The sequence below is a fragment of the Bacillus arachidis genome (assembly GCF_030285945.1).
GTDB classification, from domain to species: Bacteria; Bacillota; Bacilli; order Bacillales; family Bacillaceae_G; genus Bacillus_A; species Bacillus_A arachidis.
On the sequence record NZ_CP127373.1, the window covers coordinates 115,343 to 173,013 of the forward strand.

Sequence of the window (57,671 nt, forward strand, 5' to 3'; positions counted from 1 at the left end):
ACCAGCCTATCCTATTAGTTATGAATTAGCTTTGTCTTTTTGCGCTTGGTTGTCTTTTATCCTAGATGAATGGATTGATTTACCAACAGAATATGAATGGGAAAAAAGTTCTAGAGGAACTGGTGATAGAACATTTCCTTGGGGGGATTCCGAAAATTATGAGATTTTGAATATCAGAAAAAACGGAATCCCATCTGAACCTATTAATATTAAGACACATTTAGAGAATGTTTCTGTATATGGCGTATATGATTTGGCTGGCAATGTAGAAGAGTGGACAAGAAGTTACAATAAGCCTTATAAAAACAGTAAATTAATCTACTCAAACCTTTTAAATTATCCAATACTTAGAGGAGGTACTAGTGAACATGGTATTGACTTAGCAAGAAGCACTAGAAGACATGGAAATCATCCAAGTCTATATACAGGTTTCAGGGTTGTTAAAAGAAAAAACACTACCAATATTACATCAATTATGTATCAAAGTGTTCAAAAATCAAACAGCTTAAAGCTTGGTGATTTTGTTTTAGGAAAAATATTAAATATTGACTCAGACACAATAGTGGTTCACTTATTAAATGATATAAAGACTATAGTTAACATTAAATCACTACCCACAGAAATAGTTGAGTTGTTTGGTAGTTTTAAAAATAAAGACTCTGAGATTTTATTAAAAATTGAAGATATTATAGGTGACATTTACCTTTGTAAAAGACCTTCCTTAGAAGAGATAGATCAATTTTTCACTGTGAATCAGTCTAACAAAACAGAAAAAAATAATTTAGAACTAAAAAGATATCATGGGTGGGGAATATGATTATAAATATTGAACATTATGAGGTGCTTAGTGCAAATTTAAATATAATTAAGATGCAAAATACAGATGAATATATATATTTATTTGGCCCCGTGGATTTACCAATTTATATTGAGGATTCTGTTGTTAATTTTAAATGGTATACCTGGTTTAAACAAAATGAAAAGTGGTCTAAAGAAGAATTAATAAATAAATTACCTGCTTTAAAACACAATGAAATTCAACAAAGTTCTATTTTAACCTATGGTGACATAGAAAATGACATGTATCTAAAAGTAAGGTTTCACAGTATTTGTCATACAGGTGATATTTTTGGAAGTCAAAAATGTGATTGTGGCGCCCAACTTAGAAGTTCATTAAAAAAGATATATGAAAATAATTCTGGCGCCTTATTTTATTTATCAAACCATGAAGGAAGAGGGATTGGGCTTTTTAGTAAAGCCATGGCTTATTCTCTTCAACAAAGGGGGCTAGATACTGTTGAAGCAAATTTAGCATTGGGTCACGGTGAGGATACACGTAACTATACTGAATCCGTAGAAATTTTAAAATATTTAAGAAGTAAGCCCATAATTTTATTGACAAATAACCCAACTAAAATTGATTTTCTTACTAAAAATGGGATAGAAGTTCTAAAATCTGAAAGAATTATAGTAGACTATAACGAACATAATAAAAAGTATATTAAAGCTAAAGTAGATAAAATGAAGCATATTATTAAACTTTAAAATAACAGTACACGTTTAACATATTGATATTTTTATAAAACATGAGTAATTTTAATATATTTCAATTTTATATGAGGAGGAAATCAAATGCATACAGGACCTATTAGGGCGCTAGTTATTGATAATAAAGGGGAATATATATATACAGGAGGATATGACAAAAAATTATATAAATGGAATTTTGAAACAGGGAAATCCAAACTAGTAACCAAGCATAATCACTTGATTACTAGTTTAGCAATTAGTACTGATTCTAAATATTTAATATCAGGTTCAGCTGATTATACAATTAGACTATTTGATCTCGAAACAGAACAGCTTGTACAAACATATTTGGGTCATACTGATGATGTGGAATTTGTTACTTTTACTCCAGATGACAAGTATATTATATCAACTTCTAATCAACATGATGGTAGAGTGCTAGTATGGGAAGTAAAAACGGGGAAAATCATAGTAGAATTTACAGAACATAAAAGTAGTGTCAAATCTGTTTGGACATATAATGAAAAAGTATTTTCGAGTGATAACGACGGAAATGTATATGTTTGGGATATTAAGACTGGTAATGTAATAGACAACTTAGGTCCATATGAATATGATATAGATACAATTAATGGGAGAGCAGAAGATCACAAAATATTTCTGGGTTTAGATAATGGGAACATTGATGAATATGATGCCAAAACACATAAATTCATAAGAACTATTCCTGCTCATGACATTGGATTAAAATGTATCAAATTCTCACCTTCTGGAAAGTTAATTTTAACAGCAGCTTACGATCATAAAGTTAAAATATGGAATGAAAGATTTGAACTCATTAATACACTACCAACTTATATGTATCAATGGGAGGTTTCTTTTGGGTTTACTCCTAATGAAAAATTTGTCGTTGGTTGTACGTTTGGAAACAAATATTGTGTATGGGATATAGAAAGCAATCAATTAATAGAAGAAGGGATTAAAAATTCTACTCCTTCAATAAATGATATTGCAATAAATTATAACGGAGATATTGCTACCGCTTCAGATGATGGAATATTCAGAATTAATAACGAGGAAATTGGATCAACAAATCAGGTACTAAATAACGCAGTAGGAATCAGTAAACATAAGCCTTTTGCAGTGTGGGGAGATCATAAAGGTGAGATTCACGTTTTTGATACTAAAGTTAAAAGTTTAATTAAAACGATACCTCTCGATTCAGGGCCAATTAACTCAATTGTTTTTGATAGCTATACTAATTCTTTTTTCGTTGGTACTTATGGGGGAATGATTTATAAAATTGATATTGATAACTTGGAAGTCCAAAATAAGTTTAAGGGAAATGAAGGTGCCATTAAAGGTATGGTTATTGAAGAAAACATAATTGTTTCTGGTTCTTCTGGTGGACAAGTTCATGTTTTTGATAAAAATGACGTAAATAAATTACCTACACAGTTGATAGGCTCATCATTTATAATAAATGATGTGGCATTTAGTAAAGAATTAAATTTAATCTCTACAGTTAGTAGAGACAAAATTGTGAGAATATACAATGCAACAACATTTACATTAGAGGGTATTCATAATTTACACAATTATTCTATTAAAACAGTAAGCTTTAATAATGAAGGTGTTTTATTTGCCGGGGATTATTGGGGATACGTTAGTATTTGGGATATCAAAAATAACTCAAAAGATATTATTAAAGTTGCATCAAACGGAATAAGTTTTATGGATTCACATAGTAATCTAGTTATTGCTGGTTCATATGATGGTGGAGTTTATTCTATTAACTCCAACGGTTTTTTTGAAGAAAAAATCAGATTATTCAACCAAGAGAAGGAATTCCAAATAATCTAAATGTCGGTTCATAAGGACTGCTAGTATTTAATTACTAATTCCATACGGAAAAGGAATTAAAGTTATTATGATTCTCAAACAAAATCAGACAAGAGAAACATCTTGTCTGATTTTGTAGAAATAATCATTCAATAAAAATAATCCGAAAAATTCATCATATTAAGGGAGGAATTAAATTGATTGAGCAACTATACGAAGCACATTTACCAGTTAGTAACTTAAAAGAATCTATTTCATTTTATGAGAATTTAGGATTAGAATTATCCCACACAGTAGATAATCGTTTAGCATTTTTTTGGATTAAAAAAAACAAAAGTTGGTTGGGTCTATGGGAAACTGAGGAAGCAAAAAGTAAATACCATCCTTCAACGAGACATATAGCTTTTAGTACTTCTTTGGACCAATTAAAAAACGCAGTAGCTTGGCTGAAAGAAAAAGGGATTGACCCGCGGGGAGAATTTGGGTTTGAACCAATTGAACCATTCGTTATGGTTACAAATGACGGCATAGCGCATGCGAAAATTTACTTTAATGATCCAGATAAAAATAGTTTAGAACTAATTTGCAAACTTGAAAATAACTCTAGAGTAACTAAAAACATGTATTTAAGCGCATGGGAATCAATTGTAAAAGATAGTTAATAAATAGTTGTTAAAGTTATCTAATAGTTGATTATCATAATATTTAATTACATTTATGTTCTTCTAGAAAATATCATAGATACTACTTAAATAATAAAACTGGAGGGAGTTTATGAACTCGAAAAGTTTAATATTGGTCACTCCATGGGTGAAGTATGTTAGAAAAGCAAAAAATGAAGATATATATTGTGTTTCAATTTGGAAGAAAAATAAAGGTGCAGAAAATTTGTTGCAAAAAATTGTTGAATTATCTGATGAAACTTATATATTCGATATTACTAATTATCAAAAGTTAGAAACAGTCATAAAGGCAACTTTAGAAAGTACTCATATTGACTACATATTTCATGCAGGGCGTGAAGATACAATGTTAGAAACGTATAAGATTGCTGAAAAATATGGTAAAGCATTAAATAGTTCGAAGTCAATTGAATATATTAACAATAAGCTGAAAATGAGAGAGTTATTATTAAAATACAATTTATCACCTGTTCTTTATATTCCAATCGATACAATAGCTGAACTGGAAAAGGTATCAGAAAAATTAGAATTTCCATTCATCATTAAACCCCAAGACATGTCTGGGAGTAGAGGTGTTTATTTATGTAGAAGTAATGAAGATGTTAATAAATTCAAAGAAGTCGTTTACAGCTATAACTATATTGGACCATTTATTATAGAAGAATTTTTAGAAGGTCCAGAAGTTAGTGTGGAAGTAATATCAAAGCATGGAATACACCATGTAATAGGAATTACTGATAAGATAAAAAGTGCTCCACCTTACTTTGTGGAAATGGGACATATACATCCCTCACGACTGGATTCTGAAGCGAAATCGAATATCTCAAAACTTGTAACGGATTTTTTAACATTAGCTAAATTCAAATTTGGACCAACTCATACTGAAGTAATATTAACAAAAAACGGTCCGAGAATTGTAGAATCACAAGCAAGATTAGGAGGAGATCAAATACCTCAATTAGTAAACTTATCTACCGGCATTGATATTGAATCTTTAATTTTTAAACTGTTAAATGATGAACCTTTTATAACCCCAAAAAAACAAAAAGTAGCAGCAATTTCTTATTTTTCCCTTCCAATGGGAATTTTAAAAGAAGTAAGCGGCATTGATCAAATACAATCTTTACCCTACGTACAAGAAATCTCATTCACATTAAAATCTGGAGATAATATTCCACAGATTAAAGATTCTAAAACTAGGCATGGTTATTTTATTGTTGTTGGTGAAAATCATGAGGAAGTTGTAGAGCATAAAAATACAGTTCACTCATTATTAAAAGTTGAAACATGCAAGGAGAATCTTCAAATTAACTAGGAGTGTTTTAATTGAATTTTAAAGACTTACATATAAATATAAAAGTAAGAATTTTCGTTTTATTACTCCAAAGTACTACGTCGAATATGATTTTGCCATTTATGTCAATTTATTTTTCAATTCATTATGGTGTGAAATTGGCTGGATTAATTATGCTTTTTACTGTTATAGGAAGTATACTCGCAGGATTTTATGGGGGCTATCTAGCAGATCAGTTTGGTAGAAAGAAAATTCTTGTAGCATCTGAATTCATCAGGTTCTTAACCATTGGATTTATGGCATTAACTAACTCCCCACTATTTACTGCACCAATTATAACAATGGTACTTTTATTTATTAACAATTCTTGCTTTGGTTTAGCAAATCCAGCTAGAGAAGCAATGATAATTGATGTTAGTACGCCTGAAAATAGGAAATTTATTTATTCTCTGACTTATTGGGTTAATAATTTTTCTTTAGCAATCGGAACATTACTAGGTGCATTTCTTTTCAATAAATACTTCTTTTATATTTTACTTGTTACAACGGCTGTAGTTCTAACAACTTCTATAGTTATGTATTACTTTATTGAAGAAACAAAGCCTCAGGAACTTGATGACAAAAAGACAAAATCTAAAACGAATAATATATTTTCTAGCTATAGAGAAGTATTTAAGGATAAATTATTTCTGAAATTTTTTATTGCAAGTTTATTAACACTAGGAATAGAGTTACAACTTGGCTACTACATTGGTGTTAGATTAGCAAGTGAGTTTAAAACACAAACTTTAATAAACATTTTTGACCTTAGTATTTCATTTAACGGTGTAAAAATGTATGGGATATTGAGAACTGAGAATACCGTTTTAGTCATTATTCTCGCATTGTTGGTGTCTAAATTAACAAAAAGTTTATCTGATCAAAGGTCACTTTATATGGGGATAGTGTTGTTTACTTTTGGATATATGGTTTTAGGGGTTAGTAATAATGCATGGATTTTATTACTCTCTACAGTTATTTTGACTATAGGGGAATTAATGTATGTTCCTATAAAAAGAGTCTTACTAGCTGATGTAGTTAAGGAAAGTATGCGAAGTAGATATATGGCCGTAAATAGTTTAACTTTCAGAGGTGGCCTAGTAATTGGATCACTCGGAATAACTTTAGGAGCATTAATTCCATCTTGGGGAATGTCAATTATCTATGGTCTAATGGGGGCTGTAAGTATCTTACTTTTCTCAAAGGTATATAAAGAAAAAAAAGAAATAAATTTAATAGACCTAAAAGGAAGTGCTAAATTGTGAATGATGAACATTATATGGAAATTGCAATCAACTTAGCAAAATCGATAGGTAATCAAACAAGTCCAAACCCAAACGTTGGTTGTATTATAGTAAAGGATGGATTAATTATTGGTATGGGAGCACATTTAAAATCTGGTGAAGGACATGCTGAAGTCTTAGCTTTAAATATGGCCCAAGAAAAGGCTATTAATAGTACAGTCTATGTTACTTTAGAACCTTGCAATCATACTGGCCTAACTCCTCCTTGTACAGAGGCACTAATTAATGCCAAAGTAAAAAGAGTTGTAATTGCTGAGACTGACCCTAACCCACTAGTAAAGGGAAAAGGTGTTAATAGGCTACGTGAAGCTGGTATTGAAGTAAATATAGGTATACTACAAAATAAATTAGAAGGACTAAATGAATTTTACAGACATTATATGGTCCATAAGAAACCTTATATTACTTTAAAAACAGCTATTTCTCTGGATGGAAAAATCGCAACTTATTCTGGAGATAGTAAATGGATAACTGGTAAAGATTCAAGAAATGATGTGCATATATTAAGAAATAATCATGATGCAATCATTGTCGGGGTAAACACTGTCATAAAAGATGACCCTAAACTTACTGTACGATTGAAAGATAGGAAAGGGAGAAATCCTATTAGAGTTGTATTAGATTCTAATTTACGAATACCTATAAATGCTAGCTTATTACATGATGGGAAATCAAAAGTAATTATTTTTACAACCACGTCCATAAATCAAGTCAAAAAAGAACAGTTACAAGAAATAGGAGTAGAAGTAATACAAACAACTTCTTCTACAACAAAAGTAAATCTAGAGGAGGTTTTGCATATTTTAGGAACAAAAAAGATTACATCTGCATTGCTTGAGTCGGGAAGTGAATTAAATGCTGCATTTTTAAAGGCTAATCTGGTTAACAAGATAATTACTTATATTGCGCCAAAAATTATTGGTGGAAAATCTAGTATTCCTTCATTTGGTGGAGAGGAAATACAAACTTTGTCAAATGCAAAAGAACTATCGATTCAAGAAGTTATGAAAATAGGTAACGACTTGAAGATAGTGAGTGTACCTATTTAGTGTCATACATAGATAGTTTTTTATTACCAAAGTTTATATATAATTTTCGGATTTTTACCTTTTCCATTATTACTAATATAAAATAAGTTGAAATCAATCTTACTCTTTTGAAAGCCTACGTCAACGATTCCTTCCTTTTGAAGTATGAAGAAAATAACGAATTTATGTTTTTGTTTTTTCACTTTTTGTGTTCTAGGAATAAAAAAACACTTTATTTGTAAAAAATCTAACGAATTTTTAATCGACAGAGTAAAACACTCCAAAATCCCTACAAATTGGTTACTAATTCAAAAATAAAATAATTGTTGCCATGCACTTGAAGGGAGGATAAATGTGTTCAAGAGATTAAATGAAGATATCAAGTGTATATTAAAATCAGATCCAGCAGCCAGAAATATAATTGAAGCCCTCTTATGTTATCCTGGTATACATGCAGTATGGTTGTACCGTATTAGTCATAAATTATGGAAAAACAAATGTTATTTAATAGCTCGATTAATTTCACAATTCACAAGGTTTCTAACTGGAATAGAAATTCACCCAGCAGCAAAAATAGGACGTAGATTGTTTATTGACCATGGTGCTGGTGTTGTCATTGGTGAAACCTGCGAAATTGGTAATGATGTTACCATATTTCAAGGGGTAACGCTTGGAGGTACTGGAAAAGAAATTGGAAAAAGACACCCTAACATTGGTGATGGTTGTGTAATTTGTTGTGGTGCTAAAGTATTAGGAGCAATTACAATAGGAAATTACTCTATAATTGGAGCAGGTTCAGTGGTTTTAAAAGATGTGCCGAATAATTCTACTATAGTAGGGATTCCAGGAGAAATAGTAAAACTAAACGGTATAAGAACCAAAGATAGAGTTGTTATACCAATAGACTAGGTTAATGATTTATAAAGGATAGATGGTTCTGGTGCAAGAAGTCTATAAAACTTGGACATACTGATACTATTACTCTAAAAAAGGTGTGTGATCGGTATGAAAAAGGAAAATTTATTCAAATGGAAGCACTATCAACCTGATATTATCTTATTAACGGTAAGATGGTACCTACGGTACAACCTAAGTTTTCGTGATTTGGTGGAAATGATGGAGGAACGAGGTTTGTCGGTTCTGTTGCAAAGTTTGAAAAAGCATAAACAGGTTGAGTAAATGAGGAACAATATTTAGGAAGTAGCTAGTAATTGTTGAAGTTCATTGTACGTTGAAAAGGCGGAGTCTCTTTGAAGACTTCGCCTTTGTTTATATAGAGCATGAATGGTCTCGATACCTTTTATCGTACGTGAAGCATGACGAAAATTTTGAAATCCTGCAGATTTGGCAAAACGTCTCTTTACATGCCTGTGATCCTGTTCAATAAGGTTGTTTAAATGTTTGATTGTACAATGAATTGTAGTTTGATAAAATCCTTGTTTTCTTAATTTGTTAAATGCACAAAGTAATGCCGGCGCTTTGTCTGTAGTGAGAACCGTTGGTTCTCCAAAATGTTTTACTAATCTTTTCATGAAGGCATAGGCAGCCTGATGGTCCCGTTTTTTACGAAGTTGAATATCCAATGTGTTTCCATCCTTATCAATTGCACGATAGAGATAACGCCACTCTCCCTTAACTTTGATATAAGTCTCATCCAAATGCCAAGATAGTTGTGCAGATTTATTTTTCACTGTCCATATTTGATAGATGAGATTGCCATATTCATGAACCCATCGCATTATGGTTGTAGGGTGAACTGAAATACCACGTTCTTTCAGAATTTCAGAGACATCGCGATAACTTAAAGAAAAACGGCAGTAGTAGCCGACGGCTATTAAAATAATATCTTTCTTGAATTGTTTTCCTTTAAAATATCTCATGCCTAATTCCCCTAGATCCTGTTTTCTAGAGTGTAACTTCATGTAGGAAACTTTGCAACAGAACCGTCGTTACTTTTGATAGCTAACGAATTAGTCCTAAGACAGCCGAGCTAACTCCCTTGTTCCAAAGGTTATTTTACTGTCATTTATGCCAACGCTAATAAGCGTATTGCTTCATTTTTGATATTGATAGCTGAGTTATAATCTCTATCGAGATTTACACCACATACACAAGAATATACTCGTTCAGACAATGATATATCTTTCACAATTCCACAACTGCTACATGTTTTTGTGGAAGGAAACCATTTGTCTATTTTCACAAGTTGTTTGCCTTGTTCTTGTAGTTTATAAGCTAAAAAAGAAGTGAACATACCCCAACCATTGTCAGCGACACTTTTTCCAAAATTAAGTGATTGCGACATCCCTTTCATGTTTAGTTCTTCAATAGCTATAACGTCAAAATTAGTAGCTAACTCTTTAGACTTATGATGAAGAAAATTCTTACGTTGGTTCGCTACTTTTTCATGTAATTTCGCTACACGAGTACGTTGTTTACTCCAACGTTCTGAGCCTTTAGCACGTCTTGATAATACTCATAGATATCTCTTAAAAAAATTCAGAACTCTTTCTATACCAAGTTAATTTCAAATATAATAAAAATAGCCAAATGCCTGTACATTAAGGCATTTGGCGTATTTCATTAATTAAAATCATTTGATAAAGTAATTAGTTTGAATCAGTATTTAGGGCTTTCGCTTCATCAATTCTTTCCTGAATTTCTTTTAAAGCTTCAGCATACTTTTGTTCACCTGCAATTTTTTTGATTTTCTTTTTATTTTTTTCTGACAATTCATTGTTGTATACAACAATTATTTTTTCATCTTCAATAATAGACCCGTCAGCATTATACTGAACAGTTGTATTGTGACTTTCTGTCATATCATAGTCAGGATTTAATTTTTCTGGAATAAAGGAGGTATCTGAGTTACTATTACTTTCTTTTAAATAAACATAATAATATTTATTCTGACTACGTGTTTCTTTAGGTACTTCGGAAGTTTTTTCTGTCGTAGTAGCATTTGTTTTTTCACCTATTTCTTGTTCTCCTGTATTATTAAAAAACAGAAAAATACTTAATCCCAAAAGGCTAACAATGACTAAACTAACTATCATTATTTTTTTCTTCTGTAACAACTTTTTCACCACTCAATTTTTATGTATTTTATTTTTCAATAATTATATGCTTTATGATTCTTTGTTCTTTTAAAATTATTAAACAGCTTATTAATATAATATCAAATACCGCTAACCCTAAAGAGATTTTTCCTAATAAAAAGGTATTGCTGGATATAAAAAAGCATACTATAAAAGAAAATTGCCAAAAAACTAATAAGGCTAGATACACTATGTTATGTCTTTCTATAAATCTATAACCAAAGATCCATTGTAATGCAAATGTTTGTTTGTTTATCTCTAAATAGTATACTGCAGAGAAAAAGAGTAACACTGCTGCAAGTAATATAAATAAGGTAACGTTAATGATATTTAATTGAAGTTTTTCTGTATCATTTGATATTTTCTGTTCAACACTTGCATATGCAACAGATACTGGGCTCCAAATATTATCTAATCCATATTTTTTTAAAGTTTCTTGTGTATTTTTAAAAGGATTTTCTCCCATATTATTTTTAGTGTAATATCCGTAACCCATCGCAATGGTACTCGCTGTAAATGTCGGCTCAAATTCAGGGGTAATAATTACAGCAATCGGATCCTTTATTTGATATTTACTTTTTTCTGCCATTTTGGTAGAAAAAGTAAAATAAGATTGTTCATTTTTCACATATATTATGTTAATTTTAATCGAAGCTGCCTGATTACGATTAATCATAGCTTCATACTCTTCTTTTATTGTTTCTTTTATATCTTCTTGGTCTTTTTTGTATTTTTGTGGTACTAATACGACCAGCTCACTTTTACTTGTTTTCGGCAATTCCACTTCATTACCATTAACACCAAAAATCGGATTTACATCCAAATAATTCTTATTAATTTTCACTTGTTTACCTTCTATTCCCCATGGCTTTGAAGGTAACTTATTCCCATTTTCTTCAAAGTAGTAATTGGATGGTGAGATATAAATAGATCCCTGTTCTTCAAATTCCTTATACAACTTCTTAAAATTATATAGCTGTCTCTCGTCTTTTGTATCTAGCCCTTTTCCTTCCATCTCCATTCCTAAAAAAGAATATTTTTTTAAGACATCCCATTTAGCTTGTTGGCCTAATGTATCTCTTAACTTTTGAAATGAATGGATCCCTTGTTCTAACCCTAATATTAAAAAGATCGCCAATATAAAACGAACAATACAATTCAAATAAAAAAATGTTTTTACTGGTTTTTGGTTTTTAATTGCCTGAGATATACCTATGCTTTTAGTCCCAATCCATGAAAACAATAAAATTAGGGAAATAGTTAAAATTAATATAGATATATTTTTAATCCAAAAAATTAGAAAAGGAAAAATTTGCTGATACTGATTATAAAAATATAAATATAATAATAATATTAACCACACCAAAATAAAAGCATAGAAGATTAGTCTTAGATATCGTTTTAACAAATAGAGGCCAATATGAAAAAAGTTATCTCCATGTAAATATCGTATTGCAATAGCTTTATAATTATTGATAATATCATAAAACATTGCAAGTAATATTAACAAGCACAACACCACACATGTTATATAAATCATATCTTGATATGGATATTCAGTAAAAAGGGAATTAGATTGTTCTTGTGAGAGTTCAATTGAAAAACCATAGTTGGTAGCTAATTTTTTAAATACTTCAACATTGTTAGTGCCCTTTAAAATATATGTACCTCTAACCTCTTTCGTTTTTCCGGCGGCAATTAGAGGCCGAATTTCTATTGGATTAAAACTATGAAAAATTTCTAATTGACCAATTTGATATGTACTATTAGTTTTAAGAGTGGACATAAAATCATTTGTATTGCTTTTTTCATCCAAATACTTCCCATTTTTTAGTTTTATTTTTTCAAAATACTTATCTGGGTCATATAATGCTATATAATATACTATTTTTTCTTGGTTATTTTCTGTTAATTCATACGAGGTCCTTTGTAAGTTCACTTTTGCTTTATCTACAATTTTTGTTAACATTTGAAAGTTCTCTAATTTACTTTTTTGAGGATTACCTTCCTTTATTTCTAAATTCCAATTTTTTTCAAGATAATTACTATTATAATTAAAAGCTTGAAAATCTAAAAACTCGAACTGTTTAATCGATAAAAAGCTAACAATTGTAAAAGTAATGGTAAGTAATAAAAATATTAATTTTTTCATAGTCTAGCCTTTCCCTTATAGTTGAATAGTTCGCGAAAAAAGATGTACTAAACTCTTGTCATGGGTAACCACAATGATTGTTTTACCTTGTTGATGCAATCTCTGAAACAAAGTAGCAATAATATCCCTATTTTCACTATCTAAAGATCCTGTTGGTTCATCAGCTAAAATTAGAGTTGGATCTTTGAGCAATAATCTAGCAATCGCTACACGTTGCTGTTCTCCTCCACTAAGTGTACATACCTTTTTTTCTTCGTAACCTGTAAGTTGAACTTCATCTAATGCCTTATGTATTGCCACTTTTTTTTCATTTTTCTTCATTTTTTTATGTTTAAGAGCAATTTCTAAATTATGCTGGACGGATTCATTATCTATTAATGCATAGTTTTGAAATATGAAACCTATATTATTTCTTAATAAGTAATGTTTTACTCTTTTTGATTGTGTATTTTTCCCTAGAATTATTACATCACCAGAATCAGGTTTTTCTAATGTCCCTATTATATTTAAAAGTGTTGATTTTCCTTGACCACTTTTACCATATATTCCAATAAATTCACCTGAATATACCTTTAAGTTAAAATTCTCAAATACTTTTTTATGATCAAACGATTTATTCATATTTCTTATTTCAATCATCTTACTGCTCCCTGATATCAATTTTTAAGGGGGATTATATAAAACATATAAATCCCCCTTGTGCATTACAATATTTAATTAGTATATTTATGATAATTTACTCTATAAGGACCTGTATAATCTAAAAATATTCCTGCTTTAACCCCACGTGGTGCAATTTCACTCTTAAAAGTTTTACCATTCTTTGTTATTCCCGCAGAATGACGAGCCAGCTGATGGTTATAAATTGAATAGTCCTTCATTTTATTTTTATCAAACCCGTAACTCCAACTATCAACACTTCCCGCAGATGCTGTAATAGGTACTAATGCTCCTACAGCTAGCATGGATGACAACGCAAAAGTAATCGCTTTCTTCTTCATTTTATTTCCCCTTCCAATTTTTTGTATTTTTGTTTCTAGTACATAATAACATAATTTTATAATATTACAATATATAATTACAATTTAATTAGAGTGCTTTAATTTAACTAACAAATTGCATTCAAATTTTTTGTTTGTATTTGTTTATTACTTCTAATTCAGTAGCAGATAATCTAATTTCATAAACTAACCACAGAAATTCATCACACAACTAAATTTTATGGCAACTGGTATATTATAACAATATAATTATTCTGAATATGCAGAATTACATATTCAGAATAATACGTAAAACAAACTCATTCAAACATTGCTATATAAAAAAGCCAGTTCCTCCCATAGGAACTAGCTCCTTATCCATATTCATAAAAACATATAACTTATACTACTTTACTTTTCTATAATCCATTTTTAATACAGCGCCGCTTGTTACTTCCAAATATTCGACCGTAATTTTATGCACTCCAACAGTCATCGGTACTTTTACCTTTCGAACCTCACCTGCACTAGCTTTCCAAGAATCAATAATGCGTTTATCATCAATATATACTCTTACTCCATCATCAGCCTTAGCTTCAAATTCATAATTACCATTTTCAAATAAACCTAGCTTTGTAAAACGGGCAGAAAAATTATCATTAGGTATACTTGGATACGGAGAGCCCTTTCCCCAGTTAAAATCAATGTTAATAAATCGATCTAATGACCATTTCCCCCCTTTAACTATGGCTTCACCTTTTAAATCTTTATTAGCATAATATTCTGCTGTCCAATGCGGAAATGGAACAGCATCAGTATATGGTTCCATACCAAACTCTACTTTACTTGCTCCTCCCTCTTCTAAATATTGTACCTCAATAAGGTGGATATCTTTTTCTGTAGACTTTCCAAGTATTGTTGCACCTGTATTGTCATTGATTACTACCTTTCGAGCATCTTCTACATATCTACCGCTTGCATGCCATCGATCTATTACAAGTTTACCATCAATATAAACTCGAAGACCATCATCTGCTTTTCCACGAATAATGTATTCGCCCTTTGGTAAACGTTTTACAGTAGTATAGCGAGCAGAAAAATTATCCTTTGGTACTTTCGAAGTTGGAGCCCCTTCCCCATTATCTTCCGCAAGTTTTTGCTGTTGCCCTGCTGGTGCAATTACTCTTGCATCTACAGGAAGCCCTTGTAGATCCTTATTTGGGTAATAATAAGCTAGCCAATAATCAAATGGAACAATATCAGAAAATATACCCGCATTCCCCGTTTTTTCATGGAAATCTGTCTCTATTTTGTGGTTTCCTTGCGCTAGCTTTGGTAAAAGTGCACGTTTTATTTGCCCACTTGAAGAATCATTCCATCCATCAATTATCTTTTTTCCATCAAAATTTACTTTAACATAATCATCAGCAAGAGTTTGCATAAAATAATCTCCTGCTTCTAAACTTTGTGATTGATCAAATTTTGCTGAGAAGTTATCGTTTTTTTGACCCTCCGGTGCTCCTGATCCCCAATTATAGTGAACTTGACTTGCTTTTTCTTTATAAATATTATCCTTAGAAGAAATATCTGCACCGGGAATAATAGAATAAAAGTTATCAATATCAGGAGTCCAAACAAGATAGTGATCTTGCGGAGTAGATATCCATTCATCATGTACAATTGCAGAGCGATGCCATACTCTTTCAGCTGGATCAAAAATTTCCTCATAACCCACACCTGTTACAGCATGATTTTTATAAATGGGGTGTGTTTGAGTTGTAATAATCGCTGGTCTATTTTTATCTATTTCTTTTTTGTATTCCTCAAAGATGGCTGGATTTACAGGTTTATTCTTATATTCCTTGATAGAAACAGAATATTTCCCTGTTTTTTCCCAATATTCTTTCGCACCAGCTATACCCTTATTACCAAACGTATAACCTTGAGCATCCGTCTTCATTAATTTTGGTAGTGTGTCGAGAATATATGCTTCATAATCAGTTTGATTATTTTTTAAACGTGGGAACCCATTATTCGCCCAATAAGTTATAACGTTTGCATAGGCTGTTGGAAGACACCCATTAGTCCAGTCAAAATCTGGAACATTTGATATGAATTTATGATTATAATAAGGTGCACTTACTGAGCGCACTGAACGACTATTTTTTTTCAAACTATTGTTTTCTGAAGAAATATTCTTTGAATTAGTAAATATGTTTATATCTTCAAGAGCTTTTTTTGATACCTCTTTTTTAGTATTTAAATCTATGTACGAACCTTCTTTACTAGATTTTTGCAAATATGACATTGGTCCTACATAAATACTACGCTCTTTATCTACCGTTTTGTATGGATTAGCACCTTGTCTTGTAGATTCCAGTACACCTGAAAGTTTCTCGTTACCACTCACAATAATAAATCCATTTTCCTGATTTCCGCGCTGTACAACAAACAAATACGCCGTTAATTCCCTATTTTCATCATACAATTTTCGATCTAATACCAATTCACTCTCTTTCCAATTTGTCTCCGAATTATTTCGAATAACTTCAAAATAATTTTTTGCTTGCTGAGTAGCTTTTTCTACAGATACAGTGTTCACATTATGCTTTTCTTCAGCATGAACATTTGTTGTAACAAATAATAGTAAAGCTACAAACATTAAAATACTATAACTTTTTTTCAATAACTTAACCATACTACAACTCCTTAACTATTGATTTTTAATTCCCGAATATAATATAACAATATTTAGAAAAAGTGAAATTGTTTTCCTATATACAAATTTACATATTACAAAATATGCATTATAAATATATATGCATAAAAAAAAAGGAGGTTATGTATATGTGGAAAAAATCATTTCTTATTTCGTGCTTATTAGTAACTTTTTATTTATCAAGTGGTGGGGCTGTATCTGCACAAACAATTCCGTCAAATGAGATGACTTCCAGTTTCTCTTATATTTTAAAAAGAAACGCTTTGATTATGGCTTATGCTGCTGAAGAAGCGAAAGAAGAGGGAACCTATCCTTGGAGTGTAGGGTTGGCATTTGCTGAAAAAGTTAAGCCTGGTGGTGAATGGGATTATAAAACAAAATTTGGGAGAAAAAAACAATTTATTTGTATGGGATATTTAATGAAAGGTGAGGATTTAGGTAATATACACTTTGGCTATGTAGCAAGAGCTGCCACAATTCCAATCGAATTAATAGCTACGAAGGAGGGCGCTTACCAAATATGGTATGATGAAAAACTTAAAGGATGGGCTGATAGTTATTTTGATCAGCCAAGTGATGAAACAGGTAGAGCACATGGGGTATTATTATGGGATAACAAGTTACTTCCAAACCCTCAAGATCCACCGCCCCCACCTGTGAAGCCTTTTGAATCCGCTAAAGAGCAACCAAAATTTAAGGCTCTAACTATAAAAGAAAAAACTGAAATTAAAGCAGATATACAACGTATATCTAAAGAATTGTTGAAATAAATATAAAAGGTTGTTTCTAAAAACTATATATTACTATACAAAAAGCTGGTTCCTAATTTAGAAGCCAGCTTTTTGTATAGTAATCATGGATAAATTGCATCCCCATAAATATGCAATTATGCATATTTATGGGGATGCAATTGCTATAATATACCATTTTATCTAGAATATTATTATATTATGAATAAAGGAGATACAATATGAAACCACTTATTAAAGGATTAAGTATGAGTGTTTTAGCAATGAGTATTTTGCTTCCTTCCAGTGTCAGTTTTGCAAATGAAAACATTGATTCTAGTCAAACGAACAAAACTATTACTTCGTCAAAACCACCATCATTGGATCCTGAGGAAGGAAAAAAAATCATTGAAATTGGGAAAGAGAAAGCTAAAAAGGCTTGGGAACAAGAGAATCAAAAAAATAAGATAAACAGGATGCGACCACCATCTGAAAAATATTCCCTAAATGTTACACATTTTAAACAAACTGATTGGTTTTATTGCGGACCAGCATCGGCACGTAGCGTTCTAACTTTTCATAAATCTGACAGTGGGTCAGCGTTTCCTCTACCAACTGAAAGAATCCTTGCTTCTTTAATGCAAACAACTAACCAGGGAACAAATTCTCTTAACTTAGCTTGGGGATTAAATGCGTACAAAGACAATTATGATTTTGCTGATAGTCCTTATGGAGCTACAACCCCTAGTAGCATTAGAGAACTGGAAGTATTGGTAAAAAATAAATTATCAGATGGAACCAATGTACCGATTGTACTAACAAATACACAACACTTGGCACGTTATAAAAATGCTGAAAAAAACTATAGGCATTTTATTGTAATTAACGGATACCAGGGATCGGATAGAACAATGGAAATTGTAGATCCTAACCATAAACGGGATAAGAACGACCGAGCTTTAGGTGGTGAATATACGGAGAAAATAGACAATAATGGAAAAGGAGTAGGAAAGGCCGTTTTAAGTGCTACGGGTTCCAATCCAACATTAGTATATTGAAATACCGAAAAATAACTCCCATTATTCTAAGTCTAGGAATTCTAGTCTCTTGTACTCAAAATAAGTCAAATATAAAGCAAATCAATAGTACTTATCCAGAATTAAAAATAAATTATGATACATTTTATATGGCTTCTACTTCCAATAATAAAATGTATTTACCTGTTGCTGATAAGAGTAAAGAAGGTCTACCTAATAAACTTCTTTCATATAATTTTTCTAACAAAGCAGAGGAGACTGTATTTCATTCGAAAATGGGTGGGGATGCAAACATACAAGGGGTACATGCCAATGAAGAATGGTTACTATGGATTGATACGAATACTGTTGGCTCAAAATCTGTTCTTTATACAAAAAATCTAATCAACAACAAACAAACGCAAATCCATAAAACCAATGAAATTATAGAACCTTACCTTTATAAACATTATGTATCCTGGATGGAAATTAATGAACAAAAAAACAATGCAGATATTGTACTATATGATCTAGAAACCAATACGAAAACAAAAATAGCTACCGTAGGATCTTATGACACCGCTAGCACTACTCTTCATATGAATGAAGATAAAATAGTCTATACAAACTCTACTGGGACCCAAACTACTATAAGCACTTATAACCTTAAGAATAAGCATGTGAGTAGCTATTTAGTCCCACAAAATAATATTTTATCTCCTAGAATTGTTGGAAATAAAATTATCTATGTGAGTTTATCTAATGAAGAAAATTCCACTGGAAATCCAATTGAGACTTATTTCATTTTAGATATGAAATCTAAGAATATAACACCTCTTTTCATTGAAGGTATAAATAGCAAGCAAGGAGATACCATTGGATCTTTGAGTGCAACTATGAATTATTGGGCTTTTACAACAGACGATCAAAAAATTTGGGTGTATCAATTAATTGAAGATGGGTACAAAAGAATCAAGTTGGATATTCCAAACGTATTTCAATTGCGCATGTCAGAAAATGGGGATACTAATGTCATATGTGACGACCCAAATGCCCCTCCACAAAAGGGACATGATTCTATCGTGTCAATTTCATATGCTAAATTAAAATCTAAGTTTCAAAATGAAAAAATAGAACCTTATATCAATTAAATGTAACCTATACAAAAATAGCGTTATTATCTTTGTATATAGTGTAAGCTTAACACGAACTAACATCACTTAATCTGTTATTTCGTGTTAAGCGATGTTAGTTCCATAAGGTAGACAAATTAAAATCAAGGTTATTCTAGGAGTAATTTTTGAATTGATTTTTATAACTTGTTTGTTTTGATTTATATTACTCCTTTTTGCATTAATTCTATTCCCACAAAAAATATATAACTACGACCAAACTTTTTTATTGTTAGATACAAGTCTCAAAACATTACCATTGTAACGAAATATATATTCTAAAACACCAAAATAAGCTATTCTTTCTATAATTATGCGGAAAGAATAGCTTATTTTAATATTTTCAGATGCAATACTCTATTTTCTCAAAAAATCCAAACCTCCTGATTTCCTATCTGTCCTTCAATAACTAATAGTTAGATGTACATTCAATTTTCTTTACAAAAAAACTTTTTGAGACAATTAAATACATCTCTCTTATTCTTCAATATATAATACCTAAACCTTTCATCAGTAATGTCTTTATAAACAGAAAAAAGGGTAGATGATGAACGATTGTACTGGTTTAATTAGCAAGGATGTACTCAACTACTCTGTTGATTAATCCATTTCTCTGGAATTAATGCTATTCCATTACGCCAAGTTTTTTCTATTAAAGCCTCTTGAAATCCTTCATCCAAAATATTTGCATGATCCGTTACAATAATTTGCATTTCTGAATCTAATTCATTGCAAATATCAAATAAAAAGTCAAACATTCTTTTTACAGCAATTCTATCCTCATCAGAAATCTCATTTATTTTCCCTTCTAACTTTGAGTATTTTTCTGGCGGAAAATATACTTGAGTCGGTTGATCAAGAACAATAAAATTAGGAACTGGCCGTTCTTTTTTAATAAAAAATTTATGTTAAGCTAACAAAGTTATCAAGTGACACCCCAACCAATTTGCACCACTTCCCATTCTATTCATCGGTATCGGGCGATCCTCACTATCTGCAACTACAGTTAACTTTTTAACATCTAATCTATATGGATATTCGGCGTGTTCTAACTGAAGTTTTTCAGCCCATTTTGACATTTCTCGACCAATAACATTTAAGATAGAAGCTAAATTTTCTTCTATATCTTCCTTATTTATTTTTCTTTCTAAATCAAATATCTTTTTCTCCTTTTTCTGGATTTCCTCTATAAGATCAGAATTTTCTTCAATTTCGCTTACACTTTCTAAAAATAAACTAATTCTTCCTACAGCTTTTGCGGCTGTATAATTAAAGTCATTTAGTTCTTCAATTTCTTCCTGTTGATTATTTAACATCTCAATTTCCATATTTAATTGTCTTAAACTTAATTTAGCATCGCTTAACTCTTGTTCAATGCGAGTTAAATAATTATCAAGATACGTGGTATAGGCGGTTTAACATTACTTCAAATTCACACTATTAATAATCCTTATTTATTATAAAATAATCGCTTTTGAAATGAATGGTTTAGGTGTTATCCGTTAGTTCTATAATCCTATTACTTGTAACACCTATCATTGCTATAATCTTTTTATAATATAGAAATATCCCTATTTCTATACTTTTGTTATCGAAATATTGAAGTAGGGATATAGGGAAATCTTTCGAAAGAATAACTAGAGTGGTAGATTTGATACTCTCATCCCTAAAGGAGGCTCTGTCGCACCGTAGTGAGCTTTCTCGTTCGGAACATCTGTCAAATGACAATAAAATCGTTTGACAATCTAAGTTTTATTCAAAAAATAGCGCCCTATAATTGGATAACATGGATACTGAACTGAGCTTTGCTAATGCATAGGATCCTAAAGATCGTTTGAATTACAATGAAATAGTCCTGATATTATTACTATAACTTCCTTCACAATATAGAAATCTCCCTATTTCTATAAGTGGATATTTCCCTATATATTTAATTTCGTTATCCAAAATATAGATATAAGGATTCTTTTAGAAAGTAACTAGAGTAGTAGATTCTCCCCCCTAATCGGGCGCCGTTGTATCGTAGTGAGCTTTCTCATTCGGAACATCTGTAAAATGACAATACAGTTATTTAATTTCGATATAAAAATATAAGAGATTTGCTACATTTTTTTGTAGTAAGGCTCTTTGTCACTTTATCCATAAGTTGACCGCATTTGGAAGCATTAGTTGACCAGAAAACACTTACTTTTATAGGCGATTATCTAATTATCTAACGGAATTGGAAGCATAAATTGGCCTTGAGTTAATGATTAACCAATAAGCTGACCGTTAGTTTATGCAGAATTTTATACATATGGAGTAAAGTAAATAAAGACAATGATTGCTTATAACCACTGATATAACGGGATGAATAAGAAATTGCATACGTAGGTGAAGAGGATGCTTCACCTACTGTTGATAAGCCGAGGATTATTGGTGCGGAGAACTTCTGATAATAGGACATTATGTTAACCGAACATGTATAGGGTATACACTGTTCCTTATTTAACTAAAGGGCAGAATACTTCAATAAGGATTATGGTTTTTTGTGATAAATTTAGAGGAGATCCAGTAAAGAATTTTGTTCAAAAAGGGGATTTTACAATGGGAAAACGGAAATTATCAATTACAGTATTCTTATTAAGTTTTTTTTCATTACTTATTTCGCTTAAATTATTTTGGAATTTAGGTATTTTTGTTGATGAGTATGGTTTAAGCCCCGATATTGTTAATGGCGGAGACTTTTGGCTTACAATGGATTGGTTAAGATTATTATTACTGTTATTGCTGTGTGTAGTATCTGGTATTAATATTTTTAGTGCTAAACAAAATAAGTGAAATAAAGTAAATAAACATTGCAAAGAATTACACTTAAACTAACGGGTGCTTTAATTGAACAGGAAACTAAAAACTTTTAACTTCCGCTTTCGAAAATTATGTAAATGAGCTGTCCATATGGGCAGCTTATTGTATTTTTTGCTTAGCGTGGATTTTATGTCATTTGGTTGGCGGGACCCCATCGCTATCAAGCTAAGCTCATGTAACGTCAATGATAAGCAAGATTGTTTCTTTTTTTCGAAAGTCTATATGTAGATGCTTTAAAGATTTGCATACGAAATAAACCCTAACGGGTTTCCTTTTTTGAATTAAGCCGCTTGATTATCAGACATGGTACAATTGTAAACGACACCTAATATATCAAAGACTGTTTTCTTCTCATATCGATGAGATTTTCGTCCGTTTTGCTGTAGGAGGTTGAACATACGAAGTAGAACCTTTGATAGCTCTTGGGTGTCTTTCTGTATAGCTTGGAAAAGAAGAAGAAAATAATCTTTAATCATATATATGGCCTTATACTCACTCAGTTCTCGTTTCTTTTTCATAAGAAGTAATTGCCGCATTTGAAACATGATAGAAGAACAGAGTAGAATGGCAATCAATTGTCCATACAAATGGCACTCCCATCTTTCTGGTTTTATCTTTTTACACTGATGAATTTGAAAGAATGACTTCCATGTTTTAAATAAAATTTCGATTTGCCAACGTAAAGAGTAACAATCATGTACTTGTCCCATCGGGACAATATCTGTAGGGGTGTTTGTCATATATACATTGATACCACTGAGCCGTTTACTACGAGGAGAATACTTCATTCCTTTCTTTTTTTCTCTTACAGTTTGATCTTGTAATCGTTTTTGTTGTTGTTCTTTTGTTAGCCGATGAACAATCACACGAGTTGGTACTTTATCAGTCATTCCTACATAAGCGTCGGATATTTCACATGTTTGTCCTGGTTGAAGAGAGTTCATTAAGACCTCCATATCTATCTGTATATACTCTGTACCTTTCTTGATTCTTCCATCTTGAAAATAATCAGGGGTGGGATTTTTTTGATAAATACGTGTATTTGATTTAATACGAGAGATATAGTAAGCCTTTTTATCTTGTATATGTTGAAGATCTTTCAAGTGAAAATAACCTAAATCACGGATACATAAATCATTCGCTGTCACAGTTGGAACACACAGAGAACCATAGGTTCGATCATGTTGTTTACCTGGACCTGTATGAATATGTAGGAATTGTCCACTTAATAGATCATACTCAAGCTGAATCTTCACCCCCGCTGTATGGCTACATCCTCCTGCACCTGGATAAACAGATGAAAATACATCGGGAAGTTGAAATGCAGTTGAATCTAGGATACGAATACGTTTGAAAATAGAAGTGTATGGAGAAGTGAGCAGTTTAGTTGAAGATAACTTTTGGTTGAGAAGTTCGGCTAACACTTGTTGTAGAAATTGCACGGCTGTGACATTAAATCGTTGATTCAGTCCCTCAGGACTGATGAGCACTTCTGTTGATGCTTCTAAACAGCTACATAACTGAGTTAAAGAGGTTTTAGCGACATTTTGACTCATCCATACACATAAAGCTACTAAATCTTTTGCTTGGTACTTACTGGTTCGTTGTACAAAACCAACATCTCTAGCAAGATCTCGTAAGAAATTTGGAGATAAGAAGTTTTGAATTTCTTGAGCAAATAGTTGTAATTCATCGGATACAGAAATAGACATACAAAAACACCATCCTTTTCTATGATTCTACAGAAAAAATAGAGTATTTTTGTTGATCTAAAATAAAGTCCGATAATTTGTAAAAAAGATTGATAACTTAAAATAAAGTTTGATAAAAACGATTAACTAAGTAAAATGGGGGATTGTATTATGGGTAAGAGTTTATCAGAAATGTCACTTGAAGAATTGTGGAAACTGTTTCCGATTATACTAAAAGAACATAATCCAATATGGAAAGATTGGTATTTACAAGAAGAAAAATTACTTAACAACATAATCGGTAATCAATATATTGAGCGAATAAATCACATAGGAAGCACTTCTGTTAATGGGTTATTAGCAAAGCCAACGATAGATATATTGATTGAAATAACAGAAGACTGCGATTTGAAATTTTTAGTGAGTAAGTTAGAGAAAAACGGATATATTTTAGAAAAGCAACCACAAAAGCCAGTACCTCATATGATGTTTATGAAAGGCTATACAGAAAAAGGATTTGCCGAAAAAGTATTTCATCTTCATGTTAGGTATTTAGGTGATTGGAATGAATTGTATTTTAGAGATTTTTTACGACTGCGAAAAGATGTTACCAAAGAATATAGTAACTTAAAAATGAGCTTAATAGATAAATATGAACATAACAGAGATGGATATACTGAAGCAAAAACAGAGTTTGTTAACAAATACACTAAAATTGCAAAATCTAAATTTGAAAACAAATACACTCCAAACTAATGAGCATAGTATTTCCTATTGAACTTTTTATAAAGCAAGTCCTTGATATGCCAGCAAGGAATCCATTTTAATCAATCTTTTTTCAAAATGGATCCTTTTTATTTATCATAAAATGCTGATTTGTGAGGCATTTTTGCTCAAACTTTATTCCAAAGCTACATTTTTTTCGTTTTAGGGGGTATTTTGTTTTGTTAGCTTGATAGCAATGTGGCGGGACCCCATTATTGGAATAGATCAGAAGATTCCTAACCCTGAATTTATTGTATTCCTCCTTATATACATACCAAAATAATCCAAATAAACTGTGACAAAAATGATATATACAGGAAAATAAATCCAATAATTATGGTATAATTTTCAATGTTATTATAGGGATGGAGAACACGATTTAAATTAAGATTACGCCTAAAGAACTAAGATTGATTGCTAAAAAGTATGATAATTTAAGAGAATGTGTTGAGTTGGGGATGATGAATTGAAAAATAATAAATCAAATAAAGCTTTAAAGATTGGAACTAATATCGTACTTATTTTATTACTTTTAGGTGCAGTCCAAATGTTTTTTGGTGAAAATTATAAAAATAACCACTTTGGTTGGTTATTTTTGATAGCTTTTTGGATGGTTAGAAGTATTTATGGTTTTATCATAAATTTAAAAGAAGAAAATAAGAAGTTAGCATTAATTGATTTAGGTTTAGTAATTTTTGCTTTTTATTTTTTATTTTCCCAGAGTGTAAAATATTTTCTCTGAAAATAACTAGTTCACTAACAGGTCTTTAATTTGAATAAAACTCATATAAAAAAAGCTTAGAGTCATATGAGAACTCTGAGCTTTTTTGAATAATACCGATAACGATAATTATGTGGACACTAAAGTCCCCCAGTTAAACAATCTGAAGGACTTTTAATAGTCTTCTAAATACATTGAATCCCGATAATGATGCGTTATGTTAATTAGGTTTGGATATTGTATACATCGTCTTTTCTTCAACAAAGAGTTCGGATTCATACAGTAAGAATTATTTTTTTTAATTATTAAATAAGGCAAAATGGGCCCATATTACAACTGACAGAGGTATGTTATAATCAGAATAAGGGTAAAACCCTTATTCGTTTTTTATAGGAGAGTGTTTAACATGATTATCAAGTTCATTCGTTTACGTTAATTTTAAACACAATTCATTATACCAAGCCATTTTTTTCAAAACGTGTGGGTTTATTTGAGTGTGTCTTTTTTTATTAACTAAATACGAATGAAATGAGGAATTAATCATGAATGAAAAGATTAATAAAATTAATGAAATTGATATATGTACAGAGAACTTTGGCAATTCAGCAGATCCAGCAGTCCTACTGATTATGGGAGCCATGTGTTCAATGGTTTATTGGGATGAAGAATTTTGTCAACAATTAGCTGATACGGGCCGATATGTTATTCGTTATGATAATAGAGATGTCGGACGGTCAACTACTTATGAGCCAGGGAGTTCCCATTATACTGTGGTAGATATGGCTGATGATGCGGTTGGAGTACTCGATGCATATCACATTGACGAAGCACACATTGTTGGAATGTCATTGGGTGGAATGATTGCTCAAATTATAGCCTTAAGGAACCCCCAGAGAGTTCTAAGTATAACTTTGATTGCATCAGGTATTTTTGGTTCTGAAGATAACAACCGGAATTTGCCTCCGATCGATGAGAAGATACTCGCTTACCATGCTAATGCTGCCAAACTAAATTGGTCGAATGAAGAATCTGTTGCAAATTACTTGGTTGCAGGATCTGCTTTACTTTGTGGTTCAAAGCATAAATTCGATGAGAAGAGGGTTTATAAGCAAGTAGAAAAAGAAATAAAACGAGCAAATAATCTACTCAGTATGTTTAATCATTCCCTTCTTAAAGGCGATGATTCTTATGAAGGGAAATTAAAAGGAATTAATATACCTACTTTGGTTATCCATGGTACAGAAGATACAGTGCTTCCATACGAACATGGTCTTGCTCTTGTTAATGAAATTCCGCATGCTTTGTTACTAGCCCTAGAAGGATCAGGTCACGAGATTCACTGTGACGATTGGGATCATATAATCAACGCTATTTCAAATCATACTTCAGTTCTGTAATCATTATAGGAATCGTATAAAACAAAAAACACTTGAAAAAAGGGTTACAATCGAATCTGTAACCCTTTTTTTCTATTAAAAATCAATTTTGGAACTGTTACTCAGTTAAACTAAAGCGCCCGTTACTCTATTTAGTTAGATAAGTTATTTATTAGAAAAATTGTCAATCCATTGGATAGCTAGTTTCAACGCTTTTATTCTTCTTTCTAAAAGTGTTCTTTGGGAACTACCAGCCTTTGACTTATCGTAAATGTTCTCAATTGATGGAAGCAAACCAGTAAGAACATTACGAGCTTCTGCTAAATCTTCCTGGTTGTAATGATGAGGTCTTTGATTCCAAACGTTTTCTAGCATTGCTAAGCCGATGCAAACAGCTTTGAGTCGTTTCTTTACTAAGGTAGTATTTGCGCCTTTTTGAGTCATCTGTGACAAGGAATTTTCGAGTTTACTGATTGTCGATTGTAAAGATTTTATTGATTCCATTTTATCTACATTTGCTATGTATTCCATGTTAGTACTGTCCCTTCTTCGTTTCTGAATTATTTTGAATGATACTTGATGAAATCGTTAAGAACCTGATTTCACTCGCAATATTTTAACATAAATATCTAATTCTCTTTGAGAGGGATTCTCAACAATTTGGCTCAATTATTAAACTGAAGTTAACTAGCACTCTTCAACTAACCTGCCTGTTAGTCCAATAAGAATTAAACAACTTTATTATTTTTTAAACGACTTTATTGAAAATTAAACAACATTTTGTCACTTAACAAAATGCTTTCATATACAGAAAACCTCTTATCAGCCTACAACTATTTTTTAACAGTCTAATACTTGTTTCTATAGTCTAAAACATTTTTTTAATGAGGCAATCTCTCTGCTTTTCTTATCAAAAATGGAGGTATATGGGAAATTTTCGAAAAATTACTGGAGTAATATAAATAACTGATTCTACTGCATGTACCACATATCACTACTACAATCATCTTTACAATATAGAAATATCCCTATTTCTATAAGTAGATATTACCCTATATCCCTACTTTCACTGTCAAAAATATTAAAATAGGTCATTGCCACCAGATTAAGATCATGCAACGCTGATTATGGAAAAGTTTTTTTATAACGCTACTAAAACAACTTGTACATTTTCACCTGGAGATGCCAATTTTCTCGTTCTAGGATATTTGCTTTTCTTAGTTTGATGGTGATATGGGTATGAGGTATAAGGAGGGGTTTTTAAAAAATAAATGGAGTGGTATAAATAGCTGATTCTATTGCATGTACCACATATCCTTGCTATAATTTTCTTTACAATATAGAAATATCCCTATTTAGATACATGGATATATCCCTATTTCTATATTCCTGATTTTGTTATCGAAATATAGAAATAGGGATATAGGGAATTTTTTAAAACGATAAATGGAGTGGTATAAATGGCTATTACAATTACTGTTGGGAATTACAAAGGGGGCGTTGGTAAAACCACTAATGCTGTATTAAACTCTTATGAGTTCGCAAAAAAGGGGAAACGAACTTTACTCGTTGACCTTGATCCACAGAGTAATGCAACAAAATCTCTAATGTTAACAAAATCTATCCTTAATCCTGACGAAAAGGTAACTTTAAATAAAACATTAATGAAAGGAATTCAAGAGGGGAATTTAGATGGATTAGAAGTTGAAATAATGGAAAATTTATATTTAATTCCTTCTTATGTTGATTTTCAAGATTTTGCAAAATTTCTATATAAATCGTGTTCTTCAGAAGAAGAGGAAGATTTCTACTTTAAGAGATTACTTGAGAGCATAAAACATAAATACGATTACATATTTATCGATGTTCCACCTATGTCAATTGAAGTCACAAAAAATGCAGTTGTAGCTTCTGATTATGTTCTTATAGCTTTACAAACACAAGAACGTTCTCTTACAGGTGCAGAAAACTACATTAACCAACTAATAAAATTAAAAGAGCAATATAATCTTGATATTGAAGTTGTAGGTATTCTTCCCGTGCTATTAAAAAATAATGGTAAAGTGGATGAATACATTATGGAAAATGCTCGTGAAATTTTTGGTGAAGAAAACCTATTTAAAAATATCGTTCCACAGATGGAACGTATTAAAAGGTTTGATGTTAACGGTATTACTGAAAATGATAGACATGATTTAAATGTAATAGAACTATACGAAAAAATTAGTGATGAATTATTATCTCGTATCAATATTTTTGAAAGTCTGAAGGTTGGTGTATAACATGGCAAGAACTCCTGGATTATTAGGTAGAAAAAAGAGCAATTTTGACCCAACAGATCCTTATATCCCAAACGAGGATTCAGTTGTAACAAAAAATGACGAGAATACTCCTACTTTTCCACCTATAAATGAAGAAAAACAAGTGACTCAGCAAGAGAAAAAGAAGTTTAAAAACCAACAGGGCAGTATTAAAATTTCTAGTCAATCTAAGGACGAGCTTGGAGCATTAATGAAACTCACTAATAAAAAATATGCTCATGAAATAATTGATTTACTTATACATCATTATGTAGAAAATCAACTAACTCCTGAACAGAAAAGGAAATTTAAATTATTAACAGAGATTTAGTAATATAGAAATATCCCCATTTAGAAATAGGGATATTTCTATATTTTTGTAGTTTAAAAAAATAGCATCAGCTGTAAAGTGATAATAAAGTTATTTAATTCTGATCTAAAAATATAAGAGCCTCGCTACAAATCATATTGTAGTAAGGCTCTTTAAAGTTGTTTAATTTCTAACCATTTACCATTTAAATGTGTTTGTAGACAAAAATCAATAATAACGTTGTTTAAATCTTGTTCAACTAAAGCACCCGTTAGTTCAATAAGAAAAAATCATCTATGATTATTAAAGTGGCCCACCTTCAAAACCAATAGGCCATCCATCAGCTTTAAATTTTACTTTATACTGAAACTCAAAGTGACCATCATAAATAAAAGCTAAACTAAACCCTGAAAATATATAATCGTCAAAATTAACCATCTTTCCAAAACATATTGTGGATAGATAGTAGTTCTTCATTTCTTGATTAGGGAAGAATTTCTGTAAATATTTTAATGCACAGCTTATATGTAGATGGAGTTCATCGAATATTTTTTCTGCCATTTCGATAATCTCCACATCGGGATTTTCATTATTCCCTTGAATAATAATACCCACATCTTCCCATTCTCCGATATTAATACTATAAAACCACCGTTCTTGAATGAGATACTTCTCATTTTCGTATACAGTGGGATTAACTAGGTTTAATTTTTTCACCTCATCTTTAGTTAACGGTTTATCAAGAATAAGCTTTTTATGCAAAATGTCCTTGATATTAGAGACAATATATTTAGATTTGTTTAATTCTAATTTGTTTAATTCTAAAGGGTCCATTTTCCACCTCATAAATTATAAAATAAAGTAAATTCCCCCTTAATTATATCATCATCCTTATCCAACTATCCTGCACCGTTAGTTCAATAAGAATTAAACAACTTTATTATTTTTCAAAGGACTTTATTGTAAATAAAACGACTTTTTTGTCACTTAACAGTATAAATGGCAGATTCTATTGCATGTACCCAGTATCACTGCTATAATCTTCTATATAATATAGGGAAATATCCCTATTTCTATAATTCTTTTACCAAAATATAAAAATAGGGATATAGTGGAATTTTTCAAATAATAAATGGAGTGGTATAAATGGCTATTACAATTACTGTTGGGAATTACAAAGGGGGCGTTGGTAAAACCACTAATGCTGTATTAAACTCTTATGAATTCGCAAAAAAGGGGAAACGAACTTTACTCGTTGACCTTGATCCACAGAGTAATGCAACAAAATCTCTAATGTTAACAAAATCTATCCTTAATCCTGACGAAAAGGTAACTTTAAATAAAACATTAATGAAAGGAATTCAAGAGGGGAATTTAGATGGATTAGAAGTTGAAATAATGGAAAATTTATATTTAATTCCTTCTTATGTTGATTTTCAAGATTTTGCAAAATTTCTATATAAATCGTGTTCTTCAGAAGAAGAGGAAGATTTCTACTTTAAGAGATTACTTGAGAGCATAAAACATAAATACGATTACATATTTATCGATGTTCCACCTATGTCAATTGAAGTCACAAAAAATGCAGTTGTAGCTTCTGATTATGTTCTTATAACTCTACAAACACAAGAACGTTCTCTTACAGGTGCAGAAAACTACATTAACCAACTAATAAAATTAAAAGAGCAATATAATCTTGATATTGAAGTTGTAGGTATTCTTCCCGTGCTATTAAAAAATAATGGTAAAGTGGATGAATACATTATGGAAAATGCTCGTGAAATTTTTGGTGAAGAAAACCTATTTAAAAATATCGTTCCACAGATGGAACGTATTAAAAGGTTTGATGTTAACGGTATTACTGAAAATGATAGACATGATTTAAATGTAATAGAACTATACGAAAAAATTAGTGATGAATTATTATCTCGTATCAATATTTTTGAAAGTCTGAAGGTTGGTGTATAACATGGCAAGAACTCCTGGATTATTAGGCAGAAAAAAGAGCAATTTTGATCCAACAGATCCTTATATCCCAAACGAGGATTCAGTTGTAACAAAAAGTGGCGAAGATACTCCTACTTTTCAACCTAAAAATGAACAAGAACAAGTACATCAGCAGGAGAAAAAGAAGGAGCAAACACCAGAGAAAAAGAAATTTAAAAACCAACAAGGCAGTATTAAAATTTCTAGTCAATCTAAGGAAGAGCTTGGAGCACTAATGAAACTCACTAATAAAAAATATGCTCATGAAATAATTGATTTACTTATACATCATTATGTAGAAAATCAACTAACTCCTGAACAGAAAAGGAAATTTAAATTATTAACAGAAATTTAGCAATATAGAAATATCCCTATTTGGAAATAGGGATATTTCTATATCTTACCTTGGTCGAGTTAGGAAAACCCCTTATACCTTTAAATCTATTCATATCAATAATTTGAATTAACGATATTATATGTGAATTAAACCTTTCTAAACTCTTGTCTACCATTATTGAATTTAAAAAGTGGTAACGATGTCTTAAAATATATTATTAGAGTCTTGATGTTTTAAATAAAAATTTATATAGAATGTAGAAGAAGACAGCCGTCAGGGCGCCTTGCCATAAACTTATGTTATATGTAAGAAATGGATGCTTTTTAAAAAAAATATATATAAGTATTGTAGAGCCAAATGGGATAGACACTGCTAATCCAAATAAAATCCGGCTTTTCCAATTCATTTTTACATCAAAAGAAAAACCTTTTAATATATGAAAAATAATATAAATGCCCCCAGTAAGGATTGTGACAGATAATAAAGTACCTAAAATATCAAATGACACACCTTGAAGTACATGTTTTTTTGGAGAAACTGAAATTATCATTGCAGATATAGTATCTATTCCAAATTGAATAGCCAATAATAAACTTATAATAAAGCCTATAGATGCAAACTTTTCAAACATTGTTTGCTTAGGTAACGCGTTAATTAATTCATCACAATATGCTTGTAAATTATCTCCAAAAACATCGTAAGCCGTTTTACCTTCTTTTTGAGACTCGAGAAGATGATCTAAAATCTCTAATAATAATTCTTCCGATTGTTGTTCCGGAACATTCGAACAGCGTATATACACCAAGATGTTTCCATAAGCCAATTCATTTTCTTTCGTTAGCAGTTTTCTTTTTTCATTATTAACTTTAATCATTTCTTCAGGCTTCATTATTTTTTCTCCCCCTTTAATAACTGATTTACAGTTGTCGATACCATATCCCAACTTTCCTTAAATAACTCTAATTGATCTAACCCCTTCTTTGTTAAATGGTAATACTTACGCTTTGGTCCTAAATTAGAGGATTTTAAAGTTCCCTCAATAAGTTTTTCTTTCTGCATACGTAATAAAAGTGGATAAATACTGCCCTCGCTTACAAAAGTAAAACCATGTTGATTTAGCTTTGCACTTAGTTCATACCCATACACTTCGTCTTGTGAGATGATATATAAAATACAGCCTTCCAATACACCCTTTAGCATTTGGCTATGCATTAATTCATCTCCTTTCAGTAGGTTGCTATACAAGTTAGCTTGTGTTTAGATTGTAGCATCAAGTAACTTGTTTTGCAAGTTACTTGATATCCTTTTAAAAAATAGGAAAAATAAAATGTAAAGCCACACATCCGTCAAGCTCACATAGGTGAATTTAATCAAAATGATTAAATTATATTTCAAACCACACTATCAATAATCCCTGTTAATTATAGAATGAAAGGTAAGTAATCTCTTGTGAACTACTCACCACTTAGCTGACGCTTGAAGAGGGAGCTTCTTGGGAAGTAAATGCTTTTACTAGCCACTTATGTTTACCAAGCTAACAAGGTAGTCCCTACCCCTAAAAATAGAATTTGTACGTTGGACTCATCTACGCTACTTACTTCGCTTGGTTTTCGCATATTTCAGTAGCGTAGGGCGATAGAACGTTGAAGATTTTACGTTGTAGACGAATTTCCTACAACAACCTTATATCTTCAGTTTTCAAAGAGCAATCTGTACAAGTATATTATAGTATCCATTTTGGCTCACGCCACCCGAAAATTCATCTCCCACTCACTCATTGGGCTACGCCCTGCACATTCATTGAAGTGAGAGAATTCTTTTCGGAAACCTAGTTAAAATCAATGGTTTAGACATTATCCGTTAATTTTATGATCCTATTGCATGTACAGCATATCGCTACTATAATCTTCTTTATAATATAGAAATATCCCTATTTCTATATTATTGCATTTCCACATTTCCCTATTTTTGATATCAAAAGTAGCGAAGATACTCCTGCTTCTCTACCTAAAAATGAACAAAAACAAGAAAATCAGCAGGCGAAAAAGAAGGAGCAAACACCAGAGAAAAAGAAATTTAAAAACCAAAAAGGCAGTATTAAAATTTCTAGTCAATCTAAGAAAGAGCTTGGAACACTAATGAAACTTACTACTACGAAATATGCTCATGAAATAATAGATTTACTTATACATCATTATGTAGAAAATCAATTAGCTCCCGAACAGAAAAGGAAATTTAAATTATTAACAGAGATTTAGCAATATAGAAATATCCCTACTTAGGAATAGGGATATTTCTATATTGCTGTGGTTTAAAAAAATAGCATCACCAGAACTTCTTCCACGACTTTCTCTTTCCTCTCGTCGCCGCAATTTCCTCATGATATTCCTTTATCAATCGTTTTGTCTCTTAAGCTAACTATTTAATATTTTCTTTGTACTTGGCTACAATAACACTAAACCACTGATCAGTATTAACACCCCATTGTTTTTGAGCTAGTAGCGCCATCCTTTTTATCTCTTCAAAATCAGGAAGAGCCTTTAGTTTCATTTTCATTGTAGTTAGTCTCATTTGAAATCAGTGGTTTAGGCATTATCAGTTAATTCTATGATTCTATTACATGTATCACATATCATCGGTGTGCCCTTCTCCACAATATAGAAATATCCCTTTTTCTATAAGTTGATATTTATATATATCCCTACTTTTGTTAATAAAAATAACGAAGATACTTCTACTTCTCCACCTAAAAATGAGCAAAAACAAGTGAATTTGCAGGAGAAAAAGAAATTTAAAAACCAACAGGGCAGTATTAAAATCTCTAGCCAATCTAAGGAAGAGCTTGGAGTGCTAATGAAACTCATTAATATGAAATATGCTCATGAAATAATTGATTTACTTATACATCATTATGTAGAAAATCAATTAACGCCTGAACAGAAAAAGAAATTTAAATTATTAACAGAGGTTTATTAATATAGAAATATCCCTATTTCTATAATTAGATATTTCCCTATATCCCTTCCTATGCTATCAGAAATGGAGGTATAGGGGGGAGCCTTTGAAAAATTACTGGAGTAATATAAATTGCTGATTCTATTGCATATACCACATTTCACTACTATAAGCTTCTTCATAATATAGAAATATCCCTATTTCTACAAAGGGATATTTCTATATTTCAAAATCGGAAAATTCAATAACTACATTAAAAAGAGTCCTATTTCTAGGTGTTTAATTAAAAAAATGTTTTAGACTAAATATCGTTGGTCTAATTAGATTTCTCAATTCTTATTTTTCTAATTTAATTAAAGAAAGATGTAGACTAATTGCTAAACTTAATTTCTTAAAGAGAGTTTTTATTAAAATAAAGTATTAGACTAAATAGTAGATATGCGATTTTTTATACAGAAGTAAAGGAAATCATGAGAAATCTCACTTAAAAAAGCTAACGGTATAATTCGCTCTTCTTAAACCGTAATATTAACAAGACGTATGTTACTATAAAGAAACAGAATATTCTTTAATAGCGGAGGGGATTAATTTGTTGGGTGAGTTAGAATTAGTGATTGATGCCAAAGCTACTCTTGGGGAAGGACCCTCCTGGGATAGTAAAAAGCACCTACTATATTGGGTTGATATTTTAGAAAAAAAGGTTCACATTTATAATCGAATCACAGGTGAAAATAAGTCAATTTTTCTCGGACAAATGGTGGGATCAGTTGTTCCTAGAAAATCTGGTGGCATGGTACTTGCTCTAGAAAACGGTTTTTATTTTCTAAATCCAGATACTGAAGAAATGGAGGCTATTTATGATCCAGAAAGCCATTTAGAAGAAAACCGATTTAATGATGGAAAATGTGATCCTTGTGGCCGTTTTTGGGCGGGAACTACTGATTCCATTGGTATTAATGGAAAAGGTGCTCTATATTTTTTAAATACAAACCTACATGTAAAGAAGAAGCTAGAGGAAGTGAGTACTTCTAATGGCCTCGCTTGGTCACCTGATCATATGTACATGTACTTTATAGATACACCTACAAGAAAAGTAGTTCGATTTGACTATGATGTTCATACAGGACATATCGAAAATCCTCAAGATGTTATTGTAATTCCGAAAGAGGAGGGATTTCCTGATGGTATGACAATTGATGAGGAAGGAATGTTGTGGATTGCACATTGGGGAGGTTCTAAAGTATCAAGGTGGAACCCTAAAAGCGGGAAACAACTACTCACTATTCCTATCCCAGCTTTATATGTAACCTCTTGCACATTTGGTGGAAGTAACTTAAATGAGTTATACATCACAACAGCAAGAATGAACAATACAAACCCAGAGGTTTATCCCAATGCTGGTGGAATATTTCGAATGAAAACAAATATCAAAGGGTGTCCTACATACCAATTTAATAGCTGAAATTCATTAGATACATTAACTTTTGATAACGGGGGATTATGTGAATGAAAGTCTCTTCAGATTTTCTGAAGAGACTTTTAAAGCTTTTACAATACGTTAGTTTTATCCTGGCAAAAGATACTTTCATGTACAGAGAAAATTTTTCAGTCTACAACTATTTTTTAACAGTCTAATACTTTTTTCTATAGTCTAAAACATTTTTTTAATTAAACACTAGGACTCTTTTTAATACTAATTTTTAGCTTTAATTTACATTTTATCGATGATTATTTGTCTTTTATACCATTGGTTTAACTTATCTCTTGCAGTTCCAGAAAGACGCTTTGTTTTTTTTATTATAGAATCTAGAAAGAGTAGGCTGATATATATAAGAAGTGATTACAATAGACGCTTTCCGAAATCGAAGTGTGTTTGCTATTAATTTCAAGTTGAAACCCATGTTCATAACTTAATGGTTATGGTAACTCTATAGAGATTGCCTTGACTTACATTCAAAAGAGGTTTATTTTCAGAAAATGAAATTTCACAAAAACCGAACTAAATTAGATATTGAATCCTCCTAGTCCATTAACGTATATCCTATTGAATTAACTCTTGAACAGAAAAGGGAATTTAAATTACTAACAGAGCTTTAGAAATATAGAAATATCCCTATTTCCAAATGGGAATATTTCTATATTTCTGTGGTTTATTTTAAAACCGACAAATTCAATAACTACATTAAAAAGGGTCCTATTTCTAGGACTCTTTTTAATACTAATTTTTAGCTTTAATTTACATTTTATCGATGATTATTTGTCTTTTATACCATCGGTTTAATTTGTCTCTCGCAGTTCCAGAGAGACGCTTTGTTTTTTTATTATAGAATCTTGAAAGAGTGGGCTGTGATATACCTATCTCTGCTGAGAGCTCTCGCATAGTTATGTTCTTTTTCCGATGCATAAATTCTATTCTATCTCGAATTAACTGTTCATCTCTATTCATATCTAAAGGCTTTTCTTCAGTTTTTACTGGTTTATTATCCCTATGAATTACATCAATAGTCTTCTTCTTCGCTAAGCTTTCCGTTGAATGAATTACATCAGTAGCCTTCTTCTTTGCTAAGTTTTCCATTGAACGAATTAATTCATTAGGTGGTAGTATTACTATTCCTAACTGTGAATAATATTTTTTAAACCAATTCCGCTTCGTCAATTGGTCCTCATCTAACCCCTTATCATATCCCCAATGAGAAATTACACCTTCTTTTTCTAAATCACTTAAAACATTTTCTAATTGATCACGAATACGGTTAGGCTTTTGCTTTTGGTTTATGCCCATTACTGCTAATAACCCTTTATCTCCCCCTATAGAATAGGGCCTTTTTAAGTTAGAAAACATTTGACGAATTCTCCACTGCCATGTCAAATAACGAATTAATCTTTTATGATATTTGTGTCTATAGCTATTATATTCAAGGGCCTTTTTTGATAATAGTGCAGTACTGCTTTTAGATCCATATAGATAACTGGATAAGAAACTTCCTGGTTTAATTCGGCACGATTCTATACCCATGTATTCATTTGTATTCTTATCTCTCCAAAGCACCACAGAATCTAATACAAATAACCTTTTAATCACTTCACGCTTTACCTCATAATGTTGCCCGGTTTCAGCACGATCATTTAGTACAACTACTTCATTCTCATCGTTTAAGTATATAAAAATACTTGCTAGAGCTGCTATACGTTTAGCTACTTTAATCTTATCTTCTACTCTATAATACTCAACACCATTTGCTTTTGCTTTTGAAATACTGCACATTTCTAAAACTTGCTCATATGAAAAATCGATAAATTCATCAGGTGAGCTTGCTTCATTTAACCATTGAATTGTAATGGTGTCTAATACGTCTGCTGCTAAATCATCCATATTACTCATTACACCATCTACTAATGTGTTCCATCTTGCGGCTTCTTCTATATTCGTTAACCTTAGATCTTCATCTTTATGAGATGAAAGCTGTGCTACTCCATTACTATCTTTCGTTTCGATGGGATATGATTTTAATTTTGTATTTTCATCTTCCTCAAATTGATTCTTCGCTATCCCATCTCTTAACTTATAGTAAACAGCTGAATTATTTACTTCCAAATAATTTTCATCTACTATATTCGCATCAGGCTCGACTACTGGTGTATGTGTTTTAGTATTATCTGTTTCATCATTACGAAACTCTTGTGCTATAAAGACATCTATTGTCTCATGAATTGTTACTTTGTAAGTATCAATATTCTTAAATATATCTAAAGATGAAATGCCTTTTCCTTGCTGCTGCTTTACCCACTTTACAAGCATTGAAAATGATGGAGAAAGGTATTCTGAAGTTACAATTTTACTACTATCTGCTTCAACGTCTACATAGTAAGAATTCCATTTATGCCACAATTGCTCGTTCTGTTTATAAAGTGGTTCTGATATTGATAATGCATCTCTAAACAATTGTAGAACGTCTTCCATACATATATTGCTCCTCACATACATTTAATAAATATTATCTAAACGTGAAAATACTTAGCTATATGATGTCCCTTTCTAAATAACAAGAAAGATGATCAGAATATACTATTTGAAATTTTCTACGTTACACCTCTACAGGACTCTAGTGTTCATATCTGTGGTCATCCCTTTTAATGATTATACAAGACCAACTCGATTTGTAAAATCCAAATACGACTTAATTCAAAGGTTTACGTAGTATCCTAACTTTTTTCATAGATTCTTCTCTTATTGGCCTTATGGTTTATAAACATGAAAATCTGTAGCTACATCATTGCCCATTCAACTGCACAAAATTTTTTGAAAAAGAAGATTAAAACTTGGTATAACAGGATTTCTTTTGTGATTATAATTTGGAACACGAAAATTTATAGCTATATGATGTCCTTTTTAAAACTTAAAATTTTCAAGTTTTAAGTTTTAACCATTTAGTATCAACGTTTAAAACCGTTTTACGAATCATTTCATAGTTGAAAACATGAAAATTTATAGCTATATGATGTCCTTTCTTTATAAAAAGATGAAAAGGATTTAGCTATATGATGTCCTTTTTAAAATTAAAAATTTTTAAGTTTCAACCCTTTAGTATCAACGTTTAAGGCTGTTTTACGAATCATTTCATAGTTGAAAACATGAAAATTTATAGCTATATGATGTCCCTTTTGAATAATGCAAGTTCTCTATAAATCCTTTGGTATCATACATTCACTACCCTTTTCTTGTATTTTTAACTATTTATATAACATGAAAACCTGTAGCGGTATGATGTCCCTTTTTTTATAAAAAGATGAAAAGGATTTAGCTATATGATGTCCCTATTAAAATTTGAAGTTTTGAGTTCAAACTCTTTAACACCAACGTTTAAAGGCTATTCTATGAATAATTTCATACCTAAAAACATGAAAACTTATAGCTATATGATGTCCCTTTCGTATTTACAAAAGAAGCTCATAAACATTGTTGTATCAATGTTTATGAGCTTCTTTATATTGATTTATCGATTTTCTAGAAAGATGAAAATCTGTAGCGGTATGATGTCCATAAAAAAAAAACGATAAATCTTCAAATCCCTTGGTACACAAGGGATTAACGCGCATTTCATCTTTTCATTTTTTCTCTTAAAGGGGCATATTTCATCAAATTTCGATTTGATATAATCATAATTGGTATATTTTATATTGTTTTGGCATATATTTCTGGATTTATGTTAGGAGGTGAAAAAGATGGGACAATCATTTATTATTCGTAATCAACGTAGTCTAAATGGACAAGTTACAAATGCAGTTCTAGTAACATTGAAATCTTGGCAGAAACTTGTTGAAGCTTTTGAAGAGAAATATTATAGCTATAAAGATACATACCTTGAGGATATTCTCGATCATATGACATATGAAGAACGTATTGCTGATGTCGACGGCTTTGTAGCTCAGGCGAAACCATCTTTTTCACGTCGTACACTATCTGCTATTTCAGAAACAATGGGACGAAAACATAAATTATATGGCATTACAAATGCAGATTTAGAAGTCTTCTTATATCTACACAAGAAATGTTACACGAACGGGATTATTCCAAATATAACAGTACATATGATGTGGGAAGATTACAAGCAATATAAAGAAGAATTTGCTTATATACAGCATTCTCAATTCTATATTGCATTAAAGAAATTAAGTTTACATAACATTATTACAATAGAAAATGAATTAGATGGCCGCTATACAATTAAGCTAACTCATTTTATGAATGAAGAAACTGAAAAGGTAAACCCTTATGTTTATATTAGCCCAGTGGTATTTACAAAAGCTTTCTTTGAGCTGTCAGTTGCGGCTAAGAAACTATTCTTGGACATTGCTATGCAACAGCACAGCGAAACGACTCTAAAACGTTCCTTAGATAAACAAGATGAAAGAGGAAATACAACTCATTTTGGAGGGATGTACCGCTTTTTACATAAGAAATACCCACATCAAATCCGTGCGGTTATGACAGAATTAACAACTGCATTACCATGTACGGGGGCTCCCCTATTCAAAATTTGCAAATTACAAAAAGGGGTTAAAAATAAAAAAAGGTATACGACATTATATCTATCCTTACATACTGATTTCTTATGTACAAAAGAAGCTGGAGAAGTACAGTATCGTGATCCATTCACTCCACAGGTTACGTATGCACGAAAAGCTCGTTTTATTGAATCTGTGCTACAAGAACTGAATATCGGTGAATTTGCACAAGACATGAATAAATTTATTCATGTACTTAAGTATACTTGCCATAGACAGATTCGAAGTGTCATTCATAGCTTACGTGACATGATCGATCGTAATGAAGAATATCCAAGTAAGTTAGTGTATACACTGAAAAAACTATTAAATCAAACATCACAATATCAAATTCTTGATACAGCAGCAAAAGAAGGTATTTACCCTCTTATTACACAACATGTTCCAAAAGAACAAAAAGAGCAAGCTGTATTTGATTTTGGATTGCATTTCTCTATGTACTCTCTACGAAACATCAAAAAATTGTTCCGTAAAACATATGAGTTACTAAAGTCCAAATTTGCTGTACCTGTTACAGAGCAATCATATCATCGTAACTATCTAAAATATCAAGAAGAAACATTGTTTAGAAAGTACGCCTATGAACAAGGTGCAAATCTAAATGCTTATATGGCTTTAGAAATAGAAATACGTGAACTTCTAAAAACAAGAGGACATAAAGATCGCTTTATTCCAAGTGATGTTCGCGAATTGTTCATTGAAAAGATAGATCGACTACCTAAAGAAAAGCTTCGCGTTATTGAAGTACCGGATGACTTCAATTTAATTACATTTATGCGTGCATTTGAACAATTAGTACGCAATGGTATTCATGTAACAACAGCCGAACAAGTACTTGAGGTAATAGAAATAAATTAACGATACTCCGCTCTCTATTTTTGAAAAAAATATAAATAGAGGGCTATTCGTGTTGATTACATTATTTAAAAGCCCTTCACTAATTTCTCCTCATAGACACCCTTACTCGATTCTATTCGTAATAGAGTCTTTTTTTATACATTCCTATACAAAATTGTACTTCAATTAACTGATTTTCCACATCTATATTTAAATAAACATGTTATTTTTATCTAAAATGCATGCAAACAGCTACAAAAAATCATAAGAAAAACAATATATTTTATGGATAAGTAGATAATTAGAACCTAAAGTGAATAATATTATGTAATTATTATTGAAATAAAGGGATTTTAGTACTTCATCTATCAAAAATCATCAATATTTATGTGAGTAATGTGACAAATTCTAATTATGTTGATTGGTTAGCCTATATTGTGAATATTTTGTGAGTAAATATTATAAAATTGTGGACATACAGTGAATGAATTGAAAATTTAGCACTTGAATAAATATATTTAACAATGTATCAATTTGTTTCATTTTTTATGTAGAAATATGTGAACCTGTTTATGATTATTTGTAGGTTTTATGACTTACTAATGGCTAATTCTCTGTTGTTAGATTTTACTATTTATGATTTTTTACGCTATAGCATGCTCAAATCCCTTGTGCCAGTAAGAACAAAACTATTTTTACCCTCCCTATATAAGTTTTATCTTTATATTTTAAATATATATATAAGATATATATTTATATAAGATTTTATTAATTGATAAAAAAAGAGACATACTATCAATATGTGCAGGCTCCATTTGTCAATTTCAGGACTAACTTTCTTTAAATTTTATGATTGCAACTACTTGAGCATGATCAGATTGTGTTTGATTTTCAATATCATCACATTTTAAATGCATGTCAAACACCCTATATTTGTAGCTTTGCAATAAAGTTTGATTAAAAAATGTGTTTTAATCCTTACTTAAAAACAAATATAAAAACTCCATTTTGAAAAAAGATTGATCAAAATGGAGTTTCTCTTTTTAACTAAGTATGAAATTTTTATAAAAAAGTTTGATTATTTTAATACTCCTTATTCCACTAACGTACCTGTTTACGGAAATGGAATATTTTGTTTTAAATTATCGTACTTTATTTTAAAACCATATTTAGGGCTATCCAATTTTAGTTAGAGTATAGCTTTAATAGTTCTTGTATTGGTAAACTATTTGTATTGTTCATCCCAACAAAATATTCTAATTGCCATTTCTGTGTTTCAATAGCTTGTTTGCTAGAGGGATTTTCCCAGCTAGGGTAAACTCTAATTGCCATTTTTCCTTTTGTAGTGGCTGTTTTAAGGATATTTTGTTTTACAAGTACTTCTTTCGGAAAAACAAATTGTCCAAAATTATTATTTCTAGTAAAAGTATTGATAACCAATAAATCAGTAGCTTTTTCATATGAAAAAGCTTGGTTTTTATTATCCCCATCTTTTTCCCAAAAAGCAACAAACTGTCCTATCTTGGTAGGTGTTATTTTTGCGACTCTAAATCTAATTGATTTTGAATTTAGCTGAAATATACCAGCCCCATAATCTGAATTTTGAGCTTCTTCTCGGACAGCTTTTATGGTTAATTGATTGGGTTCATAAAACATTTTATTTACATATGTTAACGCATTATAAAATTCATTCACTGCTTTGCATCCCCTATTTTTTATACTATTAATTCCAACGCCGTTCAAATCAATATTATCTTAATTTGAACGCAATGCCCAAATAAAGCTATTGAACTAACCGTTTGCGGAAGAAGGAAAACTAAAATAATAACATTTCGGTTCGACTTTTTTATAAACAGTATAACTTTTTTCAAAACAGTACATCTTTTTTAAAAACGGTACGACTTTATTTCAAATCTACAACTACAGCTCCCCGATAGTTAATTTTGAATATAGTTCACTATCTAAAGTGAAAAAAGAACGATTTAAAAGTATGTATTAAGTGGCATTGGATACTTCACCTACTTACAACAAACTTCTATTATCCCATCGTTGTTAGCAGAACCATAATTCCATTAGTTAGACCATGAATGATAACTGACGGCCAAATTGAATTGGTTCGTTCATACGCCCATGCAAAGACTATACCACTTAAGAAGTTTACAGGCATCGCATTATAAGTTGGAATGTGGATAATTGTAAAGATTAATGAGCTTAGAAAAATAGCCCATATCATACCAAAACGTGTACGTAGCCATCGATATAAAAAACCACGATAAAATATTTCTTCATATATTGGTGAAATGACCGCCGCAGAAATAAAAGCAATAAGAACAGTAAAGAAATTTACGCTTTGCTGTATCGCCTCAGTTTTGCTGTTCTCATAAGAATTTCCAATAAAGCTAGTAAGCACCATCACTATTACATCACCAGCCATTAATATAATAGTTAGTAAGACAATAAATTTCCAATCCTTTATAGAGAATGACCTGATTCCTACTTCACTCCAAGAAAGTTTCTTTGGACGAAGGATCATAAAATACACACCTGAAACTAAAACAATCGCTATTGTTAATCCTATTAAAGTTCCTGAATATAACTCATTATCAAACCACTGAGAATAAATAGGCTTTACTAAGAATTTTATGCATCCTATAACAAATACAAATTCGAGTATCATCATTAATAGAAATTCTTTTAATCCCCAAGGGTCTTGGTCCTTCCAATTCATGTCTTTTTTCTTCATTCATCATTCCTCTTTCTTTGTATTATATAACCTAACTATAATAGGTGACGTAACGTCACTTACAACCTTCATTTTCAGGGCAAATTAAATAAATTGATGGATTACAGGAGGATACGCATCCAAACAACATAATTTTACTCCTGCAATAAAAATACCCCTTTAGATATGATTACCTAAAGGGGTAAAGCATCGCGACTGTATTTCAAATCTACAATATTCGCTTACTTGACCAATGTATTTACCGTTTCTCTATTTTTAATTTATGTTGGTCACATAAAAAAAGAGAAGAAGTATCATCTCAGAATCATGATACTTCTTCCCTTTTCTAAATAAAATTATCAGCCAGTATTACCGTGTGCATAACTTACTACAGCACTGCTAGCCTGTTGGATATCTGCTTGTTGGACATTAACATTAAATCCCAATGAAGAGATCCCAACTGTCAGAATACCTACAGCTATAAAACTTTTTAAACTTAATTTAAGGAATTTCATTTTAATACCTCCCTTTCTAATATCGTTTCTTTTGCTTGATAAGTTAAAAGGAAATATGAACTAGATTTTTCAAATTGTGCATCATTATGGAATTTTAGAGCTAATATCTCACAATATTCCTGGATGTACTCCCATAGTCCTTCTTTTTTAAAATATTCTATTCCCGTTAAAATAGTTTTTTCTAAAGTTTCAGTTTTTTCTTCGTTACATAATTTGTCTAGAATTTCAAAGTGATGCTGGTATTCTAAAATCTCCAACTCATTACAAATATGTAATCCATTTTGTATAAGCTCTGATGCAATTCCTCTTTCTTGTAACTTTTCCTTATCTGACAGTTCTTTTAAACGGGAATTGAGCATAAACTCTACATAGCCAATTGGGGAATCTATATCTGATCGAAAGCGTATATCATCAATTATCTCTAATACAATATCTTCATGCTCTTTCCATTTCTTAGAAACTTTTGGAAATACTTTTTCCTTACAACGTTCTTCAAAACGTTTGATTTTTTGTTCAAATGTATTTGGCTGTTGAAATTGATCTAATTTTTTTTCAAAACTAATTAAATCTGGATCTTTCTTTTTTTGACTACGTATTATAAATCTAATCCTTTGCACTTTCCTACCTGATTTAATTTCTTCAAACTCAAAAGAAATATCTGTTTTTTGATTTAATTCCTTTTGAGATGGTTTCAATACACGTTGCTTAAAGTTTGCATAGTTAGGATATACATCCATTGCATCTAAATAGTATCTTAAATTTTCAAGACTAATTGTACGTTCTTTTAAATCTTCATATTGCTTTAATAATTCATAAATCCGTATTGCGTATGTACTTTTCAACTTAACAACATTAGCTAACCTATAACTCGTAAATTTACTACTCAATTCTAGTAAAAATGGTTTCAATAAAGGATCAAAGCGCATATCGATAGTTCCTTTATTTCTATTATAAATTGCTGAAGATAGCCATGAAACCTGTATCAGCTCTTCCCCTGCCCTAATTTCAATTACTTTTGATAATAATTCCTTCGTAATTTTACTTAATTCAGTATATTTAGTAGATCCACTTAAACCAAGTAGATCATGAAATTGTCTAATTGGGAATGCATATGTTTTAAAATCCCGATCATTCGGTTCAATATTGCTAGCCAAACAAAGTAGCATCTTCTGTTCTACTAAATTCAAACGAGAATTTGCTTCGATTAATGTATTTGACTTCGAAACAATATTATTTTCTTTAATCTGTAAATCTTGATTTAGAGACATACCTATATACGTCCTTTCTTTAAACTTCTACAATAACTATCACAAATATATAGTCCTTGTTATAGTTGATTTTCTCCCAAGTGCAACAAAACATCTTTCAATTCAAGTCGATGATGTATTCGTCCCACATAAAAGAATTATGTAAAGTATAGAGATTATTTACAGAAATTCCGAGAACTATATATTATGCAACCAAATTTGTTATCTTTACAACCATTTTTGTTATAAATAAAACCGAATTTGTTATCTTTACGCACCATTTTTGTTGTAATAATGCAACCAAATTTGTTATTTTTAACTCATAGAAAACTGAAGATTATTATCGAACGTCATTCAAAAATAGGAATGGCGTATTTTGTGTAACTTTGAAATGAAATTTGATTAAAAATATTCCACAAACCTTTATTCTACAGCAGAGAAACGAATCCATTTTGAAAAAAGATGGATTCGTTTCTCTTTGAATTAACATTCCATTTTATAAAAAGGTTTGATTAAAACTCACTTGAAACTCTTCAATTGAAAATGAGCAAAACGATTAGATTTTTTTACAAACTGTTAACCTTTTTCAAAATAACACTCCCTCAACATCAAACTTAAAGATGATCATTTTGGTCTTTAATTTCAATTTTAAGTTCTCTTCCAGATTCAGTATCTATAAAAATCGAACAATTCTTTATTTGTTTATTATCCCACACGTCCTCAACAAAATTAGAAATAGATTTGCCTAAAGGTTTTTCAATATAATCAGGAGGTTCAATGGCAGGGCTAACATAATTAATTGTGTCAAGTGATTCTGGACTCAATTCAAAGGTATGTATCATTGTCATTGAGTTTTCGAGTAATATGTTTATAATCTGTTGTTTAAACTTCGATAAATTTCCTGGTATCTCTTCATCAAATAATTCAGCAGCCTCTGTTTCAAGTTTTTCTAAATGATTTAATATTTCTTGATATGCGTCTATATGTAACGATATTTTACCACTCCCACTTAGTGGTATTTTGCGTTTGAAATTTCTTAATTTCCAAAGCGTATCGTAAGATAGTTTCTGTTTTTTTAAGATATCTATACTATCAGAGATCTTTTTCACAAATTCAGTATCTCTTTCAGCATTATCTAAGGAAGCATATTTTATTTGATTATTGTTTAAATCATTCTTATTGTTTTTTGTCTCCTCCTTAAGTTTGTTATTATCTTTTTTTTCTCTTAATTTATTTACAATATAGGAAATAGATGCAAATAAGGCACTACCAAGAGCAGATTGAGTTATGTTAACAGGATTATTCGCCACCTTTTCTGCAAAAATAACAAAATCTATCCAAATAGAACCAGAATAGATACGTTTAATCTTTAATTTATGATCTTTATATTCTAATCCAAATTCTTCACATACTTCATAGTTTATATTGTTTAAAGCATCAAGTATCTTTACAAAACTGGTTAAATCCAACTCGTCTTCAAAATCAATATACAACTTAAAATAATCTGTTTTTATATTGGTATCAATCGACATTTTTTCGCCTCTTTCTGTTTGATTATATATAACTATATTTTCTTTAAAGAAACGAAATCCTTTTATAGTAAGTTAATTTGTTCATATCTTTCTGTAACTTTTTTTAAACGGTTAAACTTTATTTCAAATCAACATTTTGTACTTTTTTGAGGTACAAATTCGAAAAAGTGGATCATCATCATATGCATTTAATGCATCTAGAATTTTATAGGGATGGTGAGGAAATATGAGTCAATATCAAATGCTGTATAGTACACCTTATCTATATTCATCAAAAATGCTTAGACAAATGTATAAAGAAACTAAAAAAGAAGAGAATATTTGTGCGATACAAGAGCATATGCAACGACATAAAGTTTATTTAGACCGACAGTACCGAGGATATTATTATTTAAGCCAAAAAATTGAAGAGGACCTATATGGTGATGAACATGCTATAAGTTGGAATGAGTTATTAGATGATTACCAACTATACAGGGATCGTAAAGGAAACTTATCTATTAAACCGAAGGGATGGGACTAAAGTGTCGATCATTGGAGAGCTAGGGGTAGTTTATGCTGTTACAGGTGCTTCAGTTATAGGGATTAAGTTACTAAAAAAGAAAGGTCTTTACCTTCCAGATTGGTTGCTACATGCGGGGCTAAAATGCTTATTAATTGGGAGTGTTTGGTATGTGCTAATGGATATACTAGATGTGTTTCTACGTTAGTATTACATCTAGTAGTTGGAAAAAATTATAACAGTGCGCCTTAATCTGTTTTTTCTAACCTTCCATACAGGCTCAACTACCTAAAGGAGGTATGGAGGATATGATATCACTTTTGTTAATACCAGCAACCTTTTTAACTGTTGCTTATTTTTATAGAGGTAAAGAGATGAGTGATAAGAAAAAAATTACTACATTTTTTGAAATTGCAAAGATCTGTGTTCAGCATAAAGGAGAATTACAATACCCCATTTTTTTAAAAGAAATAGAAGATAACATAAGTATGAATTATGTCTACAAGCTACCTTTAGGTGTACCTAGTCAACTTATTAAAAAGTTAGCTGAAGTATTAGAAGAAGGACTATATAAACCTGTTAAAATATCGTTTCATCAAAGAGAGCTTCATATTCGAGTATTTAAGCAAGAAATACCTGAGAGGTGGAATTGGTCTAAGGATCTGCTAAAAGAGCAAACATGGAGCATGATGATAGGGAAATCGTTAGATAAGCATGTATATCATGATTTTGAGAAAACCCCTCATATGTGCGTGTCGGGTATGACTCGCTTTGGAAAAACAGTATTCTTAAAAAATGTGATGACGAGTTTAATTTTACAACAACCCCAATATGTGAATTTCTTTATTATCGATCTAAAAGAAGGATTAGAATTTAGCCCTTATAGGGATCTGTGCCAAGTAGAGGAAGTTGCTAAAAACCCAAAACAAGCATTAGAAATGTTAGTCAGAGTGCGTGAGATGATGGTAAAACGAATTGAAATGATGAAGACATCTTATTTTACGAATATTATAGATACATCCATTAAAGAGCGGCACTTCATTATTGTTGATGAAGGAGCAAACCTTTGTCCGACACAAGGCTTACCTAAAAAACAACGTGACTTATTATTTATGTGTCAGGAGATGTTATCTGAAATCGCAAGGATCGGGGGAGGTTTAGGATTCCGGCTTATCTTTTGTACCCAGTATCCTACTTCTGACACATTGCCAAGGCAAATTAAACAAAATGCTGATGCAAAGCTGGGTTTTCGATTACCAACAGCGGTTGCTTCACAAGTTGCTTTGGATGAACCAGGTCTTGAGGATCTGCCTTCCCTTCCAGGAAGAGCATTATTTAAGACTGATCGGACAGAAGAAATCCAAGTACCGTATTTAAAGGATAAAAACATGTGGGATTTACTGAAGCAATATAAGGTGGTGAAAAAGCATGAGGCACCAAACCCTCAAACAGAAAGCGAGGCAAATCGAGATTTTATCCACTTTGAGTAAATTAGATTTTGCAACCAGGAGACAATTGCAAGCTATTCACTGTTTAGGAAGTATTCGAAATGCAAATCGTGTATTAAAGGATCTACATTCATATTGTCACATTACAAAAATGGCTCGTGAACACGTATATTATTTAAATAAAAAAGGACGTGACTTATTAGGCAGTACAAAAGAAGTAAAGAAAAATAGTCAATTACAGCACATATTAATGCGAAACGAAAGCTGGATGTGGCTTGGTTTTCCAGAATGGAAAACAGAAAGACCTGTAGAATTTTCAATCAATGGTCAACGGTATCAGATTATTCCTGACGCAACGTATTTTGAAGATAATGTTCCCCATTTCGTTGAAATAGATCGTATGCAACATATGAAGGCAAACGAACATAAAATACAGTTATATGGCCATATAACAGATATCTATAAAAGACAGAATGCTATTGTTCCAGTAATTATCTTTTTCACACTATCAGACTATCGGCAATCAAAATTAGAGCAATATGCTGTAAAACAAAATGTGTTTATGAGAACTTTTGTGATGGAAGATGTTTTTAGTTAAAACCAGAAATCTTGATGATCTACATTCTTATTAGTTAATTTTCTTAATGTCCTAATAATTTTTTGTCCATTCTTTAAAGATGGATGGAAGGCATCGCCTTTACACAGTCGACTAATCGTCCCTCTATTGACCCCACTTTCTCGGGATACTTCTTGCTGAGTTAAATTATGTTTATCTAAAAACCTTCCAAACTTAGAGCGAGGTTTACCGATTCCGAACCAACTCATAAAATCACCTCAAAATTAGTTGTTTGTTATTACATCTTGTCCAAGAATCAAACTTTTTAAACTTCAACATAATTTGCATATTTGCTGGAAAAACATCATAGTATAAATACAAAGATTAAAAAACTAAAAAAATATGTAATAATTTTGAGGAATCTAGCATTCATAGTAATAGCTACAAGTTGCTTATACACTAGCCTAATGGCAACTTGTTGCAACGAGTATTCCAATAAAATGAAAAGCTTGAATCCGTTGGTACATAAGGGTTTGAGCTTTTCTTAATTTATGAAGAAATGAAAACGAGTTTAATAAGTTAAGAGATAGTAAAGTGTTCCGTAGTCGAATTTTGAAGAACTTTATGTAATTTCACGTACCATATTGACATTAAAAATTATTTACAAAAGGATTGTATAAACCGAAAAACAAGGTTTATAATAAGAACAAACGTTCTGTGTTGGAGGGGTTACCTTGTATGATTATTCTCTATTACCTAACCGAATTATCTTGTGTGTAGATCTTCGTAGTTTTTATGCGTCGGTGAGTTGCATAAAAATGGCTCAATTGTATTAGCTGCAACGGTTCTGGTGCAAAGATAAAATAAAAGAGAATATAGCGCATATATTGCTAGCGGAATTGTATTTTATACTGTTAGCCCAAACAAGTGATGGATGAATTCTTTCTGATTTTGGACAGACTGATACCGTAAATCAAGCTGTTCTTTTTTAATCATATGCATGGCTTCAACACCACTCAATATAGAAGTTGCAGTTTTAAATGACTTAAACCCCAACATAGGACGCACACGTTTCTTAATAAAACGATGATCTTGTTCCACTATATTATTGAGATATCTAACTTGCCTTATCTTTATGCCTTCGGGCATATGTTTCTCTGCTTTCAACGCTTGAATCGCTACAGGATAGGCAGGGTTTTTATCTACTGTTATCACACGAGGTTTAGAAATGTACGAAAAAGCCAAGGCTTTCTTGAAAAAGCGCTTGGCTGCTTGTTTATCCCTTGATTTACTTAGATAAAAATCAATGGTATTCCCTTCTGAATCAACGGCACGATATAAGTACATCCATTGACCTTTCACTTTAATATAGGTTTCATCGACTCTCCATGAATCGTTTGTTGATTTAAGATGATGCCGTATTTTCTCTTCTAATTGAGGTCCATATTGATGAACCCATCGCATAATCGTTGTGTGAGCTATGGATAAGCCTCTTTCCTCCATCATTTCCACCAGGTTACGGAAGCTCAAATTGTACCGTAGGTACCACCTTACTGTTAGTAAAATTAGTTCCGGCTGATAATGCTTCCATTTGAACAAATTTTCCTTTTCCATACCGATCACACCCCTTTTTTAGAGTAATACTATCAGTATGTCCAAGTTTAGGAGATTACTTGCAAGAGCTTTAGAGTTTTTGCACCAGAACCCTAATTTTTAATATTACAGCAATCTCCTCCCCTGTTCAGAGATAAGTGTAATCCACACCCATTAATCATTTTCACCTGAATACACTTTTAAATCTTCCATTGCTATGGCTATAGCATGTTTTTCTGTATCAATTAACGATATTCCCTGTTTAATAGGAGCCCAATGCTTATATCCATAATCCTCAAACCACGCAAAAACTTCTGTAGTGAAAAAGCCATTATTTCGTTTGATAACTTGAACCTTGTATTTTTTGTTTTGGGAAACAATCTCTTTAATGATTTCTGTCATTGTCTATCTCCTTCTACCTTTTATCCAGATTGTTTAACTGGGGACTTTCGTATTCACATAATTCTCGTTCTCGGCAGTCAATGTATCTATAAGCCTAGAAAAAAACTTATCTTGGCAGCATCTTTAAAAGATAAATACATGTTCAGAAATATAAAATTCAAAGATTAATTGAACATTGATTTATGTACACACTTTATGAGGTACCGCCAGCATTTTAAAAAAAAACCACGCTAAGGGTATTGGATTCCTAATTTATGTTATATTAGAATTATTACATATTGAAAAGGAGATATAAAATGAAATTTAGATTTATTACGATTATAATCGGTATTTTATTATTAGGTGGATGTTCTTCGATTTCAAATAATTCAAGTACTTCAAGTAATCAAAGTGATTCTTCTGTTGGTTTGAAATAAAGTTTGATTAAAAATATCCCGTGACCCGTGTTTGCTCACCATATACCTAGCCTTTATTTTGAGAAAAATTCAATCAAAATAAAGGCGTTTCGTTATATTTAGTAACTTACTTTTACAAAAAGTTTAATCAAAAATTCAAGACCTTATAAACAATTCACCGCTATTTCAAAGCCACTAAAAAAGCTCCATGAAAGGAGCTAATTATTTCACAAGATTCTTCTGTAATTCTTCTATTATAAGATCTGCACCTGTTGGACTTAGCGTAAGCTTTCCATCTGCTAAAATAATATTTTTATCAGATACTTCTCCTGTTATTGCACACGCTCCATGGGCTTCATATTTTTTTAAGATGATTTTTTCACCATCTACATAAATCTCTAATGGTGTCTTTTCTTCAATTTCCAGGGTGCGTCTTAACTCCATTGGTATAACGATACGTCCTAATTGATCTAATTTTCGAGTTACTCCTGTTGATTTCATGAAACCTCTCCCTTATATATTCTATAGCTCTATATTTCTCATACCCTATGCCATTTTCTCATTGTAACAGGCTTTCTCCGTACATGAAAAACATTATGATTCAAAAACTGACGGCCAGAACAAAGATATTTTTACACTTTTGCTTAAAGGAAATATAGGGCTTCTATTTTAATTTCAACTTAGTTCCAATATACAACATTTAAACTTAAAAATTAAAATTTTAATTAAACGAAATTTGCAGTTTTAAAAGGGGTTCTGGTGCAAAAACTCTAAAGCTCTTGCAAGTAATCTCCTAAACTTGGACATACTGATAGTATTACTCTAAAAAAGGGGTGTGATCGGTATGGAAAAGGAAAATTTGTTCAAATGGAAGCATTATCAGCCGGAACTAATTTTACTAACAGTAAGGTGGTACCTACGGTACAATTTGAGCTTCCGTAACCTGGTGGAAATGATGGAGGAAAGAGGCTTATCCATAGCTCACACAACGATTATGCGATGGGTTCATCAATATGGACCTCAATTAGAAGAGAAAATACGGCATCATCTTAAATCAACAAACGATTCATGGAGAGTCGATGAAACCTATATTAAAGTGAAAGGTCAATGGATGTACTTATATCGTGCCGTTGATTCAGAAGGGAATACCATTGATTTTTATCTAAGTAAATCAAGGGATAAACAAGCAGCCAAGCGCTTTTTCAAGAAAGCCTTGGCTTTTTCGTACATTTCTAAACCTCGTGTGATAACAGTAGATAAAAACCCTGCCTATCCTGTAGCGATTCAAGCGTTGAAAGCAGAGAAACATATGCCCGAAGGCATAAAGATAAGGCAAGTTAGATATCTCAATAATATAGTGGAACAAGATCATCGTTTTATTAAGAAACGTGTGCGTCCTATGTTGGGGTTTAAGTCATTTAAAACTGCAACTTCTATATTGAGTGGTGTTGAAGCCATGCATATGATTAAAAAAGAACAGCTTGATTTACGGTATCAGTCTGTCCAAAATCAGAAAGAATTCATCCATCACTTGTTTGGGCTAACAGTATAAAATACAATTCCGCTAGCAATATATGCGCTATATTCTCTTTTATTTTATCTTTGCACCAGAACCCTACTTTTAAATACCTCTGAAAGGAGACAATTATTTTACAAGATACTTCTGTAATTCCTCTATTAAAAGCTCTGCACCTTCTGGACTTAACATAATTTTTCCGTCTGCTAAAGAAATATTTTTATCAGATACTGCTCCTGTTATTGCACATACACCGCCAGGTTGATACTTTTGTAAAACAATTTGTTCTCCCTCTACAAAAATCTCTAGTGAAGATTTTTCTTTAATATCTAAAGTATCTCTAAGTACCTTTGGGATTAGCAAAAGCCCTAATTCATCTACTTTTAAAGGTATTTTTGTTGATTTCATATAATCTCTCCCCTTGTGAAGTCTATAGCTTCATCTTTCATACCCTATGCTATTTTTATAGAAATAATATATTCTTATACACAAAAAAATATAATACTTTAAAAACAGGCGACCTTCACATTGATATTTTCAAACTTTTTCTTAAAGGAAATATATCTTTCTTCCATTTACTAAAATTAGCATGTAATTGGTATTTTTCTTAGGGGTAAGAACCACCCTTATAGCTTGTTAAATATAGATAGCTAACAATTGAAACTATACTGATTTTACACTATATTAAAAGGTGAAAAATATTCTTATAAGAATAAATTGTTAACTTATAGGGGGAAAAATGGAATTTTACGATCTTGGTATTATTATTAAAGAACTCAGAATAAAAAAACACATATCACAATCTGAATTATGTAAGGGAATATGTTCACAAAGTCAAATTAGTAAGATAGAAAAAGGAATTATTTATCCATCTAGCATATTATTATATCAACTAGCTGAAAAACTTGGTATTGATCCAAATTATATATTTGCACTAACGCAAAATAAAAAATTAAAATATGTAGAAAATGTAAAGTATGTAATAAGAGATTGCATAAAGCAAAAACAGTATAAAGAACTTTATGAAATAATAAAAAGAGAAAAAAACGGAAATAATTTCCAACAAAAAGAAGATAAACAATTTCTACTATGGCATGAAGCAATTGCTATATTTAATGTAAATGGATCAACAAAAAATGCTTTAGATACTTTAAATAAAGCATTAAAATTAACCTTAACCAATGTTGATTTTTTATCAGAAAAAGAAATAGATATCATGCATACAATGGCTGTAATACATGCAGAAAATAAAGAATATGAAAAAAGCATTAATATATTAAAAAAAGTTTTAAATAATTTTAATAAGATAGATTTCCCTAGAAACAAAGAAATTAAATTAAGAATTATTTATACTTTAGCAAAATGTTTACAGCACACATGTAAACATGAAGAAGCAATAAAATATAGTGATATGGGTATTAAATTAGCTATTAATATAAATAGTTTATACCTATTAGGTGAACTATACTTTGAAAAAGGTTTAAATTTAATAAAGCTTCAACAACCTAAAAAAGATGGTTTTAATTACATGAAAAAAGCATTATTTATATTTGAACTAACAGAAAAGAAACAATATATAAAAATAATTAAAGAAAAGTATTTTAAAAACCAAAAATAGGAAACCACTGATGTTAAAGACTGCAACAAATAAAACTTATGTTTAATTAATTTTAAAACCACCTATTAAATTAACTTGTAGGTGTTTTTTTTATCTCTAAGTATATAATTAAATAAATTTATTATCTTTTCAGGTTCTGGTGCAAAAGCTATAAGATTTATGTAACTAATCTCTGAAACTTAGACATACTGATACTAGTACTCTAAAAAAGGACGTGATCAGTATGGAAAAGCAGAACCTATTCAAGTGAAAACATTATCAGCCTGAACTAATCTTATTAACAGTAAGGTGGTACCTACGGTACAATTTGAGCTTCCGTAACCTGGTGGAAATGATGGAGGAAAGAGGATTATCCATTGCTCACACAACGATTATGCACTGGGTTCATCAATATGGACCTCAATTAGAAGAGAAAATACGACATCATCTAAAATCAACAAATGATTCATGGAGAGTCGATGAAACCTATATTAAGGTAAAAGGGCAATGGATGTATTTATATCGTGCCGTTGATTCAGAAGGGAATACCATTGATTTTTATCTAAGTAAAACAAGATCATCGTTTCATTAAGAAACGTGTACGTTCTATGTTAGGATTCAAGTCATATGAAACAGCCACTTCTATATTGAGTGGCGTTGAAACCATGCATATGATGAAAAAAGGACAACTTCATTTGCAGGTGAAGTCTGCCCAAAATGAAGTTAGATTCATACACAAATTATTTGGAATTGCATCATAATCTACCATTGAACAGTCTATGCAGGTTTCTATGTCTCTATCAAATGATTTTTGCACTAGAATCAAAAAGGACACCCTCGTTAGATACTCCTAGCAAGTGTGTCCTTTCACAATTTTCTATCAATGAAACTATTATTTTACTCCTACGTCATTCCAAGCTTTTTGCACAGCTTGATGGGGTATGGCAACCAAAAGCGAAATATGGGGCCATATGCAAATATATTCCAATTCACAAAGGATACGTGGAGAAAGTTTTTATTCTCCACGTATCCTTTGTGTTAATTTGCAACTGGATAAATTGACATATCAAACTGTACATCCGGTGGCTGTCTATTTGGATCAATTCCATACTTGCCAAAACGATTCACATGAGCTGTAATATATGGGCTCAACTCACTTAATAATTCTTCGTCCAATTCATTTCCATCTTGACGATAAGCATGTAACACTTGTGTTAATGCAAATACATTGTAGAAGATTAAACAATTTGCTATTAAGTGATTAAACTGGTTCTGGTGCAAAAATCATTTGATAGAGACACAGAACCTACATAGACTGTTCAATGAAAGATTATGATGCAATTCCAAACAACTTATGTATGAATCTAACTTCATTTTGAGCAGACTTCACCTGCAAATGAAGTTGTCCTTTTTTCATCATATGCATGGTTTCAATGCCACTCAATATGGAAGTGGCTGTTTTATACGACTTAAACCCTAACATAGAACGCACACGTTTCTTAATGAAACGGTGATCCTGTTCCACTATATTATTGAGATATTTCACTTGCCTTATTTGTATGCCTTCGGGCATACGTGTCTCTTCTTTTAACTCTTGAATCGCTACGGAATAGGCTGGATTCTTGTCTACTGTGATAACACGAGGTTTACAAATATGAGAAGCAGCCAAGGCTTTCTTAAAAAAGCGCTTGGCTGCTTGTTTATCTCTTGATTTACTTAGATAAAAATCAATAGTATTCCCTTCTGAATCGACTGCGCGATATAAATACATCCATTGCCCTTTTACCTTAATATAGGTTTCATCGACTCTCCATGAATCATTTGTTGATTTTAGATGATGTCGTATTTTCTCTTCTAATTGAGGTCCATA

52 protein-coding genes and 8 pseudogenes (2 of these 60 running past the window's edge) are annotated in these 57,671 nt (G+C 31.2%); 31 read left to right on the plus strand and 29 right to left on the minus strand.

The window, feature by feature from the left end:
- The 9 genes and pseudogenes from QRY57_RS00630 to QRY57_RS00670 all read left to right on the plus strand — a co-directional run.
- Positions 1 to 817 carry the 3' portion of a formylglycine-generating enzyme family protein gene (locus QRY57_RS00630; RefSeq protein WP_286015042.1) on the plus strand. 287 nt of this gene lie to the left of the window's left edge, so 817 of the gene's 1,104 nt are visible here — the last part of the coding sequence; its start codon lies beyond the left edge, outside the window; the stop codon is at positions 815 to 817.
- Positions 814 to 1,545, plus strand: coding sequence for a GTP cyclohydrolase II (locus QRY57_RS00635; protein ID WP_286015043.1), 732 nt, complete (start codon positions 814 to 816; stop codon positions 1,543 to 1,545). The genes QRY57_RS00630 and QRY57_RS00635 overlap by 4 nt, the downstream gene beginning before the upstream one ends.
- 87 nt (positions 1,546 to 1,632) lie before the next feature.
- Entirely contained in the window at positions 1,633 to 3,393 is a 1,761-nt protein-coding gene (locus QRY57_RS00640; RefSeq protein WP_286015044.1) for a WD40 repeat domain-containing protein, read from the plus strand.
- A gap of 176 nt (positions 3,394 to 3,569) precedes the next feature.
- Complete coding sequence (locus tag QRY57_RS00645) at positions 3,570 to 4,034, plus strand: VOC family protein (protein ID WP_349775656.1); 465 nt, start codon at positions 3,570 to 3,572, stop codon at positions 4,032 to 4,034.
- A 112-nt stretch (positions 4,035 to 4,146) separates the two neighbouring features.
- Positions 4,147 to 5,370 carry an ATP-grasp domain-containing protein gene (locus QRY57_RS00650; protein ID WP_286015045.1) on the plus strand — a complete coding sequence of 408 codons (1,224 nt, stop codon included), beginning with the start codon at positions 4,147 to 4,149 and terminating at the stop codon, positions 5,368 to 5,370.
- 11 nt (positions 5,371 to 5,381) lie between these two features.
- On the plus strand, positions 5,382 to 6,653 hold the full coding sequence (locus QRY57_RS00655) for an MDR family MFS transporter (protein WP_286015046.1): 1,272 nt from the start codon (positions 5,382 to 5,384) through the stop codon (positions 6,651 to 6,653).
- Positions 6,650 to 7,741, plus strand: coding sequence for a bifunctional diaminohydroxyphosphoribosylaminopyrimidine deaminase/5-amino-6-(5-phosphoribosylamino)uracil reductase RibD (gene ribD, locus QRY57_RS00660; RefSeq protein WP_349775657.1), 1,092 nt, complete (start codon positions 6,650 to 6,652; stop codon positions 7,739 to 7,741). Before QRY57_RS00655 ends, ribD begins: the two co-directional genes overlap by 4 nt.
- Positions 7,742 to 8,074: 333 nt before the next feature.
- Positions 8,075 to 8,602 (plus strand): annotated as a pseudogene (cysE, locus tag QRY57_RS00665) (serine O-acetyltransferase); the annotation flags it as partial.
- A gap of 123 nt (positions 8,603 to 8,725) precedes the next feature.
- Positions 8,726 to 8,860: pseudogene (locus QRY57_RS00670) on the plus strand (IS6 family transposase); the annotation flags it as partial.
- A 53-nt stretch (positions 8,861 to 8,913) separates the two neighbouring features.
- Here QRY57_RS00670 and QRY57_RS00675 read toward each other — a convergent pair.
- From QRY57_RS00675 to QRY57_RS00705, 7 genes and pseudogenes are all read right to left on the minus strand, one after another.
- Entirely contained in the window at positions 8,914 to 9,600 is a 687-nt protein-coding gene (locus tag QRY57_RS00675) for an IS6 family transposase (protein WP_286015047.1), read from the minus strand.
- Between the two features lie 146 nt (positions 9,601 to 9,746).
- Positions 9,747 to 10,196, minus strand: a pseudogene (locus QRY57_RS00680) (RNA-guided endonuclease InsQ/TnpB family protein); the annotation flags it as partial.
- 133 nt (positions 10,197 to 10,329) lie between these two features.
- Positions 10,330 to 10,797 carry a hypothetical protein gene (locus tag QRY57_RS00685; protein ID WP_286015048.1) on the minus strand — a complete coding sequence of 156 codons (468 nt, stop codon included), beginning with the start codon at positions 10,795 to 10,797 and terminating at the stop codon, positions 10,330 to 10,332.
- Positions 10,798 to 10,825: 28 nt separating this feature from the next.
- On the minus strand, positions 10,826 to 12,970 hold the full coding sequence (locus QRY57_RS00690; protein ID WP_286015049.1) for a hypothetical protein: 2,145 nt from the start codon (positions 12,968 to 12,970) through the stop codon (positions 10,826 to 10,828).
- A 15-nt stretch (positions 12,971 to 12,985) separates the two neighbouring features.
- Positions 12,986 to 13,609, minus strand: coding sequence for an ABC transporter ATP-binding protein (locus QRY57_RS00695; RefSeq protein WP_286015050.1), 624 nt, complete (start codon positions 13,607 to 13,609; stop codon positions 12,986 to 12,988).
- A gap of 74 nt (positions 13,610 to 13,683) precedes the next feature.
- On the minus strand, positions 13,684 to 13,971 hold the full coding sequence (locus QRY57_RS00700) for a lactococcin 972 family bacteriocin (RefSeq protein WP_286015051.1): 288 nt from the start codon (positions 13,969 to 13,971) through the stop codon (positions 13,684 to 13,686).
- A gap of 385 nt (positions 13,972 to 14,356) precedes the next feature.
- The gene (locus QRY57_RS00705) at positions 14,357 to 16,648 is read right to left on the minus strand and encodes a PA14 domain-containing protein (RefSeq protein WP_286015052.1); all 2,292 of its coding nucleotides are present in this window, start codon (positions 16,646 to 16,648) and stop codon (positions 14,357 to 14,359) included.
- Between the two features lie 149 nt (positions 16,649 to 16,797).
- Here QRY57_RS00705 and QRY57_RS00710 point away from each other — a divergent pair, with 149 nt between their 5' ends.
- The 3 genes from QRY57_RS00710 (at position 16,798) to QRY57_RS00720 (ending at position 19,564) form a co-directional block, all read left to right on the plus strand.
- Positions 16,798 to 17,439, plus strand: coding sequence for a polymorphic toxin type 44 domain-containing protein (locus QRY57_RS00710; protein ID WP_286015053.1), 642 nt, complete (start codon positions 16,798 to 16,800; stop codon positions 17,437 to 17,439).
- A gap of 200 nt (positions 17,440 to 17,639) precedes the next feature.
- The gene (locus tag QRY57_RS00715; protein ID WP_286015054.1) at positions 17,640 to 18,455 is read left to right on the plus strand and encodes a C39 family peptidase; all 816 of its coding nucleotides are present in this window, start codon (positions 17,640 to 17,642) and stop codon (positions 18,453 to 18,455) included.
- Positions 18,456 to 18,583: 128 nt separating this feature from the next.
- Positions 18,584 to 19,564 (plus strand): hypothetical protein, encoded by a 981-nt coding sequence (locus tag QRY57_RS00720; protein WP_286015055.1) that lies wholly within the window; start codon positions 18,584 to 18,586, stop codon positions 19,562 to 19,564.
- A gap of 449 nt (positions 19,565 to 20,013) precedes the next feature.
- Here QRY57_RS00720 and QRY57_RS00725 read toward each other — a convergent pair.
- Positions 20,014 to 20,154: pseudogene (locus QRY57_RS00725) on the minus strand (sporulation protein YhbH); the annotation flags it as partial.
- Positions 20,155 to 20,169: 15 nt separating this feature from the next.
- Positions 20,170 to 20,913 (minus strand): annotated as a pseudogene (locus QRY57_RS00730) (DUF3732 domain-containing protein).
- A 1,258-nt stretch (positions 20,914 to 22,171) separates the two neighbouring features.
- Between QRY57_RS00730 and QRY57_RS00735 the strand changes: the two are divergent.
- On the plus strand, positions 22,172 to 22,405 hold the full coding sequence (locus QRY57_RS00735; RefSeq protein WP_286015056.1) for a hypothetical protein: 234 nt from the start codon (positions 22,172 to 22,174) through the stop codon (positions 22,403 to 22,405).
- A gap of 308 nt (positions 22,406 to 22,713) precedes the next feature.
- Here the strand turns inward: QRY57_RS00735 and QRY57_RS00740 are convergent, their stop codons facing one another.
- Positions 22,714 to 24,144, minus strand: a complete 1,431-nt coding sequence (locus QRY57_RS00740) for an IS4 family transposase (protein WP_286015057.1) — start codon at positions 24,142 to 24,144, stop codon at positions 22,714 to 22,716.
- Between the two features lie 150 nt (positions 24,145 to 24,294).
- Here QRY57_RS00740 and QRY57_RS00745 point away from each other — a divergent pair, with 150 nt between their 5' ends.
- The 3 genes from QRY57_RS00745 (at position 24,295) to mle (ending at position 27,006) form a co-directional block, all read left to right on the plus strand.
- Positions 24,295 to 24,879 (plus strand): GrpB family protein, encoded by a 585-nt coding sequence (locus QRY57_RS00745; RefSeq protein ID WP_286015058.1) that lies wholly within the window; start codon positions 24,295 to 24,297, stop codon positions 24,877 to 24,879.
- Between the two features lie 475 nt (positions 24,880 to 25,354).
- Complete coding sequence (locus QRY57_RS00750; RefSeq protein ID WP_286015059.1) at positions 25,355 to 25,630, plus strand: hypothetical protein; 276 nt, start codon at positions 25,355 to 25,357, stop codon at positions 25,628 to 25,630.
- 521 nt (positions 25,631 to 26,151) lie between these two features.
- Positions 26,152 to 27,006, plus strand: a complete 855-nt coding sequence (mle, locus tag QRY57_RS00755; protein WP_286015060.1) for an alpha/beta fold macrolide esterase — start codon at positions 26,152 to 26,154, stop codon at positions 27,004 to 27,006.
- Between the two features lie 144 nt (positions 27,007 to 27,150).
- Here mle and QRY57_RS00760 read toward each other — a convergent pair whose 3' ends face one another.
- Positions 27,151 to 27,516, minus strand: coding sequence for a hypothetical protein (locus tag QRY57_RS00760; protein WP_286015061.1), 366 nt, complete (start codon positions 27,514 to 27,516; stop codon positions 27,151 to 27,153).
- Between the two features lie 929 nt (positions 27,517 to 28,445).
- Here QRY57_RS00760 and QRY57_RS00765 point away from each other — a divergent pair.
- The gene (locus tag QRY57_RS00765) at positions 28,446 to 29,267 is read left to right on the plus strand and encodes a ParA family protein (protein WP_286015062.1); all 822 of its coding nucleotides are present in this window, start codon (positions 28,446 to 28,448) and stop codon (positions 29,265 to 29,267) included.
- A 1-nt stretch (position 29,268) separates the two neighbouring features.
- Positions 29,269 to 29,616 (plus strand): DUF5388 domain-containing protein, encoded by a 348-nt coding sequence (locus QRY57_RS00770; RefSeq protein WP_286015063.1) that lies wholly within the window; start codon positions 29,269 to 29,271, stop codon positions 29,614 to 29,616.
- Between the two features lie 282 nt (positions 29,617 to 29,898).
- On the opposite strand, the gene QRY57_RS00775 is transcribed toward QRY57_RS00770, so the two are convergent.
- Positions 29,899 to 30,441, minus strand: coding sequence for a hypothetical protein (locus QRY57_RS00775; RefSeq protein ID WP_286015064.1), 543 nt, complete (start codon positions 30,439 to 30,441; stop codon positions 29,899 to 29,901).
- 300 nt (positions 30,442 to 30,741) lie between these two features.
- Between QRY57_RS00775 and QRY57_RS00780 the strand changes: the two genes are divergently transcribed.
- On the plus strand, positions 30,742 to 31,563 hold the full coding sequence (locus QRY57_RS00780) for a ParA family protein (protein WP_286015065.1): 822 nt from the start codon (positions 30,742 to 30,744) through the stop codon (positions 31,561 to 31,563).
- A gap of 1 nt (position 31,564) precedes the next feature.
- Positions 31,565 to 31,936: a DUF5388 domain-containing protein gene (locus QRY57_RS00785; RefSeq protein ID WP_286015066.1), complete on the plus strand. Its 372-nt coding sequence runs from the start codon at positions 31,565 to 31,567 to the stop codon at positions 31,934 to 31,936.
- A 199-nt stretch (positions 31,937 to 32,135) separates the two neighbouring features.
- Here QRY57_RS00785 and QRY57_RS00790 read toward each other — a convergent pair whose 3' ends face one another.
- A complete protein-coding gene (locus QRY57_RS00790; protein WP_243526939.1) occupies positions 32,136 to 32,807 on the minus strand; it encodes a DUF1129 domain-containing protein in 672 nt (223 codons plus the stop codon).
- Entirely contained in the window at positions 32,807 to 33,130 is a 324-nt protein-coding gene (locus tag QRY57_RS00795; protein WP_208019181.1) for a PadR family transcriptional regulator, read from the minus strand. The genes QRY57_RS00790 and QRY57_RS00795 overlap by 1 nt, the downstream gene beginning before the upstream one ends.
- Positions 33,131 to 33,858: 728 nt before the next feature.
- On the opposite strand from QRY57_RS00795, the gene QRY57_RS00800 reads away from it, so the two are divergent.
- Positions 33,859 to 34,176, plus strand: a complete 318-nt coding sequence (locus QRY57_RS00800; RefSeq protein ID WP_286015217.1) for a DUF5388 domain-containing protein — start codon at positions 33,859 to 33,861, stop codon at positions 34,174 to 34,176.
- Between the two features lie 160 nt (positions 34,177 to 34,336).
- Here the strand turns inward: QRY57_RS00800 and QRY57_RS00805 are convergent, their stop codons facing one another.
- The gene (locus tag QRY57_RS00805; protein ID WP_243765401.1) at positions 34,337 to 34,474 is read right to left on the minus strand and encodes a hypothetical protein; all 138 of its coding nucleotides are present in this window, start codon (positions 34,472 to 34,474) and stop codon (positions 34,337 to 34,339) included.
- Positions 34,475 to 34,600: 126 nt separating this feature from the next.
- Here QRY57_RS00805 and QRY57_RS00810 point away from each other — a divergent pair, with 126 nt between their 5' ends.
- Positions 34,601 to 34,894, plus strand: a complete 294-nt coding sequence (locus QRY57_RS00810) for a DUF5388 domain-containing protein (RefSeq protein WP_286015067.1) — start codon at positions 34,601 to 34,603, stop codon at positions 34,892 to 34,894.
- Between the two features lie 568 nt (positions 34,895 to 35,462).
- The gene (locus tag QRY57_RS00815) at positions 35,463 to 36,335 is read left to right on the plus strand and encodes an SMP-30/gluconolactonase/LRE family protein (protein ID WP_286015068.1); all 873 of its coding nucleotides are present in this window, start codon (positions 35,463 to 35,465) and stop codon (positions 36,333 to 36,335) included.
- A gap of 249 nt (positions 36,336 to 36,584) precedes the next feature.
- Here QRY57_RS00815 and QRY57_RS27055 read toward each other — a convergent pair.
- Both QRY57_RS27055 and QRY57_RS00820 read right to left on the minus strand, forming a co-directional pair.
- Positions 36,585 to 36,702 (minus strand): annotated as a pseudogene (locus QRY57_RS27055) (helix-turn-helix domain-containing protein); the annotation flags it as partial.
- A gap of 407 nt (positions 36,703 to 37,109) precedes the next feature.
- Complete coding sequence (locus QRY57_RS00820) at positions 37,110 to 38,834, minus strand: helix-turn-helix domain-containing protein (protein ID WP_286015069.1); 1,725 nt, start codon at positions 38,832 to 38,834, stop codon at positions 37,110 to 37,112.
- Positions 38,835 to 40,096: 1,262 nt separating this feature from the next.
- On the opposite strand from QRY57_RS00820, the gene QRY57_RS00825 reads away from it, so the two are divergent.
- The gene (locus QRY57_RS00825) at positions 40,097 to 41,797 is read left to right on the plus strand and encodes a hypothetical protein (protein ID WP_286015070.1); all 1,701 of its coding nucleotides are present in this window, start codon (positions 40,097 to 40,099) and stop codon (positions 41,795 to 41,797) included.
- A 1,164-nt stretch (positions 41,798 to 42,961) separates the two neighbouring features.
- Here QRY57_RS00825 and QRY57_RS00830 read toward each other — a convergent pair.
- From QRY57_RS00830 to QRY57_RS00850, 5 genes are all read right to left on the minus strand, one after another.
- A complete protein-coding gene (locus QRY57_RS00830) occupies positions 42,962 to 43,471 on the minus strand; it encodes a MepB family protein (RefSeq protein WP_286015071.1) in 510 nt (169 codons plus the stop codon).
- 343 nt (positions 43,472 to 43,814) lie between these two features.
- Positions 43,815 to 44,519, minus strand: a complete 705-nt coding sequence (locus QRY57_RS00835) for a CPBP family intramembrane glutamic endopeptidase (protein WP_286015072.1) — start codon at positions 44,517 to 44,519, stop codon at positions 43,815 to 43,817.
- A gap of 338 nt (positions 44,520 to 44,857) precedes the next feature.
- Positions 44,858 to 45,013 carry a hypothetical protein gene (locus QRY57_RS00840; protein WP_286015073.1) on the minus strand — a complete coding sequence of 52 codons (156 nt, stop codon included), beginning with the start codon at positions 45,011 to 45,013 and terminating at the stop codon, positions 44,858 to 44,860.
- Positions 45,010 to 46,281 carry a replication initiation protein gene (locus QRY57_RS00845; RefSeq protein WP_286015074.1) on the minus strand — a complete coding sequence of 424 codons (1,272 nt, stop codon included), beginning with the start codon at positions 46,279 to 46,281 and terminating at the stop codon, positions 45,010 to 45,012. The genes QRY57_RS00840 and QRY57_RS00845 overlap by 4 nt, the downstream gene beginning before the upstream one ends.
- 593 nt (positions 46,282 to 46,874) lie before the next feature.
- The gene (locus tag QRY57_RS00850) at positions 46,875 to 47,792 is read right to left on the minus strand and encodes a hypothetical protein (protein WP_286015075.1); all 918 of its coding nucleotides are present in this window, start codon (positions 47,790 to 47,792) and stop codon (positions 46,875 to 46,877) included.
- Between the two features lie 226 nt (positions 47,793 to 48,018).
- Here QRY57_RS00850 and QRY57_RS00855 point away from each other — a divergent pair, with 226 nt between their 5' ends.
- The 4 genes from QRY57_RS00855 (at position 48,019) to QRY57_RS00870 (ending at position 50,340) form a co-directional block, all read left to right on the plus strand.
- Positions 48,019 to 48,315, plus strand: a complete 297-nt coding sequence (locus tag QRY57_RS00855; protein ID WP_286015076.1) for a hypothetical protein — start codon at positions 48,019 to 48,021, stop codon at positions 48,313 to 48,315.
- 1 nt (position 48,316) lies between these two features.
- Positions 48,317 to 48,502, plus strand: a complete 186-nt coding sequence (locus QRY57_RS00860) for a hypothetical protein (protein WP_286015077.1) — start codon at positions 48,317 to 48,319, stop codon at positions 48,500 to 48,502.
- Positions 48,503 to 48,602: 100 nt separating this feature from the next.
- Entirely contained in the window at positions 48,603 to 49,784 is a 1,182-nt protein-coding gene (locus QRY57_RS00865) for an FtsK/SpoIIIE domain-containing protein (protein WP_286015078.1), read from the plus strand.
- Positions 49,723 to 50,340, plus strand: coding sequence for a replication-relaxation family protein (locus QRY57_RS00870; RefSeq protein WP_286015079.1), 618 nt, complete (start codon positions 49,723 to 49,725; stop codon positions 50,338 to 50,340). The genes QRY57_RS00865 and QRY57_RS00870 overlap by 62 nt, the downstream gene beginning before the upstream one ends.
- Here QRY57_RS00870 and QRY57_RS00875 read toward each other — a convergent pair.
- From QRY57_RS00875 to QRY57_RS00890, 4 genes are all read right to left on the minus strand, one after another.
- Complete coding sequence (locus tag QRY57_RS00875) at positions 50,337 to 50,567, minus strand: helix-turn-helix transcriptional regulator (RefSeq protein WP_018767621.1); 231 nt, start codon at positions 50,565 to 50,567, stop codon at positions 50,337 to 50,339. The two genes, QRY57_RS00870 and QRY57_RS00875, sit on opposite strands and share 4 nt — an antisense overlap.
- Before the next feature lie 637 nt (positions 50,568 to 51,204).
- Positions 51,205 to 51,912, minus strand: a complete 708-nt coding sequence (locus QRY57_RS00880) for an IS6 family transposase (protein WP_098338490.1) — start codon at positions 51,910 to 51,912, stop codon at positions 51,205 to 51,207.
- Positions 51,913 to 52,065: 153 nt separating this feature from the next.
- A complete protein-coding gene (locus QRY57_RS00885) occupies positions 52,066 to 52,293 on the minus strand; it encodes a hypothetical protein (protein WP_286015080.1) in 228 nt (75 codons plus the stop codon).
- Between the two features lie 617 nt (positions 52,294 to 52,910).
- A complete protein-coding gene (locus tag QRY57_RS00890) occupies positions 52,911 to 53,189 on the minus strand; it encodes an AbrB/MazE/SpoVT family DNA-binding domain-containing protein (RefSeq protein ID WP_286015081.1) in 279 nt (92 codons plus the stop codon).
- Between the two features lie 343 nt (positions 53,190 to 53,532).
- On the opposite strand from QRY57_RS00890, the gene QRY57_RS00895 reads away from it, so the two are divergent.
- Complete coding sequence (locus QRY57_RS00895) at positions 53,533 to 54,240, plus strand: IS6 family transposase (RefSeq protein ID WP_098338490.1); 708 nt, start codon at positions 53,533 to 53,535, stop codon at positions 54,238 to 54,240.
- A 93-nt stretch (positions 54,241 to 54,333) separates the two neighbouring features.
- Here QRY57_RS00895 and QRY57_RS00900 read toward each other — a convergent pair whose 3' ends face one another.
- Positions 54,334 to 54,612: an AbrB/MazE/SpoVT family DNA-binding domain-containing protein gene (locus tag QRY57_RS00900; protein WP_286015082.1), complete on the minus strand. Its 279-nt coding sequence runs from the start codon at positions 54,610 to 54,612 to the stop codon at positions 54,334 to 54,336.
- 331 nt (positions 54,613 to 54,943) lie between these two features.
- On the opposite strand from QRY57_RS00900, the gene QRY57_RS00905 reads away from it, so the two are divergent.
- The gene (locus QRY57_RS00905) at positions 54,944 to 55,822 is read left to right on the plus strand and encodes a helix-turn-helix domain-containing protein (protein ID WP_286015083.1); all 879 of its coding nucleotides are present in this window, start codon (positions 54,944 to 54,946) and stop codon (positions 55,820 to 55,822) included.
- 271 nt (positions 55,823 to 56,093) lie between these two features.
- Positions 56,094 to 56,562 (plus strand): annotated as a pseudogene (locus QRY57_RS00910) (IS6 family transposase).
- Between the two features lie 277 nt (positions 56,563 to 56,839).
- Here the strand turns inward: QRY57_RS00910 and QRY57_RS00915 are convergent.
- Both QRY57_RS00915 and QRY57_RS00920 read right to left on the minus strand, forming a co-directional pair.
- Positions 56,840 to 57,070: pseudogene (locus QRY57_RS00915) on the minus strand (Tn3 family transposase); the annotation flags it as partial.
- A 61-nt stretch (positions 57,071 to 57,131) separates the two neighbouring features.
- Positions 57,132 to 57,671 carry the 3' portion of an IS6 family transposase gene (locus QRY57_RS00920; RefSeq protein ID WP_286015085.1) on the minus strand. The gene runs 168 nt beyond the window's last position, so 540 of the gene's 708 nt are visible here — the last part of the coding sequence; the start codon falls outside the window, past its right edge; its stop codon occupies positions 57,132 to 57,134.

Bases quoted from the DNA above. Each gene is read 5' to 3' on its own strand.
- QRY57_RS00635 (WP_286015043.1), top strand. From the start codon at position 814: ATGATTATAAATATTGAACATTATGAGGTGCTTAGTGCAAATTTAAAT.
- QRY57_RS00640 (WP_286015044.1), top strand. From the start codon at position 1,633: ATGCATACAGGACCTATTAGGGCGCTAGTTATTGATAATAAAGGGGAA.
- QRY57_RS00650 (WP_286015045.1), top strand. From the start codon at position 4,147: ATGAACTCGAAAAGTTTAATATTGGTCACTCCATGGGTGAAGTATGTT.
- QRY57_RS00675 (WP_286015047.1), bottom strand. From the start codon at position 9,600: ATGAGATATTTTAAAGGAAAACAATTCAAGAAAGATATTATTTTAATA.
- QRY57_RS00690 (WP_286015049.1), bottom strand. From the start codon at position 12,970: ATGAAAAAATTAATATTTTTATTACTTACCATTACTTTTACAATTGTT.
- QRY57_RS00695 (WP_286015050.1), bottom strand. From the start codon at position 13,609: ATGATTGAAATAAGAAATATGAATAAATCGTTTGATCATAAAAAAGTA.
- QRY57_RS00700 (WP_286015051.1), bottom strand. From the start codon at position 13,971: ATGAAGAAGAAAGCGATTACTTTTGCGTTGTCATCCATGCTAGCTGTA.
- QRY57_RS00705 (WP_286015052.1), bottom strand. From the start codon at position 16,648: ATGGTTAAGTTATTGAAAAAAAGTTATAGTATTTTAATGTTTGTAGCT.
- QRY57_RS00710 (WP_286015053.1), top strand. From the start codon at position 16,798: ATGTGGAAAAAATCATTTCTTATTTCGTGCTTATTAGTAACTTTTTAT.
- QRY57_RS00715 (WP_286015054.1), top strand. From the start codon at position 17,640: ATGAAACCACTTATTAAAGGATTAAGTATGAGTGTTTTAGCAATGAGT.
- QRY57_RS00720 (WP_286015055.1), top strand. From the start codon at position 18,584: ATGGCTTCTACTTCCAATAATAAAATGTATTTACCTGTTGCTGATAAG.
- QRY57_RS00735 (WP_286015056.1), top strand. From the start codon at position 22,172: ATGGGAAAACGGAAATTATCAATTACAGTATTCTTATTAAGTTTTTTT.
- QRY57_RS00740 (WP_286015057.1), bottom strand. From the start codon at position 24,144: ATGTCTATTTCTGTATCCGATGAATTACAACTATTTGCTCAAGAAATT.
- QRY57_RS00745 (WP_286015058.1), top strand. From the start codon at position 24,295: ATGGGTAAGAGTTTATCAGAAATGTCACTTGAAGAATTGTGGAAACTG.
- mle (WP_286015060.1), top strand. From the start codon at position 26,152: ATGAATGAAAAGATTAATAAAATTAATGAAATTGATATATGTACAGAG.
- QRY57_RS00760 (WP_286015061.1), bottom strand. From the start codon at position 27,516: ATGGAATACATAGCAAATGTAGATAAAATGGAATCAATAAAATCTTTA.
- QRY57_RS00765 (WP_286015062.1), top strand. From the start codon at position 28,446: ATGGCTATTACAATTACTGTTGGGAATTACAAAGGGGGCGTTGGTAAA.
- QRY57_RS00770 (WP_286015063.1), top strand. From the start codon at position 29,269: ATGGCAAGAACTCCTGGATTATTAGGTAGAAAAAAGAGCAATTTTGAC.
- QRY57_RS00775 (WP_286015064.1), bottom strand. From the start codon at position 30,441: ATGAGGTGGAAAATGGACCCTTTAGAATTAAACAAATTAGAATTAAAC.
- QRY57_RS00780 (WP_286015065.1), top strand. From the start codon at position 30,742: ATGGCTATTACAATTACTGTTGGGAATTACAAAGGGGGCGTTGGTAAA.
- QRY57_RS00785 (WP_286015066.1), top strand. From the start codon at position 31,565: ATGGCAAGAACTCCTGGATTATTAGGCAGAAAAAAGAGCAATTTTGAT.
- QRY57_RS00790 (WP_243526939.1), bottom strand. From the start codon at position 32,807: ATGAAGCCTGAAGAAATGATTAAAGTTAATAATGAAAAAAGAAAACTG.
- QRY57_RS00795 (WP_208019181.1), bottom strand. From the start codon at position 33,130: ATGCATAGCCAAATGCTAAAGGGTGTATTGGAAGGCTGTATTTTATAT.
- QRY57_RS00805 (WP_243765401.1), bottom strand. From the start codon at position 34,474: ATGAAAATGAAACTAAAGGCTCTTCCTGATTTTGAAGAGATAAAAAGG.
- QRY57_RS00820 (WP_286015069.1), bottom strand. From the start codon at position 38,834: ATGGAAGACGTTCTACAATTGTTTAGAGATGCATTATCAATATCAGAA.
- QRY57_RS00825 (WP_286015070.1), top strand. From the start codon at position 40,097: ATGGGACAATCATTTATTATTCGTAATCAACGTAGTCTAAATGGACAA.
- QRY57_RS00835 (WP_286015072.1), bottom strand. From the start codon at position 44,519: ATGAAGAAAAAAGACATGAATTGGAAGGACCAAGACCCTTGGGGATTA.
- QRY57_RS00840 (WP_286015073.1), bottom strand. From the start codon at position 45,013: ATGAAATTCCTTAAATTAAGTTTAAAAAGTTTTATAGCTGTAGGTATT.
- QRY57_RS00845 (WP_286015074.1), bottom strand. From the start codon at position 46,281: ATGTCTCTAAATCAAGATTTACAGATTAAAGAAAATAATATTGTTTCG.
- QRY57_RS00850 (WP_286015075.1), bottom strand. From the start codon at position 47,792: ATGTCGATTGATACCAATATAAAAACAGATTATTTTAAGTTGTATATT.
- QRY57_RS00855 (WP_286015076.1), top strand. From the start codon at position 48,019: ATGAGTCAATATCAAATGCTGTATAGTACACCTTATCTATATTCATCA.
- QRY57_RS00865 (WP_286015078.1), top strand. From the start codon at position 48,603: ATGATATCACTTTTGTTAATACCAGCAACCTTTTTAACTGTTGCTTAT.
- QRY57_RS00870 (WP_286015079.1), top strand. From the start codon at position 49,723: ATGAGGCACCAAACCCTCAAACAGAAAGCGAGGCAAATCGAGATTTTA.
- QRY57_RS00875 (WP_018767621.1), bottom strand. From the start codon at position 50,567: ATGAGTTGGTTCGGAATCGGTAAACCTCGCTCTAAGTTTGGAAGGTTT.
- QRY57_RS00880 (WP_098338490.1), bottom strand. From the start codon at position 51,912: ATGGAAAAGGAAAATTTGTTCAAATGGAAGCATTATCAGCCGGAACTA.
- QRY57_RS00885 (WP_286015080.1), bottom strand. From the start codon at position 52,293: ATGACAGAAATCATTAAAGAGATTGTTTCCCAAAACAAAAAATACAAG.
- QRY57_RS00890 (WP_286015081.1), bottom strand. From the start codon at position 53,189: ATGAAATCAACAGGAGTAACTCGAAAATTAGATCAATTAGGACGTATC.
- QRY57_RS00895 (WP_098338490.1), top strand. From the start codon at position 53,533: ATGGAAAAGGAAAATTTGTTCAAATGGAAGCATTATCAGCCGGAACTA.
- QRY57_RS00900 (WP_286015082.1), bottom strand. From the start codon at position 54,612: ATGAAATCAACAAAAATACCTTTAAAAGTAGATGAATTAGGGCTTTTG.
- QRY57_RS00905 (WP_286015083.1), top strand. From the start codon at position 54,944: ATGGAATTTTACGATCTTGGTATTATTATTAAAGAACTCAGAATAAAA.